Here is a 57671-nt window from a genome sequence, read left to right on the forward strand (position 1 = left end):
GAAGAACTCGAAAATACTACAGCAGGCCGACGTATACGTTATGTAGCAAGTGATGAACTGACCTGTAATGAAATAGCCCGTATTTTAGGTGAAGCTATCGGCAAACCGGATCTTCAGTGGGATTTAATTTCTGATGAACAGGCACAGCAAAACCTGGAGGCAGCGGGTTTACCTGCAAGTTCAGCAGCCTTATTAGTTGAACTACAGGCGGGGCATCATAAAGGCCTGATTGCGGAAGATTATTATAAGCACCGGCCTGCATTAGGTAAAGTAAAATTAACGGATTTTGCTGCCGATTTTGCAAAGGCGTTTCAAAAACAGGTATCTTAGTATATGACAGATCACCGGCCTGAACATATTAAAACCATTGCGGAGTTTCACCGGTTTAGGGGTTTGCCCGGCCCGGTGCATCCTTTAGTTAGTGTGGTACGCTTTGAAGATATGCGGCAGGCAACAAATAATCCGCAAAGCTGGGTGCTTGATTTTTATGCCATCGCGCTGAAAAAGAATTTTCACGCGAAGCTTAAATACGGCCAGCAGGTATATGATTTCGATGAAGGTATCATGACCTTTATGGCACCGGGACAGAAGATCGGTATAGAATCTGACGCGGACGAACTTGCGGAACATTCAGGTTGGTTGCTGATCTTCCATCCGGATTTTTTGTGGAACACGCCCATGGCCAAAACCATCAGGCAATATGAATACTTTGACTATTCCGTTAACGAAGCGCTTTTCCTTTCTGAACAGGAAGAAACAATACTCAATGGAATTATGCTGAACATACAAATGGAATATGTTCGGGGGATTGACCAGTTCACGCAAAATATTATTATAGGCCAGTTAGAAGTTTTGCTGGCTTACGCGCAGCGTTTTTATCAACGGCAGTTTATTACACGAAAAATAAGCAGCCATGATGTGCTTACTCGTTTGGAAGATGTTCTGAGCAAATCCTTTCTTAATTTAAGTGATCAAGGGCTGCCAACTGTGTTGTCTGTTGCCGAGGGGCTTCATGTTTCCCCCAATTATCTGAGCAGCTTATTGAAAACCCTTACCGGTAAAAGCACGCAGCAGCATATACACGATAAACTGATTGGCCTGGCTAAGGAAATGTTGTCAACCACCGGTATGTCTGTAAGTGAAGTGGCTTATGCGTTGGGCTTTGATTATCCTCAATCATTCAGTAAATTATTCAAGAGCAAAACTAAGCTTTCCCCGGCAGAGTTCAGGCAGTCTTTCAATTAACCGAAGCCAACTAATCACCATCTTTTCATTTTGGTTACAAATGTCCTTGATTTGGTTATGACGGGCAATTATTGATTGCTCAAATTTGCTTTGTTCATTTATTAATTATCATTCTAATGGAAAATCAAATTGAGTCATCAACAAATAACCAGCTTATTGCGCTGGTAACCGGTGCCAACCAGGGTGTTGGCTTTCAAATAGCAAAAGAGCTTGCAGCTAACGGGTACATTGTATATGTAGGATCGCGCAATTTAAGCAATGGCGAAAAGGCCGCTGCTGAAATTGGTATTAATGCGCATGCCATCCAATTGGATGTTACCCAGCAGGCAACCATTAGCTCTGCGGTAGAACGTATTGAGAAAGAAGCCGGCCGCCTGGATCTGCTGGTAAATAATGCTGGTATTTCACATGCCGGTAAACCAGGCCGTACGGTGGAGGAAGTAATGGAATCGGGCAGAGCTATCAATGTATCATTAGACGAGGTGCGTACCGTATGGGAAACCAACGTGTTCGGCGTTATTGCCGTTACGCAGGCAGCTTTGCCTTTGCTGCGAAAATCATCGGCAGCGCGCATTGTCAATGTATCCAGCGGACTGGGCTCGCTTACCTGGATCTCTGACCCTGAATGCTGGGCAAGAGAACACTTTGGCATTGTTTACGCTGCCTCTAAAACTGCCCTCAATGCGGTTACCCTGGCCTTTGCTTTGGAGCTGGAAAAGGAAAATATCAAGGTTAATGCAACCAGCCCGGGTTATACGGCTACGGCACTGAACAATTTCCAGGGGACAGATAGCCTCGAAGTTGGATCGCGTGAGCCTGTTCGCATAGCGCTGGAGACCGACGGCTCTACAGGCGGCTTCACCGGCCCTGATGGTCCGCTGCCTTGGTAAGCAGACTGTCTTTACCGAAAAATAGTTGTAATGTAATTTATAACCGGCGGCATAATGGTCGCCGGTTATACTTATTATCTTTAAAAAATGAAAAACGAGTCTTCAAAAATAAGTAAGGTAGAAACCATAACGGAGATCCACCGCATGTTGGGTGTTCCCGGCCCCGGTCACCCGCTGATCAGTTTGCTGGATGCATCGCAACTGATCAACCTGTGCAGGCTGCCAACCAGTTATATTATTGGTTTCTACAAAATTACCTTCGTTACCAAATTAGGCGGAAAATTCCGCTATGGGCAGGGTTATTACGATTTTGATGAAGGCAGCCTATTGTTTACGGCACCTAACCAGGTGGTAGGCCATATAGGCTCTTACCAGGATAACGAAGGCATGTCGCTGTTCATCCACCCGGATTTTTTGCAGGGGCATCCATTGGCCGCGAAGATTAAACAATTCGGTTTTTTCTCGTATGCCGCGAATGAGGCGCTGCACCTTTCCGAGCAGGAAAGGGCAACCATGCTGGCTATTTACAACATCATCCGCGAAGAACTTAACAGCCGTATAGATGATTTTAGCCACGAAGTGATCATCGCCCAAATAGAATTGCTGCTCAGTTATGCCAAACGTTTTTACAAGCGCCAGTTTCTTACAAGACAGGTGGTTAATAATGAGCTGCTTCAGCAAGTGGAAGAGTTGCTGAATACTTATTTTAATGAAGAGAAGCCGGTTGGCCATGGTATACCTACCGTTCAATACCTGGCAGAACGATTGAATTATACCCCTAATTATTTAAGTGATATGCTGCGTTCACTTACCGGTTTAAACGCCCAGCAGCACATCCATCAAATACTGATAGAAAGATCGAAAGAACTGCTTTCTACCACAAGCCTCACCATTAGCGAAGTGGCTTATCAATTAGGTTTTGAGCATCCGCAATCTTTTAGCAGACTGTTCAAAATGAAAACAAAAACCTCTCCCGTACAATTCAGATCAGCTTTTAATTGATCAGTTAAGAAACAAGCCCCGGCCTTGTAACAAAACCGGGTGCTTTTTAAAATAGTATTGCCGCTTTTATTTGTTACCTATTTAACAACCGGAAAATTACCGCCGTCAATAAAGTAATTAGCGCCGGTAATATAAGAGGCCTTAGGCGAAACCAAAAAATGAACTAACTCAGCTGTTTCTTCCGGTTCTGCCATTCTTCCCAAAGGTACCCCGCCAACTCTGTTAAAAAGGTTTTGGGTCATCGCTTCAACAGTAATTCCTGCACTTTTAGCTAATTCTGTTAAAAAGGTGGCCATCGCTTCCGTTTTGTTTAAACCCGGTGATACGGTCACTACTCTTACACCTTGTGGGCCGGTTTCATCAGCCAGCGCTTTACTGTAAGCATTTAACGCGGCTTTGGCAGCACTGTAAGCCATGGTTGATTCCCATATAGGGAACTGGCCGCTTGTAGAAGAGATATGGATAATAACACCACTTTTTTGTTCAAGCATTTTGGGCAACAAGGCGCGGTCTAAACGTACGGACGATAGCAGGTTTACTTGCAAGGCCTGATCCCAATGTTCGTCTGTCAATGTGCCAAATCCTCCGCCGGGAAAAGTATTCGCGCCCATGTTGTTAACCAGTATATCAACCCCGTCAAATAAGGTGTTGATCTCATCGGCAACCTTAGCAACATCTGCCGGTAACGAAAGATCTGCCGCTATAAAATGATATTTCGAATCGGTTTCTTCCGGCTGATTGCGGGCTGTTATGATAACCTTGGCCCCGGCTTTTTCCAGTCTGTTTGCTATGGCTTTTCCAATGCCTTTAGTGCCGCCGGTTACTAATGCTATTTTCCCTTCAAGGTCTGTGTATTCACTTTGTTGATTGTTCATTTCGTTATATTAATTACTTTTGTTTCGCAAAGTAACTAAAGCAAATGCGGGCATTTTAAATTCTGCGCCATATTGTTGGTTACATGGTAGTAACTAAAGGTGAAAAACTGGTAACATATAGGTAACTAATGAGAAAAATGCTGCAAAACCCGGAGAACTGCGCGGTGGTACGCACGGTTGGCTACATCGGTGGTAAGTGGAAACCGATCATCCTGATCAGGCTGCTAACAGGCGGGCAGGTGCGTTTTGGCAAACTGGCTGTGCAAATGCCGGATATCTCCCGAAAAATACTTAGCCAGCAATTGAAAGAGCTGGAAGAGGATGGCCTGATCATTCGTCACAGCTATATGGAAAAGCCGCCGCGTGTTGAATACGAACTGAGTGAGCGTGGCAAAACGCTTATCCCGGTTTTAAAGGCCATGTATGATTGGGGCGTGCAAATGGAAGACCCCGCAACAAGAGGTACCTGGGAGCCTGTTGTTGTGTAAGCGGATATCAGCTGAAATATATGAATGATCATTCAGCGGAATTGGGCCGCTATATGATTTATTTTAAGGTTATCAGTAACAATTGATTGTAACGAGTTTATTTCACCAAGCGCCGCAGCTTGCAAAGCTCGTTATATGTGCTATTTTTGCCCTTGTGAAAAAGGTATGCATTTACATCCTGTTTCTTTTAATTGTTGCCGACAACACCGCTTTGGACCAGTTGCTGAAACTCCCTGTGTTATTTCAGCACTATGTGGAGCATAAACAACGCGATAGTAAAGTTAGCCTGATAGAATTTTTATCAATGCATTACTGGGGCGATGACCTTAACGACAATGATAACGACAGGGATATGCAGCTTCCCTTTAAAAAGTTTGATGCCCATCCGTCGCATTTATTGTTCTTCCCGATAATGAGGGTGGTTACTTGCAAGCCTCCTTTTAACCCGCTTACAATAAGTGCTCCGCGCTATCAGCATAATCATCACCTTAATCCCGCGCTTTCTGCCTTGTTCAGGCCGCCCTGTGCTTGAATTGCAATACTATTAGTTTATTAATTTTTATCAGCTACTGCATTTAAATGGCTTCACCGTTTCTATATGCTTGTGGTTTATGCTGATAATTCCTTGCAATTCATTTTAACAGCAAATCATGTTGAATAAGATCATTCAATTTTCAGTTAATAACAAACTGGTAATTGGCATATTCATGGCGTTGTGGGTTATATACGGTATTTTTGAAGTAAGCCGTTTACCTATTGATGCCGTACCCGATATCACCAATAATCAGGTACAGATAATAACAACCGCGCCTGCCCTTGGCGCGCAGGATGTAGAACGTTTAATTACCTTCCCGATTGAGCAGGCCATGAGCAACATACCCGGCCTTAAAGCCAGTCGAAGCTTATCGCGGTTTGGTTTATCGCTCATAAGCGTAGTATTTGATGACGATGCCGATGTATACTGGGCACGCCAGCAGGTAACAGAGCGTTTGCAACAGGTTGACATTCCCGACAATGCCAGCAAACCCGAACTGGCCCCGGTAACCACAGGCTTAGGCGAAATTTACCAATACGTGGTAAGGCCTCAAAAGGGCTATGAAGATAAATATACACTGGCCGATTTGCGCACCATACAAGATTGGATCATCCGCAGGCAGTTGCTGGGTACCAAAGGCGTGGCCGATGTATCCACTTTCGGCGGTGAGTTGAAGCAGTACGAAGTTGCCGTTAACCCCACGCAGCTCAAGGCGATGAACATCACCATCAGCGATGTTTTTAACGCCCTGCACAGCAACAACCAAAACACAGGCGGTGCTTATATTGAAAAAGGGCCAACGGTATTATACATCCGCAGCGAAGGATTGGCCGGCAGTATTCCTGATATTGAAAACATAGTGGTTAAAACCACAACCGGCGGCACACCTGTACTTATCAGGAATATCGCTTCCGTAAAAATTGGCGCGGCCACTCGTTACGGCGCACTTACTTACAACCATACCGGCGAAGTGGCGGGCGCTATCGTAATGATGTTGAAAGGCGAAAATTCATCGCAGGTAATAAAAAACGTAAAGGAAAAGATAGAGCAGATTCAAAAGATACTGCCTAAAGGCATTGTGATAGAACCATTTTTAGATCGTACTAAAATGGTGAACAATGCCATTGGTACCGTAGAGCATAACCTGCTTGAAGGCGCGCTTATAGTAGTGCTGGTGCTGGTAATATTTTTAGGCAACCTGCGGGCCGGGCTCATCGTGGCTTCGGTGATACCCTTATCTATGCTGTTTGCCATTATCATGATGAACACATTTGGGGTGAGCGGCAACCTGATGAGTTTGGGCGCGCTTGATTTTGGCTTGATTGTAGATGGCGCGGTAATTATTGTTGAGGCTATTTTACATCATATCCATTTTTCCAAAAAATACGCGGGGATAAACAATATATCGCAGGACGAGATGAACAAGGAAGTTTCGGGCTCGGCATCGCGTATGATGAACGCGGCTGTTTTCGGGCAAATCATTATCCTTATCGTTTACCTGCCAATACTATCCTTGCAGGGCATTGAGGGCAAAATGTTTAAACCGATGGCGCAAACTGTGGCTTTCGCCATTATGGGGGCCTTTATTTTATCGCTCACCTATGTACCGATGATAAGCTCGTTATTCATCAGTAAAAAGATCAGTCATCAGCCTAACATATCCGATAGGGTAATGAGCCGGATAGAAGGCTTTTATCAGCGTTGGTTAACCAAAGCCCTGCTGTACCGCAAAATGGTGGTAAGCACAGCGGTTGCCTTGTTTGCCATCGCGGTATTTATGTTTATGCAGATGGGGGGCGAGTTTATTCCGCAGTTAGAGGAGGGGGATTTTGCCGTGGAAACCCGTTTGCTGGTGGGTACAAACCTCAGCACTACGACTAAAACCATACAGCAAATTTCAAAGCTGTTAAAAGATAAGTATCCCGAAGTACAAAAAATAGTATCGCGTATTGGCAGTGCCGAAATACCAACCGACCCGATGCCTATTGAAGGCGGTGACATGATCATCGTATTAAAGGATAAAGGTGAATGGACGAGCGCGGAAACATTTCCGGAAATGGCTTCAAAAATGGCGGTTACCGTACAGGAGGCTATACCGGGTGTTACCATGGGCTTCCAGTTTCCGGTACAGATGCGCTTTAACGAACTAATGACCGGTGCCAAGCAGGATGTGGTATGTAAAATATATGGCGAAGATCTCAACAGCCTGTCGCGTTATGCCAACCAGATAGGAAACATTAGCCGGACGGTTGATGGCACCGCCGATTGGTATGTAGAAAAGGTGACGGGTATGCCGCAAATAGTTATCAGGTATAACCGTGGCGAAATAGCCAAATTCGGGCTGAATATTGATGAGGTGAACCGTACGGTGAATGCCGCCTTTGCAGGCGCGGCCGCAGGGCAGATCTACGAAGGTGAAAAACGGTTTGACCTGGTAGTACGCGTTGGCAGCGAGGCGCGCAAAAACCTGAGCGATGTACAAAACCTGCTGATATCAACCCCAACCGGCAACCAGATCCCGCTATCGCAACTGGCATCAGTTGATGAAATTGAAGGTCCTAATCAAATCCAGCGTGAAGATGCCAAACGCCGCATCGTAGTTGGCTTTAACGTACGGGGAAGAGATGTGCAGTCGATTGTAGAAGAATTGCAGCAAAAAATAAACGCGAAGGTGAAGTTTGCCCCCGGTTACTATGTTACCTATGGCGGCGCGTTTGAAAACCTGCAACAAGCCAAAAAACGTTTAACAATTGCTGTACCGGTGGCTTTGCTGCTCATTTTTGTGATGTTGTATTTCGCGTTTTCATCTGTAAAAGAGGGGGCGCTTATTTATACGGCTATCCCGCTTTCGGCCATTGGCGGCGTGTTCGCGCTGGCCTTACGTGGTATGCCTTTCAGTATATCGGCAGGGGTAGGGTTTATCGCTTTGTTCGGTGTCGCGGTTTTAAATGGTATCGTATTGATATCCGAATTTAACCGGATAAAAAAAGAAGGCAAGGTTTTAGATAGCCTGCAACTGGTTATGGAGGGCACACGCAATCGACTGCGCCCGGTATTAATGACGGCGGCCGTAGCCTCATTAGGGTTTTTACCCATGGCCTTAAGCAATGGCGCGGGTGCCGAAGTGCAGCGTCCACTGGCAACCGTAGTAATAGGCGGACTAATGACCGCTACCTTATTGACTTTATTTGTACTGCCTGCCTTGTACCTGCTTTTTGAAGGTAAAAGAAAGATAAAGCCAAGCCAGGCAGTTATTATAATTGGTCTGTTCCTGTTCACCATCCCGGTGGCAAATGCCCAGCAAGCACCCAAGCCTGTTGGTTTGAATGATGCCGTTAACATAGCCTTGAGCCGTAATTTGCAAGTGCAGGGAGCAGTGTTAAACGAACAGAACGGTAAACTGCTGCAAAAAACGTCCTTCGATGTAGCCAAAGCGCAAATTACCGGCGATTACGGCCAGATCAATAGCGTGTTAAATGATACCCGGATCGGTATTAGCCAGTCGATTAACTTTCCTACGGTTTACAGTAATCAAAAGAAATCATTACGTGAAAATTACCTGGGGGCGCAAGCGCAAACACAGGTAATACAGCTCGATATTAAAACAAAGGTGCGCCGCTTGTTTTACGAGGTTGTTTTGCTGAAAGAAAAGAAAAAGCTGCTGCAATATGCCGACAGTATTTATACCCTGTTTGGCGAACGATCAGAACTACGCTTTAAGGTAGGTGAGAGCAATATTCTGGAGAAAACAACGGCGCAATCGCACCGCCAGCAAATAAGCAACCAGCTTAACATGTTGAATAGCGATATTGATGTTACCATTAAACAATTTAACTTTTTATTGCAGGATACCGTGTACCGCATACCGGTTACCGATAGTATACAACTACCATCGGCCCCGTTTTTAACCGCGGCTTCCTCGGTTGACGAACTGCCGCAAATTAAAGTTTCACAGCACCAGGCCGAAGCCGCCCGCTGGAACTGGCGAACCGAAAAGGCCCGGCTGCTGCCCGATCTTTTGGTAGGTTATAATAACCAAAGCATAGCCGGTAACCAGGTAGTGCAGGGTCAGGATACTTATTATGGCACCGGCAAGCGCTTTAACTATGTAAACGTAGGTATCGGCATTCCTCTGTTCTTTGGTGCGCAGTCAGCAAAGGCATCGGCAGCCAAGGTGCAGTGGCAAATGGCTCAAAAACGTACCGAATACCTTGAACTGCAAGCCCGTACTGATCTGGAGAACCGTACACAACAGGTGCGCAAATATCTGTCGGCCTTAAATTATTATCAAAAGCAGGGGCTTGCCAATGCTGCACTCATCATTACCACTGCCGATAAACAATTTGTGGGCGGCGATATCAACTACCTGCAATGGGTAATACTGGTTGACCAGGCCATTGGTATTCGCAACGAGTATCTGGACAACCTTAGTAATTACAACCAGGCGGTAATACAACTGCAAAAACTGAACAATCAATAAACAAAGCATCATCATTATATGAAAAAATATATAACACTTTGCATAGCCACCATAGCGCTGGCCTCATGCACAGGCGAAAAACAAAAGGAAGATACTACGGAAAAAGAACCGGATACCACCTTGGTAACGCTTACCGCGGTGCAAATAAAAAACGCGGGTATTGTAACAGGCAGCCCGGTGATGAGCAAGGTTAACGGCTCTTTAAAATTGCAGGGTACTATTGATGTACCACCGCAAAGTACGGTTAGCGTGAGTTTCCCTTTGGGGGGGTATTTAAAAAGGACCGACCTGTTGCCCGGCATGCACGTTAAAAGAGGTATGATATTGGGTGTGCTGGAAGATATTCAGTTTATCCAACTGCAGCAGGATTATCTATCGGCTAAAGAGAAATTCAACTTCCTGGAAACGGAATATAAACGCCAGCAGGAACTGAACGCCAGCAAGGCCAGTAGTGATAAGGTATTGCAACAAGCCCGCACCGAAATGGAAACCCAACGGATCAATATGCTTTCTTTGGCTCAAAAGCTCGAACTTATAGGTATCAACCCGAGGCGATTAAACGCGTCGAACATTTCAAAAAGCGTAAATATATTATCGCCTATTGATGGTTTTGTAAGTAAGGTAAATGTAAATATCGGTAAATACACTTCACCTACCGATGTATTGTTTGAACTGGTTAATCCTAAAGATATACACTTGGGATTAAAGGTTTTTGAAAAAGACGTGCGCTCGCTTTCTATCGGGCAAAAGGTAATTGCTTATACCAATGACAAACCCGACCAAAAGTTTGAAGCCGAGATCATCCTGATAAGTAAAAACCTTGATGAAGACCGGATGGCCGATGTGCATTGCCACTTCGAAAAATTTGAACCGTTGCTATTACCCGGTATGTTTATGAATGCCGAGGTAGAGGTAAATAACGCCACGGCGTTGGCCGTAAATGAAGACGCGGTAGTAAGGTGGCAGGATAAGTTTTACGTATTCGCCGATAATGGGAATAACGCTTTTAAAATGCAACCGGTAATTACCGGCAACACACATAATGGCTTGCAGCAAATTACCGGCAGTGGTATTTCGGCAGATAGTAAACTGGTTACCAAAAACGCTTACGCCTTGTTAATGAAATTGAAGAACAACGCGGAAGAATAGTATAATAAGAGGGAGCGACACACGTCGCTCCCTCTTATTATTTAGCCCCTAAAAATGTTGAATGGTTATAAGGGCAAGATCATCATTGAGTCATATAAAATTCTTTTATTGGTATATCGGGAAAAGTCGATATATGTTTGTGGTATGGATCAGGTAGAGATATTTAAAGCGCTTTCCAACAAAACACGTTTGCAAATACTGAACTGGCTCAAAGAACCGGAACTGAATTTTCCGGGGCAATTGGCCTATGGTTTTGATGATGGCGTATGTGTGGGGGCAATCCAGCAAAAGGTGGGCTTAACCCAATCCACCGTATCCGAGTATTTAACCATACTGCAACGCGCGGGGCTTGTAAAGTCTACCCGTAAAGGCCAGTGGACATATTATCAAAGAAACGAGGAAGCATTTGCCGCTTTAAGTCAGCTGATCCAATCTGATATTTAATTAAAGATATTTTTATGAGTACAAACAGTTTATTTGAGCCATTCCGCTTAAAATCGTTAAATATTAAAAACCGTATTGTAATGGCGCCCATGACGCGCTCGTTCTCACCAAACGGAATACCTACCGATCAGGTAGCGGCTTATTATCAAAAACGTGCCGAGGGAGAAGTTGGTTTGATCCTTTCTGAAGGTACGGTGATTGAACGTGTTTCTTCATCAAACGATGCTAACATTCCGCACTTTTACGGTAAGGAGGCATTGGCCGGCTGGCAAAAGGTAATTAATGGTGTGCACAGTGCCGGTGGCAGCATGGGGCCGCAAATATGGCACATGGGTATAATGGATAACCACCATTCAGGCTGGCTGCCCGGGCAACCTTTTGAAGGCCCGTCGGGTTTAAACAGGCCGGGAAATAACAATGGAAATACCATGACCGATGCTGATATAGCAGACGCGATAGCCGCTTATGGCCGCGCAGCCGCTGATGCCAAACGCCTGGGTTTTGATTGCGTTGAACTACATGGCGCGCATGGCTACCTTATAGACCAGTTTTTTTGGGAAGGGACTAACGAACGCACCGATGTTTACGGTGGTAAAACACTGGCCGAGCGCAGCCGCTTTGGTATAGAAGTGATAAAAGAAGTACGTAAACAGGTAGGGGAAGACTTTGCGGTTATCATCCGCTTATCACAATGGAAACCTGCCGACTATACCAACCAACTGGCGAAAATGCCGCAGGAAATGGAAGCCTGGCTGAACCCGCTGGCAGATGCCGGGGTGGATATTTTCCACTGTTCACAACGCCGTTTCTGGGAGCCTGAGTTTGAAGGCTCTGATCTTAACTTTGCAGGCTGGGCTAAAAAACTGACAGGTAAAGCTACTATCACCGTAGGTTCAGTTGGTTTAACAGGCGAGTTTTTGGCGGCATTCGGCGGTGAAAGCTCACAACCGAGTTCGTTAGATGAACTGATGCGCCGTAAGGATCGTGGTGATTTTGATTTGGTAGGCGTAGGCCGCCCTTTGCTGTCCGATCCGCATTGGGTACAAAAGATCCGTGATGGTCGTACATCTGAATTGAAAGGCTTTACCAAAGCTGCTTTGGGTGAATTAGTGATGGAATAATTAATAGTATACAAAATGGCTTCAAAGCAATTAAAAGATATAGTGTATTCCGTGCTCGACCTCGCCACTGTGGTGCAGGATAAAACACCGGCTGATACTTTCAGAAACAGTATGGCGGTAGCGCAGCAGGCAGAACAATTGGGCTATACCCGTTATTGGTTTGCCGAGCACCACAACATGCCAAGCGTGGCCAGTTCGGCCCCGCCGGTGTTGATAGGTTATATAGCGGGCGGTACAAAAACTATCCGGGTAGGTTCGGGCGGTGTTATGCTGCCCAATCACGCGCCCCTGGTGGTTGCCGAACAGTTTGGTACATTGGCCACTTTATACCCTGATCGTATCGACCTTGGTTTAGGCCGTGCTCCGGGTACCGACCAGGTTACGGCGTACGCCATCCGCGGAGAGAATATGCATGCTGCGAATAATTTTCCGAAGGATGTAGCACGTTTGCAAACACTTTTTTCGGCCGATAACTGGGATGGTAAAGTACGCGCAAATCCCGGCGAGGGGCTGGATATTCCGATATGGATATTAGGCTCAAGTTTGGATAGCGCGCGTTTGGCGGCAGAGAAAGGATTGCCTTATGCCTTCGCCAGTCATTTCGCCCCGGCGTATTTTTTAGAGGCGATTAAGTTATATCGTGAAAACTTTAAACCATCGGCGCAATTGCAATCGCCATATGTGCTGGCATGTGTAAACGGAGTAGCCGCTGATACCGATGAGGAGGCTGAACGCCTTGCTACTTCAGTTAAACAGCTTTTTATAGGTGTGGTAACGGGCAAACGCACTTTGTTGCCGCCGCCTGTTGATAGCATGGATGATGTTTGGAATTTTTATGAACAGGAAGCAGTAGAGCAAATGCTGCACTACTCGTTCATCGGCAGCCCGCAAACAATTAAAAATGATCTTAAAAACTTCATAGACTATACACAGGTTGATGAACTGATGATCACCTCACATATTTACGATCATGAGGCAAGAATGCGCTCTTATCGCATTTTTGCAGATATTTTGAAATATGAGGATTAATATATCTCTAACAATTTCGGCCTTTACAGCTGATTTGTAATGGGATTGTAGTAAAGGCATCACCCTAAAAGTAGAGTGGTAAGTATATCAAAAAAGGTCACGGAAAGCATATTTCCGTGACCTTTTTTGTTTGAGTATAAAGGCAATGTTGTTCGCCGAAAACTATGTGACGATTTTACGGGAGTGTCTTTACACTGCCGAATAAATGCCTTGTTCCAAATCGGTAAGCAGGCCCTGTTGTTTCGGGTGCCAGTTTAGCCATTGCTGTGTTAGTTTGCTTGATGCAGGGCAGTCGATAGCGGCGAAGCCTGAAAACCAGCCAAATTGTTCAGCAGCTTCTTCGGCAGGTACTGATATAACCGGGATATCCAGTTGTTTACCTATTGCCTCGGCTATTTCCTTAAAATCGATAGCTTCTTCATCAACCGCGTGAAACCGTTTACCGGGTTCGGCGTTTTCAAGCGCAAGCCTGTACAAACGGGCAGCATCCAACCTGTGTACCGCGTTCCATCTGTTTTTGCCTTCGCCAATATATGCCGAGGTTCCTTTCTGGCGTGCGATATTGATCAGCATTGGCACAAAGCCATGTTTGTCATCATCGCCATGTACCGATGGCGACAGGCGCACAACCGAAGCGCGTACGCCCAGCGCGGCAGCGGCATCAGCAGCCTGTTCTGAAGCCCTTGGGAATGAAGGGTGATGCGGCGGGATGATGTCTTCGGTAGCAAGTTTGCCCGGGCTAACAAGCGCCGAGCCCGAGGTAACAAGCAGGGGCTTGTCGGACCCCACTAATGCAGCGGCGATAGTTTCGATGGCCAGTTTGTCTACTTCGCAAACCTCTTTAAACCGGCTGAAATCGTGAATGAAACCCGCATGGATCACCCCATCCGAAGCGGCGGTTCCGCTACGTAAACTTTCGAGATCTTCCAGATCACCCCGATGAACTTCTGCACCTGCAGCGATCAGTTTATCGGCTGAAGAATCTGAACGCGCCAGCCCCAAAACCTGGTGGCCGGCTTTTATTAGTTCCTGCACTACGGCAGTACCTACGAAGCCTGTAGCTCCTGTAACAAATACTTTCATGTTTTTAAATCATTTGATACTACAAAGTTGCAGGATGCAGAGGAAACGGATTTAGCCATATCTGCTTTTCACTTAGCCAAAATCCTATTACTTATATTGTATGATAAGGATTATCGCCCAATACGATAAAAGTATAAATGAATAAGGCAGCATTGAGTAGCTGCCTTATTCATTATAAAAAAGGTGTAAATTATTTCAGAAAATTTTGAAGAAACAATTATTAAATGAAGTGATATAAAAATACCACGTCGCCTGTGTAGGCGGGTTTAGCTTGATCTTTAATATTAAGGGTGGCTTCAATTACCACTTTGGTAGTACCTCTTAAATTAGCTATAGATTTTAGTTTGGCTTTTAGCTGAACCTCGTTATTTACCAATACAGCCTGGCCAAACTTGAAAGACTCGATGCCGTAATTGATCTCCATTTTAATGTTGCGTACATCAGCTATCTGTTTCCATAGGTATGGGATCAATGCTAACGTTAAATAGCCGTGCGCGATAGTTGATTTGAACGGGCCTTCTGTTTTTGCCTTTTCTTCATCTACATGTATCCATTGATGGTCTAAGGTAGCATCGGCAAACTTGTTAATTTGCTCCTGGTCTATCGTGTGCCATTGAGAAAAACCCATATCTTTCCCTAAATGCGAGGCGTATTCTTCGTAATTATTGATTGTCAGCATTCGTTATTATTTGTGGAGAAAGATAGTAACTATTATTTACGATAGGTAATATTAGTTTTTATGAGGTAAATAATACGCTGTATCTTAAGGGCGATGTACCTGAATTTGCTTGATATATACCAGGCAATATTAGTCACCCAAAACTTTCTTATAACACAAACTATCCGGTAAGCCTATGTATGGCCCGTATGCCGCTATACGATCATAGCCCGCTTTTTGATAAAGCGCTTGCGCCTCAAATTGTATTGAACCGGTTTCGAGCACGGCGACTGAATAACCTAATTCTATGGCCCAGTTTTCAAGTTCGGCCAGTACTAATGAACTGATGCGTTTGCCGCGGGCATTTTTGCGTACAAACATGCGTTTAACCTCAATGGTGCTATCGTCAAATATTTTAAAGCAGCCGCAACCGGCCGGTTCATCATCCAGGTAAGCTATAATAACAGTGTCTATCGGGGCTATTTTATTGTGCTGATCATAAATATCCATCATTTCGCCGTTGCGTTCGCGCAGGTCGATGTCGAGTTCTTTTATCAGCATTTGAAATTCGGCATCAGCGCTATTGGTTCGTTTTAAAGTAACAGCCATGCAACGAATATAGTACATTGCTATCATTTACTACAGATACAGGCGACTAATTACCCCATAGTTAAAGATATTACCGTCACGGTAAATTACCGATTTAGCTTGCCGAAAAACCATATATCGGCAATAATAACTGTATAATTATACTTACATTAGGTGCGTAAAAAGCTGACCGGCTACATAGTTTACAACAATGTGCCGTGTTTTTATCATCACCAATAAATACCATAACCAATAATGCCTGCATCTAACAGCATCAAATTTTTCCTTACGTTTTCATTATTTGTTTCGTGTACCGCGTTCGCGCAAAAAAGCAAATCTGTATACAGCTTCAATAAAGCCCCTTTAACTCCCGGTAGCGATGTTGAGCTTCCATTGGGCAGTATAAAGGCAAAAGGCTGGTTATTGAAACAACTGGAGTTACAGCGCGATGGCGCTACCGGCCATGCCGAGGAGCTTTATGCCGAAAATGAAAACCTGGGTGCCGGGTCCGACTGGTTGGGCGGTAAAGGCAGCGGCTGGGAGCGGGTGCCTTATTATGTTAAAGGTTTGGTGGCGTTGGCCTATACATTGGATGATGCCACGTTAAAAACAAAGGCAGAAAAATGGATCAACTGGACATTAGACCATCAACAAGCCAACGGCTGTTTTGGTCCGGAAGGAATGACGGACTGGTGGCCGCGTATGCCGATGATGTATGCCATACGCGATTATTATGAAGCCACCGGCGACAAACGCGTGATTGGCTTTTTTACACGTTACTTTAAATACGAACTGCAAAACCTGCCCACCAAGCCACTGAGCGAATGGAGCAGATCACGCACGGGTGACAACATTGAGATAGTTACCTGGTTATACAACAAAACCGGCGACAAATCATTACTTCAACTGGCCGATGTTTTGGTTAAACAAGCCTACCCATGGGCAGATATTTATACTAATAACCAGTTCTTTTATTTAGGTGATGATTTTCATACCAAACACATGGTAAGCGTGGGGCAGGCACTTAAATTCCCGGCTTTAAAATATGAATTAACAGGCAGTGCTTATGATAAAGAGGCCATGCGGAAAGGCATTGAGCACCTGATGCGTGATCATGGGCAGCCTGCGGGTATAGGTTCGGGTACGGAATTTTTGGCGGGTAAAAGCTCGGCGCAGGGTACCGAAACATGTACTGTAGTTGAGTGGATGCAAAGCCTGGAAACAGCCGCCCGTGTACTGCACGATGCCGCTATAGGCGACCGCTTAGAGAAGATAGCTTTCAATAATTTACCGGCGCAGTTTAGCCGCGATATTAAGGAGCACCTTTACTATACCATGCCTAACCAGGTTTTTTGTAAGTACGGCGATCTGTCATTCAACCAGGATTATATCGGCGGTATACTATTGAGCCCGTATTCGGGGATGGGATGCTGCCGTTATAATATGCACATGGGTTGGCCGTATTTTGTAAAAAACAGCTGGGCAGCAACACCCGATGGCGGTTTGGCTATTATAGCTTATGCCCCGGTAGAGGTGAACGCTACCGTTGCCGGCAACACAAAAGTTAATATCACCGAAGAAACCGATTATCCGTTTAACGATAAAATAACCCTGCGTATTAAACTTGCCAAAGGAGCCGCGTTCCCGTTAAAGTTACGGATACCGGGCTGGTGTAAAAATGCCTCGGTTACGGTTAACGGCGCTAAAGTTAGCGGCATTAAAACAGGCGAAATATTTTCGTTGAACAGGCAGTGGAAAGATAAAGACGAAGTGGTACTGCACTTCCCGATGGAGTTGAGCAGCAGCGCGCAGGTAAATAACTCGGTGAGTATAGAACGCGGCCCGTTAGTATACGCGCTTAAACTGGATGCCGAATATTTTTCGAGACAAGAGCATACTGTAAAAGGCTTTCATGATTATGAGGTATTTCCTAAGAGCGCCTGGAACTATGGCCTTCTGTTAGATACTGCCAATATCAAAAATTCAGTAAAAGTAGAAACGGCTGCCATGCCCGAAAATCCTTTCGACGCGCAGAAACAGCCAATCACGCTAAAAGTAAAAGCTCAAAAATTACCCAACTGGACCGTAGCCTACAATGGCATGTACTCGTTTGATGTACCTTACGGGCCGCTGCTAAGCGATCAAAAAACCGAAGAAGTTAGCCTGGTGCCTTACGGCACCGAAAATATCCGCATCTCTTGTTTCCCGCAAATAGGCAAACCGGCACCGGCTAAGCAAAGCTATTCAGCCAATTTTGATAAAGGCGAAATGTTAGGCTGGGTATATTACGGCGGCGGTTGGTACGTGCGCGATGGTGCTTTGGTATCCGGCTCAAACTCGGGTTCGGGCGATGGCGCGCAAGGTCCTAAAATTGTAGTGCCGGGCGCCAGTTTCAAAAATTTTATTTACGAGGCTGATGTCGCTGTTACTTCAAAGGGTAATGCAGGTTTGATCTTCAGGGTATCAAACCCCGCGCCGGGAGCTAATAACTTTCAGGGGTATTATATAGGTATTAACGCGGGTGCGAACAGGGTAGAGGCAGGTAAGGTAGCCAATCAACGCTATACGCCAATTGCATCTGCCGGGAAAAATATAGCTGCCGATAAATGGTGCCACATCCGGGTAGAGGCAAGGGGCGGCGAATTTAAAGTTTTTGCAGGTGAAGACAGCACGCCTGTAGTTACCTTCCGGGATGCCGAATTTAACAATGGCGCTATTGGTTTCAGGGCCTATAACACCATTGCTAAAATGGATAATGTAAAAGTAGAGGCATTGCCCGATTGATAAGGCAATTCATAATTAAGCCTTAAAGAGCAGCAACTAAAGAATTATTTTAAGGGAATACTTTCAACCGGAACATCCCAATGCGCAAGCACTAATTCAAACCGTTGCTGCTCTTCTTTTTTATAAGCATCCTGATCGGGATAGAGTAGCTTTTTAAACGGGTCAACAATGCTTTAATCAAACGCAAGATGCTCGGTTTTAAAGGTAAGCGTCACTTTAAAATCCCAGCGGCTATCTTCGCTGCTGTGTAAAATAGGCGCTTCAGCTTTTATGCTGATCACGTCGCCTTTTTCCTGTAGTTTTTTAAGTAGCGGATAATGATTCTTCTTCCAAAGGGTGATAAACTCTTCGGCATGTCCCCATTTAATTTTGTAATAGTTCTCGATAGTTATTGGAGCCGATTGTACCGGTGCAGTTTGTGCGAAGCCCTTAAAGTTCCACGCCAGTAAAATGAACAATACAGGTAACAGGATTTTCTTTTTCATGATCAATTGATTTGAGGTAATGCACTTTGATAAAACTTTTCGCCATCAGCCTTAAATTTGGCATTGGCCGATTTGCTGATATAAACCATGTGGCCAGCCTTATAATAATTAATGCTGATGTTTTTACGTAAAGCAGCGTTTAAACCTAAATGGCTCACCACGTATTCGGTGGTGCTCACCGGGGTCGACAGGTCGTAATATCCACAGGCTATGCTTACTTTAAGGTTCGGATTTTTGGTCATAGCGGTTTTTAATGCTTCAGATACATCCAGGTAACGGTTCACGGCAACAGGCGCGTAGTTCCAGCTATCGGGACGACTGGTGGCTTCATAGCTTAAATCGTTCTTGTAATGCAGGCTGTTATCCGCATAAGTATTAAATGCCGAAACAAATAAACCCTTTAAATTGGTTTCGCTGGGGTCGTACGATATGGCCTGGTTGTCGCTCAAGTTATCACCGCTAAAACGGCTGTCAAACGAACCGATGGTTTTATCATTGCTGTTAAGGAGTTGATTGGTAAAACGGCTGTCGGTAATTCGTCCGTTTACTTTGCGGATGTATTCTTTACTTAAACCGGTGTAGTAATGCAAAGAATCGGTCACCTGTTGCGTTAATTGCGCCGATGCCGCATCGCCCTCATTTAAAAAGTAAGCGTATAACCGTTTAGAGAACGCCGAAGTCCTTTTGATCAGTTGATCGGGCGTAAGTTTTTGTAACTCGGGCGACAAACGGTTATAGTACTGCGCCGCCACCGCGTACGATGGCAGGTAATGTATATAAGGGCTCTCATTACCCGGTTGAAAATTGATGAGCTGATAATTCAATGCCGGTGAAATAAGCGTAATGCCATTAAGATACATATTGTAATGGTTTTGCAGATAGCCAGCCAAACCCACAGCCCGTGCCGCGCCATAACTTTCACCCGCTATAAATTTAGGGCTACCCCAACGGTAGTTTTGCTCAATGTACAGGCGTATAAATTCACCTACCGATTTAATATCCTCATTATAACCATAAAACTGTTTGGCATCAACACCCTTAGCCGGGCGGCTGTAACCTGTAGAAACCGGGTCGATAAAAACAAGATCGGTAAACTGTAGCCAGCTGCCATCGTTATCTTCATAACGGTAGGGAGGGGCAGGGGCATCGCCTTTATCATTTTTAAAGGCAACCCTTACAGGTCCCATAGCACCCAAATGCAGCCATATAGCCGATGAACCTGGTCCGCCGTTAAATACAAAAGTAACCGGTCGCGGCGCTTTATTAGCGGCACTATTGTTGGCCGAATAAGCCACGTAAAATATATTGGCCGAGGGTTTTCCATCCTTATCATTTACCGGCATGTATCCTGCTTTCGACTCATAGCTTAAGCTGCTGCCATTTACAATAAGGCTATGCTTAGTTACCGATAAACTGGAAGCCGCGCTCAAATTAGCCGTTACAGCGGGCTTGTTAACCAGCAAGGCTATTTGATGGCTTAACTTGTTCCATGAGCTATATAATAATGTGATTACGTTTAAGGCGATAACCACCAGGAAGTTCTTATTCACGTGTATTTACGTTTTATTCTTTTAACAGTACGGAGATTGGGCAATGGCCATTTTGCAGGCCGGGCAGGAGGAGAGGAGAAATACTTACATACAACAACACATCACCTCTGGTAGCAGGGGCATTCGCATGGAGCGCATGATGGTTATTTGTGTTTTGCTAAGCATTAATATATACTGTATGTTGCAGTGCCAGCAAATATAGGGAAAATATAAATCTATACAAATACTATAGACTTTATATTTTAATAGGTGTTTTTAGATCCTCGCGAAATCAATGATCCGCATTATTTCTGCACGATGCAGGGTGATCTGGCGGGTGAGGGCTTTTATCTCGGTATTATCCTTACGGCGGGCAAGGGCTGCTTTCCACTTTTCAGGATGATCTTTAACAGACCTTAAAAACTCGGGATAATAAACTAAGGTGTTTCTTTTTATTAGGGGATTGGCGGGTACGGTTTTGGTAAGTTTCAGCTTTTCTATCAGCGCGGATACGGTATTTACTGCTTCGGTATTTAATATATGGTAAACCCTGCGTGATGCTATTTCGTTATTGGCGTGTATTTTTCCTTGTTGGTGCAACAGGTAGTAGAGGTCGCCCATGGCCGCTATCAGCTTTACGTCGCTGGTAATATCGGTTAATTGTTCGCCGACGCATTTAAAGCTCTTCCAAAGAAAATTATTATTGGTGCGGGGTGAATACTGATCACCACATATTAAAGATAGTTCTACTCCCATTTAAATAACGATACCGGTCGGATGAATTGACATTTTAACAGCTATCGTTTTTTACGGAATAGGATATGGTTTTGTTACAGAAAATTAATACTAATTTCAACCGTTAATTAAAAAAGCCCGTCCTGCTTAATGCAGGAAAGGCTAACTGTTCTATCTAACATAAATTTAAATTCGGAGCCTCACAATTATGGCTTACTAATTAAGCTATCAACACTCCATTTATAATGGCCAATGCTTGCCAATAACAACCCCGCCCCGGTAAACACAAACACAGGATAGGCAAACGGCGCGCCGATGCTAAGAAATGTGGCCATGCAAATCCCGAAGGCGAAAGTGATAAAAGCTGCTCCGAATGCCATCCATTTAGTTTTAAAGCCGATTATCAGGCATACGCCAAATACAGCTTCGGCAGCAGTGGCAGTGAATCCCATAATATTGGCAAGGGAGGCATTTAAGAAAGGCATCAATGTATTGGTGTAAGCTACAAAATGCTGCCAATCGCCCCAAGCTACACCTGGTGTTCCGGGGGCGCCCATCCAGCTTATCCTGTCCATAACCGGTAAAATAAAGCCTATGCCCAATGCAAGGCGGGCAATTAATTGTGCTATTCCTGTTGAGTTATTCATTATAGTGATGTTTAGTGGCGGTAAAAGTAATGATGTTAGGTTAAGATTTGTATTATGAGTATAGCTGCTCAAAATGATTTACATGAACATGGCAATCTAAAGAATGATTTTATCAAAGCTTCAATCAGCTATTGATGCAACTGCCGAGCAAATTCTGAAGGGCGGGTTTTGGTGAGCTGATAGAAGATAGCACTGAATGCCGACACGCTGTTATATCCCAGCTCATAGGCTATTTCGCTGGCCGAAAGATCGTTTTGCTGCATCAGTTCGATGGCCTTTACCATGCGGAGCAGCTTGAAGTATTGCAAAAAAGAAGTGCTTAAAGTTGATTGAAACAAACGGGATAAAGTACGCTCGCTAAAGCCATTCGCTTCGCTAACCGCGGTAAGGGTTAATTGTTCAAACAGGTGCTTGTTCATGTATTTCAATACCGGGTTCATGCGGGTGTTTTCAGTTGTGGGTAAAACAATTGGGAAGGCATTCTTACTGATCTCCGGCAGAATGTTCTTTATCGCCGCCAAAAAATGGAAATCATGATCGTCGGGCATTACATCGCCGCTCCAGCGTTCGGAGTAACTTAGCATTTGCAATAGCAGGGTATTGATAGGATAGATGCCGCCCTTGCCATAAAACGGGTTGCCTGCATCATCGTGCGAGTAAAAGTAAATGGTTCGGGTAATAACCGATTTATGCATCTCCACAAAATGCTTTTGCCCGGCCGGGATCCATACATAATGGCGGGCCGGTATCACCAACGTTCTGTGCGGAAGGTGAATATAGGCTATGCCGCCTTCAATATAAATAAGCTGACCTTTATTGTGGCAGTGCTCGGGGTAACGAACCTCTGTTTTCCAATGTATTACGTAAACTGATTCGGGCACACGATCAATATCCCTGAAAAACTTTCGCGAGGTGGCATCGTCAATATTTTGGCCGGAATGAATAAACATTTGGCAAAAATAAATAAAAGTTCTTTTGGTGAAGTGCGGAAATTTGCACCATTGAAAAATCATGAACTTTAAAACGAAATACTTTGCCGCGCTGATGCCGGCAGTATTGGCCTTTTCGCCCGCCGGGGCAACGCGAATGCCAATAGATACCCCAAGAGAAATGCCCCTGACCCTTGCCCAGGTATGGCAAAAAGTTGAAACCAATAGCCGGGCGGTACAAATTAAGCAGCTTAAGATTGAAAGCAGTGCCGAGGCCATTAAAGATGCAAAAGCGGAACGCCTGCCCGACCTGGATATTAGCGGCGAATATGCCCGTGTGAGCAATATGCCGGTATTTGAGAATGGGCTGTTCCATACACCAAGCCAGTTTCCGGTACTGCATAATACTTATACAGTGGCAGCTGGTGCCTACTTTAATATTTATAATGGCAATAAGGTCAACTTAGGCATTGATGCCAGCAAAACCGAGAACCGCATTGCCGGAGAGCAAAAAAAGCAAACCGTATCCGAAACTAAATTACATGCCGCCGCCTACTACCTTGATATGGAACGCAGCCTGATATTTAAACAACTGTTGTTGCAGGACATTGCCGCGCAGGAAAAGCAGCTGGCGCAGATTCGTACGCTGCAAAAAAACGGTGTGATACTTAAAAGCGATGTGCTGCGTGCCGAACTTAAATTATCGCGCCAAAAACTTTCGCTGGTACAACTGGATAATGATCTGGCGATAGCCAACCAAAAACTGAATATACTGATAGGCCTGCCCGATGAGCAAAGGATAGATCCTGTTGAAGTATTGAAAACTGATTCGGGCAAAACAGCTACCTACCAGGATTACCTTGCCGATGCTGGCAGCAATGCCTATCAGATCAAAATATCTGAACAGGAAACAGAACTCAAGAAGCTACAACTGCGCAACATCCGTGCTAACGTATCACCCAAAATTGGTTTATTTGCCGATTATAAGTACAGCTATCCGCAGATACTTTTTTACCCGTACTCGGCTAATTTGTTTGGGTTAGGGTTTGCCGGGGTAAGGGCATCTTTTGATATATCTTCCTTTTATCATAATAAGCACAAGGCCAAAGAGGCAAAGCTTGAAGTAGAAAGCCAGGAAATTGAGCATGCCCAAACCGCCGATGTTATCAGGCAGCAGGTTAACGAAGCATTTTTACGGTACAAGGAGGCGCTAAACAGGGTAGAGGTTTCAAAAACCAATGTAAAACAGGCTACCGAAAACAGGCGCATTGTAAACAATACCTATTTCAATCAGCTGTCATTGATCACCGATCTGCTGGATGCCGATAACCAGTTGCTGCAAACCAAATTCGACCTTGCAGCGGCGCAAATCGCGGCACAACTCCAATACTTTCAATTACAAAACGTAACCGGGAAACTTTAAAATGAACAAGCACCACTCATATACCCAAACCGATAAATTAATTACCCGGATAACCACCTGGATAGCCGGTATTGCAGGCGCCGTACTACTGGTATGGGGCGCATACACTTTGCTACACCTGTTTAAGTACGAAGAAACCGACGATGCGCAGGTAGAAGCCTACATAAACCCCATTACCGCACGGGTAAGCGGTTTTGTGAAAGAGATCCGTTATGATGAAAATCAGGATGTAAAAAAAGGGGATACCTTGCTCATCATCGATAGCCGCGAATATCAGTTACAAAAACAGGAAGCCGGAGCCGGACTGGAAAATGCCCGTCAGCAGGTGGAAGTATTGGAAAGCAATGTGCATACCGCCGAAAAGGTAGCCGCTGTAAATAACGCGCAAATAGCCGCGGCTAAAGCCAAACTGGTTAAGCAGGAGCAAGAGTATGAACGCTTTGTGAAACTGTACGAGGCAGAATCGGCCACTAAGCAGCAGATGGAAAATGTACAGAGCGCGCTTGAAGTAGCACGGTCTGATTATCAGGCGGCTATTAATAATTACCAGGCATCATTGTCAAGAGTGAATGACAGCCGTTCGCAGATCTCGCCGGTAATGGCCGAAATTAAGCGCCGCGAACTGGTATTGCAGCGCAACGATCTGGATGTTTCGTATACCGTGGTTACAGCGCCTTATGACGGTAAAATGGGTAAGCGCACTATTCAGCCCGGTCAGCAAATTCAGTTGGGTCAAACGCTGGCTTACATTGTTGATGAAGAAACCGGCCTTTGGGTAGTAGCCAACTTTAAAGAAACACAGTTAAGGCACATGCACATTGGCGAAACCGTAGAGGTGACTACCGACGCGTATCCGGATAAAATGATAAAAGGGAAGATCATCTCATTATCACCGGCCACAGGCTCGCGCTTTTCGTTATTACCGCCCGATAATGCTACGGGTAACTTTGTGAAGATAGCGCAGCGCATCCCCGTAAAAATAAAAATTGATAACAGGGATGCCAACGTTGCTTACCTGAGTGCGGGTATGAACGCCAGCGTTACCGTACCTAAAGACGAGCAATAATGAGTGCCGAAATACCAGTTTTCAGAACATGGGTGCCCGAATGGCTGATACGGCTCGGCTTACTGCTGCTTGTATTGCCGGGTATTGTACTGTTCTCATTATCTATCAGTAATATAAATGCTGCCGCGGGTTACTATGGCATCAGCCCTAACGACGCGCAGTATTCCATGATCATCCTGTACGCTTCAACCGCCAGTTTCGTGGTATTGGAGAAACGATTTTTCAGGAGCATGGCTTGCAAGGAATACCTGCTGATAGTAGTATTGATATTGGTAGCCACCTGCTACATCTGCTACATTGTAAAAAGCTTTTATGTATTACTGATCTTCCGTTTTTTGCAGGGTATGCTTACAAGTTGTACGCTTAGTATTACGCTTACGCTGATGTTTAGCAGGCTGCATAACGAGCGGTCGAAAGAGATAGGTTACTCTGTAGTGTATTGCGTGCTGTTGTGCGTGGCGCCGTTATCAACGCTGTTCACGGCGCAAATTATCGACGATTATAATTTCAACGTTATTTACAAATGCGCCATGTTTTCATTTATACCGGGAGGCGTTTTGATGACAGTGATGATGAACAACGTACGGCTCGACCGCAAACTACCGCTTTATCAGCTGGATTGGCCAAGCTTTCTGCTATATTCGGCAGCGTTGTGCCTTATTGGTTATGTAATGGTATACGGGCAGCAATACGAATGGCTTGATGATACGCGTATTGAGATGAGTTTAATAGCTATCGGCCTTTTGCTTATCACCTTTGTGGTAAGGCAGCTATACGCGAAGCGCCCATACTTTTATATACAGGCCTTTGGGCACCGCAACTTTTTGCTGGGAGTGATGCTGCTTTTTGTGTTTTACATTAGCAGGGGCTCGTTTGGTATTACCACCAGCTATATGGGCAGTGTTTTAGGTATCGATCCTATTAATATGGGTTATTTACTGATCTACAACATCGCGGCCATTGTGGTGAGCGTAACCATCGCTTCTCGCTTAATATTACAGAAAACGCCTACGAGGCTGATCCTAATATACGGCTTTTCGTTATTGCTGGTATTTCACATGTATATGTGCTTTATGTTTGGCAGCCAGGCTAATAGCATCGATCTTATTTTTCCGCTGATACTGCAAGGCCTTGGTGCCGGTATGCTGATGGTGCCTATTATATTATTTGTTGTATCATCATCGCCGGTACAATACGGCACAACGGGTTCGGCGGTAGGTATATTTGTACGCTTTACAGGCTTTTGCAGCAGCATAGCTTTGGTTAATTACTTTCAGCTGTATCAGCAAAAAGATCATATAAACCGCTTTCAGGATCAACTGGGCGGAACAAGCGCTTTACTTAGTCAGCGTTTGAACTTATACAAACAGGTATTAACCGGTAAAGGCATGGCAACAGACCAAGCCATTAAAGCATCAACCGCATTGCTCAATAAAGGAATTACCCAACAAGCGCAATTGCGTTCGGCGGTTGATTATTACCAGATGATAAGCTGGATGCTTTTGGCCGTGATACTGGTCATCGCCCTGTTCCCATCCATCAGCCGTACCATTATCCGCCTAAAAAATGATCAACCCGCACCGATTGTTTATTAATTGGTCATTGAGTCATTTGGTCAGTGGTGAATGGTTAGTGGTGAATGGTCAGTAGTTAATGAGTTTTTTTACTTACACTATTTCCAACTGGCTATTCACCTTTCACCACTGACCAAATGACCTAATAATGCCCCAATGACTAAATGGCTACTTAACCGGAAGTGTATTAAACAATAATGCTACCGCTGTTGAAGCGCCAAATTCTGATTTTGGCTTGCCTTCTTTGGTACGCGTAGCCCATTTGGTGTGGATTAGATTTTGGGTGTTACGGTTATTGTAAGCCGTGCGGGCATTAAGGTCTAACCATTCAACTAAGTCTGTTTTATTGGTTTCAAGAGTATACTTACGTGCATAACGCGAGAAGATGCCTTTAAAGCCTGGCAGGTCATCGCCGCCGTCTTCATTGTCGATTACCTTGTTGTTAAACATGTTATCGCGGGTATAGGTGGCAATTTTTTGCGCGTCCTCTAAATAGTTGGCTTCTTTGGTATAGTTGTAAAGCATCACTGCCGCGCCAAGGTAAGTGCCCTGGTTATAGGTGGAACTCCATGTTCCGGTTTTTATCAGGCCTGTGTTTTTATCTAAATCAATATTATCATTCACCTTACCCGTAGCCTGGTTAAACAAATATACCTTCGACCATGAGTACAGCGCGATAGCCTTGTCGTAATAAGTATTATCTCCGGTAGCTTTTGCAAGGTAGCAGCAGGCCACAATAGCAGGCCCGTTTATACACGCATTTTTAGAGGTTTTGGTTTCGAACCAAATTAAACCACCGCCATAAGTATTGGTAAAAGCACGCTTGTACATTTTATCAAACTGCTCTTTTCCTTTATCCAAATACATTTTATTACCGGTGAACAAGTACCCGCGCACGCAAAACAAGGCGGCCCAGGTAATATCATCGTTGTAATTATTATACATCCAATCCTCTTTGTTTTTGGCGATGAAGTTTTTGTACATGGCCTCAAACTTGGTAAGGTATTTGGCATCTTTGGTTACCTCATAGGCATCCAATACTACCTCCATCATTTCGGCCCTGTCCCAAAAACCTTTGCCTGTTTCTACATTGTATTGGGTGTACCATGCATCAAATACCTTGGTGGCTATGGCGGCAGTAGGGGCTACTTCCTGTGCTGTTGCTTTTTGAAATACCCATTTCTGCGCGTCGGCAGTAAGGGTTCCGCTTAAGTTCACTTTAGCGCCATCGGCGGTATTGCCTGCATGTAAGTTAAGGCCGAATTTGGCGTTAGAGGCCGGCAATAAGTAGAAAGCCCCGCTTCCGGCTTTTTTGATTGTCCATTTTACATCATCACTATTGGTATTCTCATACTGATCTACCTTTACCGAATCAGCCGGACTCGCGGCTACGTGCAATAGTTTACCGCTGCCCACATTGGTTAATGTGTAAACACCTTTGCCTATATGAGTAACAGTCCAGCGTTGCGCGTCAGATTTGGTATCCGTCCAGCAATCAACAGTCGCTCCGTTATCTGATGAAGCATTGCTTACATCCAGCAGCTTATTGCTCGATTTTGATTTTAAGGTATAAATAGCGCCGGAAGTAATACCCGACGTTTGCGCCACTGCAAAACCGGTGTTTGCACACAAGAACAGCACCGTGCTGATACGTAAGTAAAGTGATTTCATATAACAGTTTAGTTTTATTGGGTACCGAATATAGGTGTAAAGTTTTGAATAAACCCAATGCTAAATCGTTTATTGTGTGATAATCTTGTTATATACCGCAAACAAAAAGGCCGGTGAGGGTATATTCTCACCGGCCTTTGTAATACTATAAATATGGGCTGAACTACTATTGAGCCAGTAATTCGTCCAGGTTGCCAAGGGCCATTGTAAAGCCTTCTTTGAAACCCATTTGAACTATTTTCTCCAGATCGGCCTCGCTGTCAAACGCTATTTCAACCAATACGCTTGTGCCTGTAGCGGTGGCTGAAAATGTGCTTTTCCAGTACATTTTCGGGAAATCATCCGTAAGGTTGCCATCCTCATCGCAGAAAGCAGCTACAGAAGAAATACTTTTTTCAGTTTCAATAGCCTGAAAATCTATACGGCAATAAGAACGTTCACCCTGTGGGCCAACCATACTGTACAGCCATAAACCACCTACCTTAAAATCCATACTTTTAGTTTCGGCCCTCCAGGGTTTGGGTGCCCACCATTGGTCGAGTAAACTGCTGTCGGTCCATGCTTCCCATACATCGGGCAGGGGCGCGTTAAAATCCCGGGTTACATGCAGTTTATTACCTGCCGGGTCTTTGGTGATCTTTGTTTCATTAGTGCTGCTCATTTTTTTTATTTTTTAGGTTAATGAATAAATCGTCTAACTGGTTAAAGCGGTCTTCCCACAACTTGCGGAAAGGTTCAAGCCATGCATCTATCTCTTTCATTTTTGGGGTATCAAGTTTATAATAGATCTCTCTTCCGGTTTGGGTTTGTTTAACCAGGCCGCATTCGGTAAGTATTTGTATGTGTTTGGATACGGCCTGCCTGCTGCTGTCGAAATTTTCGGCGAGGGCATTCGGCGTCATGGCTTGCAAGGTAAGCAAGGTTAATATCGCTCTGCGTGTAGGGTCGGCTATGGCCTGGAATACGTCTCGTCTCATATTTATCTGCAACTAATTGATTGCAAATATAGATGTGCAATCAATTAGTTGCAAGTGTTTTTTTATATTTTTAATAAGTCAACAGTTATTTTAACCTAATAAGCGCAAAGGGAATAGATTGTTTCCGGCAACGATTGCGTAGTTTTAGTTCCGCATATTCTTTTTTTGTCGGCAGGTAGTAATTAATCTTGTTGGCAATACATACGTTTTCCTGCAATAAGTTTAAACCGATTTAGTTTTTACCGGCCGTTTTATATGTCTAACAATTAATTATGAAAAGAGTAACGCTTTTATTGTTGTTCACCCTGTTTTGTTTCAGTGCTTTCTCGCAGGGAACAGTGGTTAAATACCTGTCGGGAACAGACAAAGACCACACCGTACAATGGGATTTTTATTGCACCGGCGGGCGCAACAGCAGCAAGTGGACTAAAATAGCGGTGCCCTCCAACTGGGAACAGCAAGGTTTTGGCACCTACAATTACGGGCACGATAAGGATAAAGCCAACGAGCAGGGGCAATACAAGCACGAATTTTTAACCGGAGATACCAAAGGCAAAAAGGTTTTCATTGTTTTTGAAGGATCAATGACCGATACCAAGGTAACTATCAACGGTAAGCAGGCAGGCCCTGTGCATCAGGGAAGTTTTTACCGCTTTAAATACGATATTACCGGCTTGCTCAACGCTACAGGTAAAAACCTGCTCGAAGTTACCGTTGATAAAACATCAGCCAACTCTTCTGTAAATGACGCCGAACGCCGTAACAGTGATTTTTGGGTATTCGGCGGGATTTTTCGCCCGGTTTACCTGGAGATTGTCCCTGAAACTTTTATTGACAGGGTAGCCATTAATGCCAAAGCCGATGGTTCTTTTGACATGGATGTGTACACTGCTAATACTAAAGATGGCGAAACCGTAGAAGCCCGCATACAAAACCTTAATGGTAAAAATGTAGGTGAATCGTTCGCCGTAAAAGCAGTAGCGGGGCAGGATAGTGTACAGCTAAAAAGTACATTCAAAAGCCCATTGCTGTGGAGCGCAGAGTTTCCGAACCTTTACCGGGTAGTTGTAGCGATAAAAGATAAACAGGGCATCATCCACCAGATAAAACAAAAATTTGGTTTCCGTACGGTGGAGGTGCGTAATAATGATGGCTTGTATGTAAACAACGCCAAAGTAGTACTAAAAGGTAGCAACCGTCATAGCTTTTGGCCCGAAACAGGGCGTACCTTAAGTCACGACGTGCATTTGATGGATGTACGATTGATGAAAGAAATGAATATGAACGCGGTACGCATGTCGCATTATCCACCCGATCAGGATTTTTTAGCGATATGTGATTCATTGGGTTTATATGTGCTTGATGAACTTACCGGCTGGCAGGCAAAATACGATACCGTTGTTGGGCGTAAGCTGGTAAAGGAGCTGGTGCTGCGCGATGTGAACCACCCTGCCATATTGTTTTGGGATAACGGCAACGAAGGTGGCTGGAACCGCGGGCTGGATAATGATTACGCGCTCTACGATCCGCAAAAGCGTACGGTGATCCATCCATGGGAGAAATTCAACGGAACTGATACCCGTCACTATCCCGACTATAATTATATGGTTAAAGCCGCAGAATCAGGCAAGGAGGTATTTTTCCCTACCGAATTTATGCACGGTCTTTACGATGGCGGCGCAGGCGCGGCGCTTGACGATTTTTGGGCGCAAATGATGAAACATCCGCATGGCGCAGGTGGTTTTATTTGGGCTTTTGCCGATGAAGCGATTATGCGTACCGATAAAAATAATATACTGGATGCCGATGGTAACCATGCACCGGACGGAATAGTTGGTCCGCACCGCGAAAAGGAGGGAAGCTATTATACTATAAAAGAGATTTGGTCGCCGGTGTATATTGATCCGCAGCCTATTAACAGAACATTTAACGGACAGCTTACAGTAGAGAACCGTTATTCCTTTACCAATCTTAATCAATGTACTTTTAAATGGAAACTGGTTAGCTTGCCATCGGTAGATGGCAAAACTACAGCTGCCATTGTGAAAGCGACCGGGAGCCCTGCACAACTCAACCTTAAACCGGGTGAAAAGGGTACGCTAAATTTGAAACTGCCTGCATCATGGGCAAAAAACAATGCTTTATACCTTACAGCGTACGGACCGGATAAAAAGGAAATATTTACCTGGAGCTGGTCAATTGCATCTCCCGCGTCCTATGCAATTAAAGCCTATAAATTAGCAATCAAATCGAAGATTAAAAGTACTGATACCGATAGCCTGCTTACGGTTAATTGTGATAACATAAATTATGTGTTTAGCAAAACTACCGGCAACATACAAAAAGTAATTAAGCCGTCGGGCACTATTTCGTTATCGGGCGGACCGGTTTTGGCCGGTGTAAAAACACAATTAAAAGATTTTAAAACTGAAGTTGCAGATAAACTGTACACCATTACCGCCAGCTACGATGGCGACGCCTCCTTACAGGTAAAATGGACGTTCAGACCTGGTTATCCTGCCAAACTGGAATACAGTTACAAACAAACGGGCGATGTTGATTTTGCAGGCCTATCCTTTAACTATCCCGAAGAAAAAATTACGGGCATGAAATGGCTTGGCCGCGGCCCTTACCGTGTATGGAAAAACAGGCTGAAAGGCCAGCAATTTGGCGTATGGCACAAGGCATACAACAATACCATTACCGGCGACAGCTGGCAATATCCTGAATTTAAAGGCTATCATGCCGAAGTTAATTGGGTAACGATAGAAAATAAAGAAGCGCCGTTTACAGTTTACACATCAGATAAGAACCTGTACTTTCAAATGCTGCATCCCGGCAGGGAAAAAGCCGCGTTGAGCAATAACAATGTTGAGCCTGCATTCCCGGCGGGAAGTATAGGGTTTTTGAACAGCATAGCCCCGATTGGTACCAAGTTTCAGGGGCCAAATGTAATGGGGCCGCAAAGCCAAAAGAACCATTACAACGGCGAAGCGGTTAACGGTACGTTATGGTTCGATTTTAAATAGAAATGATAAGCTTAATAACACAAATATTAAAATAATGAAAAACATACTGCGGAATACATCCCGCTCAATATTATCACCTGTTTATAATGCCGGATTGATTCGTTTGGGATTAGGTATTAGTCTGGCTTGCCTGTCCTATACCTCTTTTGGTCAGGCTAAAACTGCTCTGCCTGCACCTATAACTGTGGGTGTACAGCAAATAGTGACCAATGTACAAGGGCCAACCGCTATGGCTTTCCCGGGTGGCAGCGATGTTTGGGTGACCGAACAAAACGGCAAGATCCGCGTGATCCGCGATGGTAAAATGCTTGATGGCGCTTTGCTTGACCTGCACGATAAATTGGTGAAGCTAAACAACGGTTATGAGGAACGTGGCCTGCTGGGTATAGCGCTGCATCCGCAGTTTAAAACCAATAAAAAGTTTTACGTGTATTACAGCGTGCCATCTACCCAGGGCTCAAACCATACCGGTGTATTGGCCGAATACACTATACCTGCGGGTGCCGAAAAACTCGACCCTAACAGCGGCCGTGTCATCTTCACCGAAGAGGAGCCCGATGGTAACCACAATGGCGGTTGCATTCAGTTTGGGCCTGATAATTTTTTATATGTTTCGTTAGGCGATGGCGGCGGACAAGGCGATAAGCACGGCCCCATAGGCAACGGGCAGGCGATGGATACCTGGCATGGGAAAATACTGCGTATCGATATCAACACAGCCGATGGTTATACCGTACCTAAAGATAACCCATTTGTGGGCAAGGCAGGCGTAAAGCCTGAGATATGGGCCTATGGTTTCCGTAACCCGTACCGTTTTTCGTTCGATAGAAAAACAGGAGATTTATTTGCGGGTGATGTAGGTCAGGATTTGTGGGAAGAAATTGATATCGTTAAAAAAGGTGCCAACTACGGCTGGCGACTGGTGGAAGGTACACATTGCTATAACCCGGCTACGGGCTGCGATATTTCAGGGATCACCATGCCAATTACCGAATACAGTCACCGTGAAGGTGTAAGCGTAATTGCCGGATATGTATACAACGGCCAGCAAGTGCCAATACTAAAAAATAAATACCTGTTTGCCGACTGGACAGGCCCTGTTTTCTACCTCAAAAAAACAGGTGCTACCTGGCAAAGGGGCAAGGTGACCTTGCAAAACCTCCCACCTAATTTAAAGATCACCGCCTTCGGCGAAGACCCATCCGGAGAGCTGTACATACTCACCAATCCCGATACCGGCCCTGAAAATACAAAAGGGAGTGTGTATAAGGTTGTAAAATAATAGGTTGTAAAGTAGAATAAAAGCGCGTCATTGCGAACGTAGTGAAGCAATCCCCTATTTACAGAGCCGCTCTGTATAGTTTAGAGATTGCTTCACTACGTTCGCAATGACGTCTTTTAAATATAAGCCTACTCATCTGCCAGCTCTATCCAAACCGGCGCGTGGTCGCTGGTTTTTTCCCAGCCGCGTACTTGTTTATCTACACCTGCGGCCACCAAACGCTTATCCAGCTGCGGGCTTAGTAAAAAGTGATCTATCCTCAAACCCGCATTACGGCCATAAGCATTGCGGAAGTAATCCCAAAAGGTATAAATAGTTTCGGTAGGGTATAGTTTGCGTATGGCATCCGTCCAGCCTTGAGCTACCAATGTTTTAAAAGCCTCGCGTGTTTCAGGGCGAAACAGGGCATCGTCAACCCAACGTTCGGGCTTGTAAACATCCTGTTCGGTTGGCATAACGTTATAATCGCCGGTAAGTACTACGGGTATATCGCGTGCAAGCAGGCCCGCCGCGTGCAGTTTCAGTCGGTCAAACCATTGCAGCTTATAATCAAACTTCGGCCCGGGAGCAGGGTTACCATTAGGCAGGTAAAGACCGCCTATCACCACACCGTTAATAAAAGCTTCAATGTATCGGCTTTGCGTATCCGCATCATCGCCGGGCAGGCCTTTCCGTAATTCCTGTATTTCGCCAAAGCGGGATAATATGGCAACACCGTTCCAGCTTTTTTGTCCGTGCCATATAGCATGGTAACCGGCATCGCGTATAGCCTCTTCCGGAAATTTCTCCTGCGGGGCTTTCAGTTCTTGCAGGCAAACTACATCGGGTTGGGTTTCTTGCAACCAGCGCAGCAACACCGGCAATCGGCCGTTTACGCCATTCACATTATAGGTAGCTATTTTCATGTATGCAAATTTAACAGTGTTTGGTATTGGTGACGGTAAAATTGGTAAATGCTTTACTATTCAATCATATTACTTTAAAACCTGCCATTTGTTGTAATTAAAACAGATTTTTTACATAAAAAGCTATTGTATAAGCCGTAAGGTAGTGCACTCAATAACATTTCTTTTTATTTTTGAGTATCAACCTTTTGCTTATGAAAACCTGCTTCTTATCAATACTTATCGGGATGTTGCTTTTTTTGGGGAGTAATACCTTTGCGCAAACCGGCGACAGGGCCATAGTGCAGGATATAATAACTAAGATGACCTGCTATGTTGATTCGAGCGCGCAGGAAAAGGTTTACCTGCATACCGATAAACCTTATTATACCCTTAACGATACCTTGTATTTTAAATCGTACCTGTTTAATGCCACCTACCTCACGGCATCGGCAAAGAGTGGTATACTGTATGTTGAAATAGCTAATGAGCAAAACCGCATAATAAAAAGGGCTATGGTGGCACTGTATGTGGGCCTTGGCTGGGGCAATATAGTGCTAACCGACAAGATATTTCAAAACGGGAACTATACCCTGCGGGCCTACAGCAATTGGATGCGTAATCACGGCACCAACGGAATGTTCGAAAAGCAGTTTTACATCAGTTCGCCGGGCGAGGGCGATGTGCTTATAAAATCGCGCTTTAGCGCCAAACTGGAAGATGGTAAACAAAAAGCTTCGATAGGGTTGAAAGTAAATAAGTTAGATGAACGCCCGCTTATCCTGGAAGATTTTGTACTGCGGGTTACCGATGGCAAAAAAGTATGGTATAAAGATAAAGTACGTACGATGATGGACGGCGCTATTGATTATGGCTTTAATATTCCCGAAAAAGCCACGGTCAATAAACTATTTGTGAGCCTGCAGCCCGCCAATAAAGCTCAAAGCAATACGCTTTATAGTATGCCCCTGCTGCTTAATCGCCCCGAAAATATCGACCTGCAATTTATGCCCGAGGGTGGTGCGCTGGTGGCCGGCATCAATACCCGTGTGGCTTTTAAAGCATTGTCCGAAGATGGCATGGGCACAAATGTCAGCGGTATTATTTACGACAGCAAACAACAGGAAGCCGGTAATTTTCAATCTGTGCACGCGGGCATAGGCTCATTTGGCTTTGTTCCGCAGGCGGGCGAGGTTTATGCCGCTAAAATAAAGCTGCCCAATGGTGCGTATTCAAAGCCATACCCGCTGCCTGCTGTAAAACCATCGGGAACGGTACTTAATGTGATCAATAAACTTGGCGCAGATTCGCTGGAAATCAATGTGAGTACTACGGCCGATGTAGCCGCCGCTAATTATTATGTGATTGGCCAGGCGAGAGGGATTGGCTGTTATGCCGTGATCATGAAGATAGTGCAAGGCGGTGGCAAAGTAAAGGTAGACCGCGCGCTATTTCCTACAGGTATAGCCCGTTTTTCTTTACTCAATACGGCAAAACAGGTGATGAACGAACGCATTGTATATATTGATCAGGCCGATGACCTGCGCATAACTATGGTGCCCGATAAGAAACGTTATGATAAAAGGGATAGCGTAGCTATGAATATGATAGTGACCAATAAAGCAGGCGAACCGGTACAAGGCAGTTTTTCGATAGCGGTTACCGATGATACACAAGTAAAAACAGACAGCCTGAAAACAAATAACCTGAAATCGTACGCGCTGCTAACCTCCGAATTAAAGGGACAGGTGGAAGATCCGGGCTATTATTTCCCACCTGCCTATAATCCCGAAAAATGGCAGCAACTGGATAATTTATTGCTGGCCCAGGGTTGGGTTAATTACGATTGGACGTCTGTATTTCAACCTTTCAAGCAGCCTTTGTTTACCGCCGAAACAAATTTTACCATCAAGGGTAAGGTGACCAATATGTTTAATAAACCGGTGAAAAGCTCGGGGGTATTATTGTTATCAAAAAAGCCGGGATTTATACTGGATACGGTAACCAATAACAATGGCGTATTTACGTTTGATAACCTTGTTCCGTCGGATACGGCTTCATACCTCATACAAGCCCGCAATAGAAAAGGTAAAAGCTTCAACGTGGGGGTAGAGGTTGATGAATTTGTTGCCCCCGTATTTACCAGTGCGCCAAACCGCACCATGCCCTGGTATGTAAATACTGATACCACAAGCATGCTATTGGTAAAAAACAAGCTTACTTACGACAAAAAGCAGCAGGAGTTAAGCAGCCCCAACATGCTGAAACAGGTAAATATTAAGGATAAAAGGATAATAAAAGGATCAAAAAACCTGAATGAAGATGGCGGGGCCGATCTTGTGCTCGATGAAGAATACCTGCAAGCAGTAGGTAAACTTACCCTTGGCGATCTATTAGAAAAGAATATAAAAGGCTTTAAATTTGGCACCCCGAAAAATCCTTATGTCTATGCTATTTTCACACAGCTTGCACATTTTATTATTGATGGTATAGATATCGATTTCGGGGCCCCTGATCCGGTAGGGACTCTGCAATACGGCTTATATGTTAAGCAATTTTTAGATTACTATTCGGCAGAAGATATTAAAGGTATTGAGTTAATGCAATCTACCAAATATAACATGCGCTATATGAGCAGGTATGTTAGCAACCCGATGGCGTTGCCGTGGGATCATGCTTTTATTGAGGTGACCACCTATAGTGGCTCGGGTCCTTACTTGAGTAAAACACCCGGTGTGTACATTTATAAGCCAATGGCTTTTTACCCGGCTAAAGAATTTTATTCACCAAAATATAAGTCGAAGGATGATAAATCGTTCATCGATACACGTTCAACCATATATTGGGCACCGAACATTATTACCGGTAAAGATGGTAAGGCAACCGTTTCGTTTTACACGGCAGATATCAGCGGTACCTATCACCTGTCAATTAATGGCAGCGATATGGAGGGCAATATCGGCAGCAATACCACCACTATAAAAGTACAGTAAGTACAGACAAAGCAAAACGCCCTTACTTTTGAAGCAAGGGCGTTTTTATAAAAAAATTTAATCCTTATCCTTTTAAATGCTGCCATATAATATCAAATACATCGGTAGCTACCAAAGCCTCTTTTGCAGGTGCGGTATCGGTAATTAATACCGGTTGATACTTTTGCGGCACGCCAACACGCCCGTGCGATCCTTTTATCAGGGTAGCATCCAACGGAATTACATCCATTACATACCTCAAACCCGTTTTTTTGCGCAACAGTTTATAACCTGCACGGGCTTTCGAGGTCATGAACATTTCAACAGGATCATAGCCTGGTTTTTTGTGGATGTCAACCACCCGTGCATAATCGGGGGCAACGGCATCATCCAGCCAAAAATAATAGGTGAACCAACTCTTTTCATCAGCCATTAAAACGAGGTCGCCCGCACGTTCGTGGTTGATGTTGTATTTAGCCTGTTCCTCACGGTCAAGCACCAGCTCAACTCCCGGTACGGCTTTTAGTAAGGCTTTAACCTTTTCGGTTACGCTCTTATCGTTAATGTATATGTGTGCTATTTGATGATCGGCCACAGCAAAGGCTTTTGAAGCTCCCGGATCAAGTAATTCCAAGCCTCGCTCAATCCTGATGCCTAACAGGTCGTTCTGCCTTAATACACGGTTTAAATGGATAGGGTTGTTTACCGGTGATATACCATATTCGGAGAGTATAATCACCTTTGCGCCCTTCTTTTGATAAAAGTTAACCAATTGCTCAACTACCTCATCTACCTCACCCAGTTCTTTTGCGATAACCGGCAGATCGGGTCCGAATTTTTGCAGGCAATAATCCAGGTGCGGCAGGTAGATGAGCGTTAGGGTAGGGTTATGAAGGTCATCCGTCTCCATAGCCGAATCAGCTATCCACTGGGTGGATTTAATGTTTGCTCCCGGTCCCCAAAACTGGAACAGCGGGAACTGGCCTAATTTGGTTTGTAAATGATCACGCAGTTCGGCCGGGTGCGAGTAGCAATCGGGCATTTTACGACCGTCGGCAAGGTAGTTAGGGCGTGGCGTTACCGAATAATCGGCAGATGAATACATATTGTACCACCAAAACATCATGGCACTGGTAAATGATGGGTCTTCCTTCTTGGCCTTATCCCAAATCTTTTCACCCTCAACCAGTTTGTTTGATTGTTTCCAGAATTTCACCTCGCAATCTGTACGGTCATACCAGCCATTGCCCACAATGCCATTCGCGGCAGGGAACTTCCCGGTTAGGTAAGCCGACTGCATAGACGTGGTAACAGCAGGCAAAGCAGGCTGTATATGAGTCAAATGCTTTTCGCTGATATATTTTTGAAGAAATGGCGTATGCTCGCCAATTACCGATGACGATAAGCCAACTACATCAATTACTACCGTTTTGTTCATGTTGCCGTATTTTATACAAGTTGATTTTTAACCCAGTTTAATTCGCGGATGATAGATTGCGTAAGCGGAGCCTTCAGTTCGTCGGGCAATACCTCCCAGGTATACGTTTCCACCTCTAAGTGTTGGGTGAAAGGCGTATATTTAAACCTGTTCAGTACTGTAATTATATCGGTTTGGGTCGATTGCACTTTACCCATATCTTCTACAAAGATGGGCACATGGAAATGCGCGCGCCACTCGTTCACTTCAGGGTTATGGCTATCGGCCAATGCCTCCGGCAGGTCAGGGTAGCGTATCAGTTCGCCATTATTTGTCTTGGCTATTACCTGGTGCAGGTAAGTTGGCTCGTTGAATTTAGCAAGCGCATTGGTTACTAAGTCCCTTTCAGTTACATTAACGGGCAGCAAAGCTTTTAAAGCGGCGCTGATCTGTATCTTGCCAACTTTTATGTCTTTCTTATTTAGTTCGTCAATTATCTCTTTATGCGGCTCGTAGCCTATAGCAAAGTGGCAAACATCATAACATAAGTTGATATGCTGTTTTATGGCCGCTGTGGCATCAATAGATGGCAGATTGAGTTTTTCGGACAGTGTTACCGTGCCTTGCGGCAACAGGTCATTCTCAAACCAATCAATAAATTCCGGGCCCGATTCTAAAAAGCCATCCGGTTCGGGTTCAATATCTAAATGCAGCAATACGCCGGTTGCCTGGTATATTTTGTAAAGCTCGGCGGCAACGGTGATGATATTTTTTGTGGCGATCTCTTTCGCGCTGTTCCTTGCTTCGCCCTCGGCATGCCATGGCTTGTAGCTTAACGGGGAGGTGGATATGCCTCCTTCTAAACCGGCAGGCAGCAGTTTAGCCAGAATGTTAAAGAGGCGCAAAGTATAATCTAAACGCTCATCTGTTGTCCAATCGGGAGCATGCACCTGGTCTTTAACTACGGTATGATGAAAGCCGCCATAAGGGAAACCGTTCATGGTGAAAACGTACGCGCCGTTATCACTAAGCCATTGTTTAAACTCCTGCAAATTGGCTTCCTGCTCAAGCAAATCAACGCTGGCGATGTTAGACAGGCGCAAACCGATACCCATGGCCTCGTTAGCCGATAAGTCGGCCTTGATCACCGGGAAATTGTTTTTCAGGGCTTCGAGGGTTTCGGGCCATGTTTCGGCGGCGTGTATATTGGTACAGTAAGTTAAATGTGCAGAACCGATTTTCATAAGTAGATAGTATAAATGCTTAAATATTGTTTTGGTGAAGATCGTATTGCCTGTTGTGCAATATCTGGGCCGATTGTTTTAAAATTGTGGTATCAATTTCATGTACTTCGGTACCTTCACCTATGGTATTCAGCAGCATAATGGTAAGCTCGCCGCCTAAATGCTCACGAAATTCCTGTAAGCCAAGTAGTATTGGGCTATCGTCGCCGGTTACCTGTAAAAGTTCGTGGGTTATTTCAAAACCTAATGTTTGTATCAGGTTTACTACGCGTTCGCTTTGCTCCAATGTTAAACGGCCCGATTGCTGCGAATAAACCGTATCCAGCGCTATACCCATAGCTACCGCTTCGCCGTGTTTAACTTCAAAATTGGTAAGATATTCCAGTTTGTGGGCACTCCAGTGTCCAAAATCTAACGGACGTGATGAACCGCTCTCAAACGGATCGGCACCGGCAATATGCTGTAAATGCAGTTGTGCACAACGCCACACCAAATAGTTCATGGTGGTCATATCGCGGCTTACTAATGCGGCAGCGTTTAGCTCAATCCAGTTAAAAAATGCGGCGTCTTTTATCAGCGCGACCTTAATAGCCTCGGATATACCCGAACGCCAGTCGCGATCTGATAGCGTAGTTAAAAACTGATCATCATTAAAAACGGCAGCCGGTGTGGCAAACGTTCCTAAAAAATTCTTTTTACCAAAGTAGTTGATGCTGTTTTTTACCCCGATACCCGAATCATTTTGCGATAGCACCGTAGTAGGGATACGGATGTGCTTTACACCGCGGTGAGCCACTGTAGCGGCATAACCAACCATATCTAAAACAGCGCCGCCACCAATAGCTGCAATGTAAGAGTGGCGATCGATACCGTAAGTATTTACAGCTTCCAGTATCTGATCGAAATACCGGGTATCATTCTTTACATGCTCACCACCGGGAATCACCAATATATCCTGCACCAGTTGCACAGCGGTATGGCGTTCAAAATAGGCTTTTATCTGATCTGTTAAATCTTCATGCGTATCAACTACGCCCTGGTCAACAACAAAGAGGATCTTTCGTAATGCGCCAGATGTGGCAGAACCTTCCAAAAAATCGTTTAGTAATTGATTGTTGTGCGCGAATAACGACGTAGTGAAGAAAACGTTATAGGTATATTTTATAGTGAAATGCTGTTGCAGATGTTCCATGATGGAGGAATGATCAGTTGTAATTTAAAAATTGATTAGGTGACCGCGAATGTTTTCGACAGCCACATAGATACCGGTAATAAGCATGCTATAATAATAGCCGGTATTATTGAGCTAAAAGTAACCGCCCACGAAGCATCCATTAATATTAAGGATATTACCCCGGCTTTTACCGCCTTACCAATGTTTTTACCAATAGGTTCTTGTATGGCTTTTAGCAAAGGTTTAAATATCATCCAGGCAAATGGCAGTAAAAACACCAGCGACCATAATAAACGGTTATTGGTGTATGAGAAATAGGTGATAAAACCGATAACCGCGGCATATAAAAACGCAGCGATGTATAAGTTGGTTTTATTACCGCCATGTACTTCTCCGCGGCTCGTCATGGTGATAGAAAATATATAGGCTACTGGGGCAATGGCCAATACATACCAGTGCGCAACGGCTCCGGCAATAATGCTGATGCCCAGTAACAGGTTCAACCCACGGCACATACCCATATTAAGCGGGCCAAAGAAAGGATGATGTTTACCCCATTTATTGTATACCAAAGCGCAAACAGAAATAGCTGCCGCGAAAATACCCGATGTTTGCGAGCTGATTAAAGCCAGTATAATTCCCGCGCCTAATAATACCATTCCTAAAATGGTAGCTTCCTGCAAGCTTACCCTGCCCGATGGTATGGCACGTTCGGGGCGTTCTATTTTATCAAGGTCGGCATCAAATACGTCGTTAAACACAATGCCGCCGCCGTACAAGCAGGCTGTTGAAATACAAAGCAACAGGACAGAGGGCCACACCTCAAAAAATGTGCTGCTAAGCACACAGGCAATGGCAATACCCGCCAAAACATCGGCTACCGAGGTAACTATGTTGGCCGGCCTCATGAGTTGTAAGTAAATGAATGCTTTCTTCAAAACTCCTGTTAGCTTATGATGATGGATGATTTATCGATACGTGGTTGTTGCCCGCCTCGCAGAATGCTGTTGCCCTCAAATTTTACGCTTTGATCGATGTTTTTTACCGCGGCAAAATCTGCCTCGTCAATTTGTCCGCTTTGCGCGAACGCGGTGATGGCGTTACGGTAAGTGATCAGTTCGATATCCTGATCGCTTAAGCCACGGGCTTTCATCAAGGCCGCGGTTTTTGGCACCGCCAACGGATCGCTAATACCCCAATCGGCAGCCGAATTAATCATTATACGTTCTGATCCGTATTGTTTTGCTACCTCAACCATCCGCTCGTTACCCATTTTGGTGAACGGGTAAATAGTGAATGCCGCCCAAAAACCACGATCTAACACTTCTTTAACCGTTTCCTCATTGTTATGGTCGATGATCACACTATACGGATCGATGCCGTGCTCAATAGCGATATCCATACTGCGTTGGGTGCCTTTCTTTTTATCGCGGTGCGGAGTGTGTATCTGCACTGGTAAGCTGGCCTCTTTAGCCAGTTCGAGTTGCAGGCGATAGTATTTTTCTTCGGCAGCGGTTTGGTCGTCAAAGCCGATCTCACCTATACCTACCACACCTTCTTTATAAACAAACAGCGGCAAAATTTCCATTACCTGCTCGGCAAGGGCTTCATTATTCGCTTCGCGCGAGTTAAGGCCGATGGTACAATAATGCTTGATACCGAACTGCGACGAACGGAACCTTTCCCAGCCAACCAGGCTGTTGTAATAATCTCTAAAACTATCAACACCGGTACGTGGCTGTCCCAGCCAAAAGGCGGGTTCAATTAATGCTACCACACCGGCATCGGCCATGGCCTGGTAATCATCAGTAGTGCGCGACGTCATGTGTACATGCGGATCAAAGAAACGCATCCCCTGTACGGCGCTTATATCAAAAAACTCGGGTTTTGCGCCCGGTGTTTGCTCCCTGTCTTCAAAATTGCTGCAACACATATCTTTATCTGTTTAATCGTATTCTTTTATTGGTTGATGAAGCTTTCCCAGCTTGTTTTTTTCCCTGTCGCCGCTTGTAAAACAGCGTTTTGGTTCAGCAGGTCTTTTGCAGGTTGGTAGTCGCTTTCGGTAATGGCCAAGGCAATGGCTTCTTTTTCGAGGCTATCGTTATTAACTATACCTATATTAATATCATCAAATATTTTATCGTCAATAAAACGGCCAACCAATCGCCATAGCATCGGGTCGGTTTTACGACCGGCCGCCCATCGTTCGCGGGCATAATCGCTTAGGGTATGGGCAAGCTCAATATTCGCCCGTTCATCCAAGCCTGTGATCAGGTCGAGCCGTTTTTCGGTGAAGAAGGCTTTCAGCACCAGTTGGTTCCATGCCGGTTGCGGCAGGTTTTCGGCCGGGTAGGGGTTATGGTACATTTGCGCTTCCAGCACAATACCTATATTACTGCGGTTACCTTCGGTACAGCGGTGTACCCATATTTCGGGGTAGGCCAGCAGCGGTAAAGCCGAATACAAAGCGACCAGCTCGTTCATTTCGGCTGCCAAAAAAAGTGTTTCTATGCTGCGCTGATAGGCACTCTTGTCAGTGGCGTCAAGTTGTAGCAACAGCCACACCCTTGCCAGCCTGTCAACCGACCAACCTTCAATGGAAAAATTCTTCCGGATAGCGGATAGTTCAGCGGCAGTTTCAGTACTGATATTGACGAGAGCCTTACCAGTTTTACGGGGCATCGCGGCAAACGCGCCATTAAATGCTGCTGCCGATACAGGTGTACCTGTTTGGGTTTGCAGCCAGCCCCGGGCATCCGGGCTAATATTTTGTATAATAATTTCCGTTAGGGCGGCCTTTAATCTTTCTACATCATAATTAAACATACAAAACAAATAGCAAGTGTTTAATAATTACGGGTTGGTAAATACGGTTAAGCTGCTATATAATTTATAAGCAGTGCGCCCGCAATAATAAGCAATCCAAAAAACTCCCGTGTTTTTTCAATGTAAGGTTTCTCGGCTTGCATGGTTTCAACCAGGCTTGGTTTGTTATATTTCGTTATCCAGTCGCGCACGCCATCTTTAGCAAAGAAAAGCAGGGCGGCATATACCAGGTAAAAAGCGATAAGTAATAAATATATTACAGGATAGAACTGGCCGAAAGCCACTAAACCGCAGCAAATAGCGGCACTCAAGTAAATAGGTACCCAAAGCCATGGGTCAACATCGTTTAGGTTGAGGTAGGCGAAAACCACAAACGAAAGGCAGAAAATAATGTTTATAATAATCAGGAACATAACTAATTAGCTAAATTAAATGTAGGGATACTTAATAGGTAACCCACCGGTTTTTGCCTTATATGCCGATAGGTTAATAGCAAATTTATGAAATTAACCTTAATACAGGTATCCTGCGAAATCGTTTTATTAGCGTATTGAGGTAATAAGGCATAATTAGCGCTAATATCGCTTAGGTTAATATATATTAGGGTATTGATAAATTGCTTGCAGGCAGCCGGATATTTTATAGAAAATTAACACAGAAATATAAGCAACAACATATAATTTATTACATTGGTAGGGTTGAATGTCAGTGTATAATTTATATAGTGTAGATGATGCCGAATTATTACGGCAGTTAAGTGAGGGAAGCAGGCGCGCGTTCAATAATTTGTATTATAAATATTGGAAACATGTTTACAATGCAGCTTATAAACGCCTCAACAATGCCGACCAGGCGCAGGATGTTGCACAGGATGTTTTTGTACAATTATGGACGAGGGCTTCAACAGCGCCCATTGATAATTTACCGGCCTATTTACTGGTAGCGGCACGTAACAGTGTTTTTAAGCACCTGGAAAAAGAAAGCAGATACGCGGCCCTGCCCGATACTGTCGACCAACTGAAGAGTGCGCATGGCGAGGCCGATTCGGGCATGTTGCACGAAGAATTTGTGCAGGCTTTTAATGATCTGGTAAACGCGCTGCCCGAACAGCAGCGAATAATATTCAAAATGCGATACGAAGAAGATCTTTCGAGCCAGCAGATTGCCGAAATTTTGAATTTGTCCCCAAAAACCGTCCGTAATCAAATCGGGAAATCGTTGGCTACAATAAAATCATCGCTTTTATTGCTCAATGTCCTATTATTCTTTTGTGTCGATAGGTAAAATGCCCATCAATTTGTCTCAAAGGGTGATCTTGAAATCAAGTAAATCCAATAATCTTATTAATCATGGTCCTTGTCAAGGTCTTTGTATACACTCTATTGTTAATTCTGTTTTAAAAAATTAAAAATATTTTCATTTTGAATGGGCTATTTTCATTTTTACGACTCATGTAGTTATAAAATGATAAATGGAAGAGCTTAACAGACGATATTTTCTGGAAATATTAAAGAAATACAGACTTGGTACCGCCACCGCCGAGGAAGTGAAATTTCTGGAAAAGTACTACGACCTGTTCGAAGTAAACGAAGATCAGATCACTGCTGAAAACGAACAGGAGTACGATCATATCAAATTGGCCATCAAACAAAATGTTGATGAGCGGGTAGACCAGTTCAATAAACAATCGCGTGTTAGAGGTGTACGTTCGGCATGGGTTAAATACGCTGTGGCAGCATCTGTATTGGTGTTTTGCAGTGTTGCAGGTTATTTCATGCTGAATAAAAAGCATCGTGAGCAAACAGTGCAAACTGTAGCCGATATTAATCCCGGCGGAAACAAGGCCGTGTTGACTTTAGCTAATGGTAAAAAGATAGTACTGGATGATATTGCCAAGGGCGAGATAGCTAAACAAGGCGGTGTGAGCATCTCTAAAACTGCCGATGGTCGTATCGTTTATACAGCCGCTACTGGCGATGCTTCGGACGAGATCAGTCAAAACGTATTTTCAACGCCTAAAGGCGGGCAGTACCAGGTTGTACTGCCCGATGGTACTACCGTGCTTTTAAACGCGGCATCTTCATTAACCTACCCATCTGCCTTTACCGGTAACGAACGTTTGGTTACCCTTACCGGCGAAGCTTATTTTGAGGTTACCAAAAACAAGGCTATGCCTTTCAGGGTGAAAACAGGCTTGCAAACCGTGGAGGTATTAGGCACCCACTTTAATATCAATGCCTATCCGGATGAAAGCGTAATAAAAACCACACTGGCCGAAGGCTCGGTTAAGGTATCGGTTCCTTATCAGTCGGTAATTATTATTCCGGGGCAGCAGGCGGTTGCCGGTAAAACGGCGGTTGCAACTATCGCCAAACACACTATCGATCTGGATAAAGAACTGGCCTGGAAAAATGGGGTATTCTCTTTTGAGAATGATGATATCCGCTCTGTAATGCGGCAGGTAGCCCGCTGGTACGATGTAAATGTGGCGTACGAAGGCGCGTTTCCCGCGGATGGCTTTAACGGCGAAATATCCCGCGACAGCAAGTTATCTGAAGTAATAAAAATACTGGAATACAATAACGTAGATATAGCTCTTGATGGGAAGAATATGAAAGTATCCTACAAGGCATCTGCAAGTAAAAAATACTAAACAACTAATTAACTGATTCTTTAACGCTTAAAAATTGCCGATGATAGGAACGCTACATACAATAGTTTAAAACCCCATAATGACAAAAAAAGCCGAAAGCCTCTCACCGCTTTCGGCCCAAAAAAGGTCGAGCAGCAAGATGTTGATGCCAAGCTGCATTTATTAACCCCAATCTTATTCAAAAGTATGAAATTAACTCTTCTTTACAATTCCGTATGCTCAATACGGAGGGTAAAGTGCAAATTATTTATGGTCATGAAATTGACTGTTCTTCTTTTAATTATAGGTTCACTGCATCTTTCGGCAGCCGTTTACTCGCAAAATGTAACCATTTCGCGGCATGATGCCTCTTTGGAAACTATTTTTAAAGATATAAAGAAGCAAACCGGATACCTCTTCTTTTATACCAGCAGTGTAAATGTAAGCACACCAAAACAGGATGTTGATCTGAAGAATGTACCACTTACCGAAGCGCTTAATACCTGCCTGGCTAATCTTAAGCTTGTATATACCATAGTTGATAAAACGATAGTGATACGTAACCGTGGAGAAGGTGACCTGCAAATAGCTACCACTGATAAAAAGATACAGGTAAGCGGTAAGGTAATTGAAACCGAAAATAAAAACCCCATCGCGGGCGCTACCATTGCCATTAAAGGTAACAAGGCTGTATGGGCGCAAACTAACGATAAAGGCGAATTTAAAATAAATGCCGAAGTTGGCGATGTGCTGATGGTTAGCTTTTTAGGTTTTAAACCTAAAGAAGTAAAAATTACCGATAACGAGTTTTTAACGATAAGCCTTGATGTGCAGGTAACTGCCATGAATGATGTGGTAATTACCGGTTACCAAACCCTTAAGAAAGAAACGTATACAGGTAACGCGGTCACCATAAAAGGCGATGACCTGCGCCGCTTTAACTCAACCAGTTTACTGAAAGGTGTGCAGGCTTATGATCCTTCGTTCAGAATATTGGATAATAACCTGGCAGGATCAAACCCCAATGCTTTGCCCAATATTAATGTAAGGGGAGCAACCGCGCTGCCTTCTATAACCGATAATGTGCTCGATCGTAATAACCTGGCCAGCAACTATAACCTGCCTACGTTCATTTTGGATGGTTTTGAAGTATCGCTGCAAAAAATAACCGATCTGGATATTAACCGGGTGGAAAGCGTTACCATATTAAAAGATGCAGCAGCTACGGCTGTGTATGGTTCGAGGGCTGCAAACGGTGTAATGGTTATTGTTACCAAAGCGCCGATACCGGGTAAGCTGCAACTCAATTACAATTACGAGCTATACGTAAACGCACCCGACCTGAGCGCTTACCATGTGCTAAACGCCACCGAAAAACTGGAATACGAAAGGCTTGCAGGGTTATATAACTATGGAGGTATCACCGGTGGTTCGGCAGATGAGATACAGCAGAACTATTACAATAAACTTAAAAATGTGGTGAGCGGTGTTAATACCTACTGGTTATCACAACCGTTGCGCAATTCGTATGGGCAAAAACATTCTGTTTATGCGCAGGGTGGCGATTCAACATTCAGGTATGGTATAGATCTTCGCTATCAAACCGATCCGGGTGTAATGAAAGGATCTGACCGTAACCGCTATACCGGTGGTATGAGCTTTACCTATAACCCAAGCAAGAAACTTATACTGCGTAATGATCTGAGCATTAGCCAAGTGAGCAGCAATAACTCAAAATACGGCGATTTTGCTACCTACGTGTACATGAACCCGTATTACCCTATCACTGATGCCAACGGTAATATTATACGTGAACTGGCCAACTGGAACGTAAACACCGGCGGGCAGGGTGCCGATCAATACCAAAACCGCCCGGTTTATAACCCGTTGTTTGAATCAACATTGGGTAACTTTGATAAATCGTCTTACCTCGAAATTATCAACGCCTTCTCGGCCGATTGGTACATCAGCCCGGTATTCAGGCTGAAGGGTGTAATGAGCTTAACCAAGGTTAAAAGCACTGCCGACCAATTCCAGTCGCCTTTAAATAACGAGTTCTATGAAGGCCCCGCAAGCGAGATCCAAAATCGAGGCCGTTACCGTTACGCCAGCGGTGATCAGCTTTCTCTGGATGGTAACGTGCGCCTGTTATATAATAAACAAATTAACGATCACTCGCTCAACTTTAACCTGGGGGTTAACGTAACGTCGGACAAGTTTGACGACAAGAACATTGAAGCCCGTGGCTTTACAAACGACAGGTTTACCAATATCGGTTTCGCCCGTACCTATACGCCTAATTCGGCGCCGTATGGTAACGTATCATTAAACAGGCTGATCGGTACTTTCTTTTCGGGTAACTATTCCTTCAAAAACAAATACCTGCTCGATGTAAATTACCGTTTGGATGGTTCATCGGCTTTTGGCAGCGAACGTCGTTTTGCGCCGTTTTACAGCGGTGGTATAGGCTGGAACATGCACAAGGAAGCATTTATGGCCAATACCGGCATATCAAGGTTGAAACTGACAGCGACGGCAGGTTTAACCGGCTCGGTATCTTTCCCGGCTTACTTGTCTAAATCAATATATAGTTATCAAACATCCAACTGGTATTCAACAGGTATAGGTGCTTTGGTTAATGGCTATGGCAATGAGAATCTGGAGTGGCAAAAAACAATCAATTATGATTTAGGTATCGATTTTGGGTTGTTTAAAGACCGATTGCTTATCAATCCACGCTATTACCATAAGCTAACCAAAGGTTTGTTAACTGATATTAACCTGTCGCCATCTACCGGTTTTACTACTTATAAAGAAAACCTTGGCGATATGCTGAACGAGGGTTATGAGCTTTATGTAACCGTGAATGCCTACCGTTCAAAAGACTGGAACATTAACCTTATTGGTAACCTTGCCCATAACACCAATAAAATAGTAAAGATTGCCAGTTCATTAAAGGCCTATAACGACAGGATTGACGACTTGCAAACCAGTAATCCTGACTTTAAGGGTACGCCGCTGTTGCGTTATAATGAGGGGCAATCGCTCAATACCATTTACGCTGTACGCTCGCTCGGCATCGACCCGGAAACAGGCAGGGAGATATACGTGAAAAAAGATGGTTCTATCACTTATGATTATGATGTGAAAGACACCCAGCCGGTTGGCGACGAAACGCCTACTGTGGCCGGTAACTTTGGCGGTAATATTACTTACAAGCAGTTTCAGTTAAGCTTTAGCATGTATTACAGGCTCGGCGGACAAATGTATAACCAAACCCTGGTTGACCGTGTTGAAAATGCCGATCCCCGTTTTAATGTTGATCGCCGCGCCTTGGAGCAGCGCTGGATAAAACCGGGTGATGTTACCTTCTATAAAAATATAGCCGATCTGGGTACAACATTCGCCACATCGCGCTTTGTACAAAAAGAGAACCTGTTGGAGCTGCAATCGGTAAACCTTTCTTACGATCTTAAAAAGGAAGTAGCCAAACGCATCGGGTTCCAAAGCTTACGGCCATCCATAGCCATGAACGATGTATTCCGTGCATCAAGTATCGAAATTGAACGGGGTATCAATTATCCGTTCGCCCGCAGAGTAACATTTTCATTATTAGCCACATTTTAAAATCAGCAAATGAAGAAGTTTATATATATGATAACAATGCTGATGGCCTTTACATCATGCAATAAGTTTCTGGATGTAAAACCGGAATCGCAAATAGATAAAACAGAGCTTTTTAAAACAGAGGAAGGTTTTAAAGAGGCGCTAAACGGAGTATATGTTTTGTGCGCTTCTACCTCATTATACGGCGAAAACCTAACTTTTGGCTACCTGGATATTATGGCCCAAAACTATGATTTTAACGATGCAGGTTATCGCCGGATAGAAAAGTTTGATTATACCTATCCCGACATGATCAACCGCAACTATACTATCTGGGTTACCATGTACCGTGCCATTGCCAATTGTAACAACATCCTCGAAAATATAGATGCTAAAAAAGCGCTGTTCAAGGGTAATAATTACGAGTTGATAAAGGGCGAAACCTTAACCTTACGTGCCTACCTGCATTTTGATTTGCTGCGCATGTTCGCGCCATCGTACAAAAGCAACCCGGCAGCTAAGGCCATACCTTACGTTACAACCGTAAGCACCAAAAGTACCAAGTTCTCTACCGTTACCGAGGCTTTGGATAAGATGATTGAAGATCTTAAAGCCGCGAAAGTCTTGCTTAAAACCAGCGATCCAATATTGTCCGGCTATTCTGTTGGCTACCCTGATGATGTGGGCAACCCCGAGGTGAACAATCCCGAATTGTTTTTACAGAACAGACGCCACCGTATGAACTATTACACTGTGTGCGGCGAACTGGCACGTATATACCTGTACAAAAACGATATGGTGAACAGCCTGGCTTCGGCAGAAGAAGTGATCAAATCAAATCGCTTCCCGTGGACAAATGGTACTGATTTTAATGAAAGCGATATTACCAAACGCGACCGTATATTTTACAAAGAGCTGGTAAGCGCATGGTACATTAATGATAATGGTCAAATTAAAGATGATCTGACCAGGCTGTATTCAAACAGTAACCCCTCATTTACATCTACCGAAACACAAATTGATGATATATATGAGGCCGGGCAATCAGGCGGTAGCGACTGGCGGGCACGTATGTGGTTCTTTAAAACAAAGATTACCTCAAGCACTACTACCCGTGCCTTACTGCAAAAGTATATTAACAACACCGCACCCATCAAAAACCGCCATCCGTTGGTTGCACCGGCTATGCGCCTGAGCGAAATGTATTACATAGCGGCCGAAGCAAGCTTTGACAGCAATATTGCGCAGGCGCTTGATTATTACAATACCGTAAGGAAAAACAGGGGTATTGGCGATGATATTACCGGCGTAGCCAACAAGAACGAATTTATTGATCTGCTGATCCGTGAGGCACGTAAGGAGTTTTACGGCGAAAGCCAGTTGTTTTATATGTATAAGCGCTTAAATCACGCTGTTATTTCTTCAACGGCTTTAAACATAGCCCCGTCTGATAAAATATTCGTGTTCCCGATACCGGTTGATGAAGGCGCTTACAGTAACAATTAATTATTACTAAGATGAAAAAATATATAGTTTTTGCTGTAATTGCCTGCACAATGCTGTTTGCATGTAAAAAGGATGGCAAATTATTTTACAGCAGTGATGATAACATTTATTTAAACTACCGCACTACCGATACGCTAACCTATTCATTTGCCTATACACCCGGTATAGAAAAAGACACCGTTTGGGTACCCGTTATTATATCAGGCAACAGGGTCGATCATGATCGTACCTTCAAGTTTACCGTTATTGATAAGGGAACCACGGCCACCAGCCCGCTGCATTACGAGCCGTTAAAAAGCAGCTATGTAATGCCTAAAGATTCGGGCGTGGTGCATGTACCCGTAATAGTTAAGAACATTGATACTTCGCTAAATAACAAATCTGTGATACTCACGGTTCGAGTATCCGGCGATGGCGATTTTAAAAATGGTATTCCGGATAGCCTGCGTACAAAAACCATATTATTTTCAAACAGGTTAGAGAAACCTAACTGGTGGAATATTAAATGGGAGGGTGAAATTGGGCAGTATAGCCGTACCAAGCATCAATTATTCCTTATCTCATCGGGCACGCGCGATCTGATCAATCTTTTTGATGGCGACCCCAATTTCCAGATTCCGCGTAACCTGTATTATATAGAAAACACGCGCATTTTTCTGCGCGATGCTTTTGCATGGGTTAATAAATACCCGGAGAAAGGGTACGTCATCACCAAAAAAGATGGTACCGCCGATTATGAATTTTATAATATAAACGCGCCGACTAAAAAATACCTGTACAAGTATTTTCCATCAAACAAGCTATACTTTTTTATTGATAGTGAAACCGGCGACATTATTGAAATGCCTTAATGCCTAAACAAACAACATCATGAAGTTTAAATCATTTTTTGCATATATAATTATTATTTTGGCTGTTTACTCCTGTAAAAAAGACCTGGGTAATTACAGCTACTCGCCGCCAACAGAGCCGGAGGTAGTTAATTTTAAGGATCAAACGTTTGATGCCATTGTAGGCGATACACTGGTACTGCAACCGTATGTTGAGTTAAAGGGTGCCGATGCCACGAAAGATCTTACTTACGATTGGGAAATACTGGTTGATGAAGAGGCCCGTGCAGATCATTACACAGGCTATCCGCTTAAAATTGTGTATAACCTTGGCCCCAAGGTACGTACCGCTAAACTGACCATTACTGATAAACGTAACGATATCAAATACTTTTATCCGTTCAAAATATCAGGCCAAACGCAATTCTCTAAAGGTATAACTGTTTTAAGTGTAGATAACGGCATTACCAAGCTCTCGTTCATTAAACCGGATAGTGTTACGGTTTTGAGCAACTTGTATTTTGCCCTGCATGGCGAAAATTTGCCTGCCGAACCTTTGCAATTGTTCGCGAGGCCGCTGCCATACCAACCCGGCACTGTAGAAGATTATTGGGTTATATGCGGCGATAAAACAAAAAGCAGTGTAGTGATCAATGGCAGTACAATGCTTAAAAAGCGTGACTTCCGCGATCAATTTTTTGCCGCGCCCACTGAGGTTAACCCCGAGTATTTTGAAGCAGCAAAAGGCTATGCTACCGGCATCATAAATAATAAACTATACCTGAGCATCACCCAAACCGCGCCATTTGCCGAAGATTGGGGTAAGTTCTCTAATCCACAGGCCGGCGATTATGAATTGTCGAAATTTTATGGCAATACCAATAGTTTTTATTTTGGGTTCGATAAAAAGAGCAAGGCATTTGTGTCGTTCAGTAGTGAAGGCGCCTATTTAGGCACCCAGTACGATGTTGACGGTAAAGCCTTCGACCCAACCAATATTGGCATGAGCGATTTGTTATATATGCAGCCGGTATCGGGTAATACCTATGCTTTTTTTAAGGATAGCGATGGACAGGTTATAGAATTATCATTCAACATTAAAATGGATAATTACGCGGTAGAGCGGGTAATAGCGCCAAATTATAAAAGAGTGTTCAAAGGCGCTTCGCTGGTTAATGCCGATACCAAGTGGCAGCGCTCTTATGTTGATGTATTCTACTTTACATCAAACGATAAAATATACCGATACAATCCCATAAATCAGGATCTGCGTGCTTTGGATGCTAATTTTGGCGGTAAAAAGGTAACCACCTTAAAACTGAACGCCGATGCCACCGTGCTAACCGCGGGAGTAGAGGGCGCTATCATGATTTTGGATGTAAGCGTGGGCGTTAACGGCCGTATCAAGAAAACCATTAATGGCATACCGGGCACACCTGTTGATGTTGTATCAAAAAACTAAACCTTATCATTTTAAACAGATCATGAAATTTATAAAGAGTTTAATATTGCTGATGAGCCTGCTGATGGCTGTATTGGTAATAGCATCGTGCAGTAAATCGAAAAGCAAAACTGATGAAGTAGAAATTGACCCGGAAGGCGCTCCGCCCAAAGTATGGAAAGAACACTGGGGATACCATCACCAGGTACTGGACAGGGTGTATTATGATGAACATCTTGCTTTGTATTACGATAATAACATGGACAGATCAATTACCTGGTTAAACAAGGCCATGTCTGATTCATGGGCTTATGTGATTGAAAACTACGGCACTTTCGGTACAGATAAACGCTTGTTTGTAATATGCCATAAAACGGTAGATACTACCAATAATTTAGGCGGCGGTCACCCGGCATCGTACATGGATGCATCGCACGACAACCGTAACGTAATTGATAACGGCTTGGGCAGCTGGACATACCCAACCGGTGAGCAGATCGGTTTACCTATCCACGAGATCGGCCATATCGTGGCAAACGCGTCATTCGGCAGGCAGCATGAGGACCAGAACATTTGGGGGGATAGCAAATTCGCCGAAATATTTGTTTACGACGTATTGCTGCACATTGGCAGGGAAGATGAAGCCTCACGGGAGTATTACCAGATGCAAAATACTTACGATACCTTTCCGCGGCCAAATACACAATGGTTCAAAAACTGGTTTTACCCCATCTACAAAAAATATGGTGGCGGTAAATTACTAAGCCGCTATTTTGAAACGTTATCGAAAAATGTGGAGAACAGGGATTTGAACTGGGGCGAGTTCATCCACTTTTGGAGTGGCGCGGCAGGTGCCAATCTTAAAGAGCAGGCAACCATCGCTTTCGGCTGGCCGGATGAATGGGAGGCGCAGTTCAGGCAGGCTCAAAAAGACTTTCCGAACGTAAAATATGATTATTAAACAGGTTAGATTTAACCTGTTGTACCACACCAAATAATAAGCTGTAAATAATTGTTTATGAAAAAGTTACTGTTAGTATTATTGTCGGTTTTTACCCTGATGCAGGCCATGGCCGATGGGGGTAAAAAACCTGCGAAAAAGATCCCGCTGCGGGTGCTGTATGTGGGCTATGACCCACGGAAACCTATGCCTGAAAAATTGGTGTACTACATGACCACCGATGACAGGTATGCCGAGATATACAAAAACAGGATGCCCGATTTTAAGGCTTTTTTGCAAAACAACTTTACTAATGTTGGTGTGGTTGATGTGGCCGATTATAAAGCCGAAATGTCAAACCTGTACGATGTAACTATTGTGGATGCCGGGCCAATTCAGTTGCCTGCCAATTTCGACAGACCAACTATACTGATAGCGGCTATGGCACCTAATGTGGGCTTGCCTATCGGTTTAAAGTTTGATTGGTATTGCCAGTGCCTGGATGACGAAGCCTTAAACGTACGTACCCGGCACCCAATTTTTAATACGCCTAACAAGGTAAACCTAACCATGGTTACCAAACCCACGCCCGAGTCGTTTTTTAACGGCTACCAGGCACTTACAACACCTAAGCAAATGCCGCGCTGGAAGGTGGTTACCGAAGGTTTTTCTACCAATACCAAATACCTCATCGGTATGGTTTCGCATGGCGAAGGCTTTGACGATTCGCCCGATGCGGAGGCTATTTCGGGTGGTGTTTGCTTGAAAAATGCCGAGGCTGTGGCTTTGGGCCGGCAGGGTAATTACTTTATGTGGGGCTTTGCGGGTTCACCCAATTTTATGACTGCCGAAGCCAAACTGGTTTTCATAAACACGGTTTGCTACATTAAAAAATATGATCACAAGCCCGCTATCGTTAAAAAGGTACAGATAGAAAGCCGCGGCGGCATCGACGAAAAGATATACCGGTTGGATGAAAAGCAGTATAAAGCAGCCATCGCATCGCGTATTGAGGGTAACAAGCGCATGCTTAAATTACAGCAGGACCTGCGCGATAAGCAAGCTAAGGGTGAAGATATTGGCCGTGCCAATGAAATGTTTTTGAAAATGCCGGTGACTAACGATACGCAATCATTTGAGGACTACCTTAAAGGTTACGCATCACCCGAATTATTCGCCCAATTTGGAACTAACACGGCTTTGTATCACAAATATTATCGTGATAACTATGAATACTTTTACCCTTCTGACGCGTACTCGCTGCAACTGGATACCGATGCCCAAAAGTTAGGCATATCAAACCGCAGCACGGCTATATTAGACAAAAGCATCAAAATGCTGGAAAGCAATGAAGATGCCGCCATGGCACAACGCATTTTAGAACGTTACACTACCGAAAAATTCACCACTGCCATCGAATGGAGAAACTGGTTTGATAAGAACAGAAACAACCTTTTCTTCACGGAAGCAGGCGGCTTTAAGTTTATGGTGAATACTTACGGCGCTTTATCAATGATACGCAAACCTGCGAAAATTGAATTAGCCGCCGAAACCACCGCAGTAGCACCAAGCCTGAAAGATCCGGTGATTGTAACTGCCCGCATTGCACCCGGTAAAGAAAAAGGTACCAGCCAGATAACAGTGAATGCCAACATATTAAAAGGCTGGCATATCTACGCTTATCTGCCTAAAGAAAGTCCTTTCATTCAAACTGAAACCCTGCTTGAACTTCCGGCAGGAGCGAAGCAGCAAGGTGACTGGCAAACCTCGGCCCCGGTTGCCTTTGAGGGTGGTGAGGGCATATTCGTATTTGAAGATAATCCCTCATTTACCATAACGGTGAGTAATGCCAAAGTTGGTTCGGTGATAAAGTGCGGTTTGTACTACCAGGTATGTGATAAAAACAAATGCCTGCAACCAACAAAGAAGCTGATTGATGTTAAGGTGTTGTAAATCATTTGTATATATGAAATTTTTCAAGCTGGCAGCAGTTGTTTTACTTGTCTTTAACATAGCGACCTTTAGAGTGCATGCAGTCGAAAGTGTGCATGCGCACAAATACAATACAAATAGATTACTGTGTGATAGTACCAAGGCCACAATTTTTTCGGCATTTGAATACGCGGATACAGCGGGGCACAAACAAAAGCTTAATTCTATCAAAGGTAAAAAGGCTACACTGGTGGTTTTTTGGGCGAGCTGGTGTTTCCCTTGCCGAAAGGAAATTCCGGCTTTAAAGGAGCTTTACAGCGAGTATAAAGATAAAGGCTTATCCATAGTAAGTATTTCGGTTGATGAAAAAGCATCGGCCTGGAAAAAAGCGGTTAGCCAGGAAAAGATGCCCTGGGTTAACCTTGCCGATCCGGGTAATGCCGCGGCCATCAGCACAAAATATAATTTAAGCGGTGTACCCGCCATGTTCCTGTTAGATGCCGATAACAATATCCTGCTTACCGATCCCGATTTGGCTGCCGCCGAAAC

47 protein-coding genes (2 of these 47 cut by a window edge) are annotated in these 57671 nt (G+C 44.3%); 27 read left to right on the plus strand and 20 right to left on the minus strand.

Translation table 11 applies throughout. The features are described from left to right. The 4 genes from AC07NA_RS00455 to AC07NA_RS00470 form a co-directional block, all read left to right on the plus strand. Positions 1 to 330 carry the final stretch of an NmrA family NAD(P)-binding protein gene (locus AC07NA_RS00455; RefSeq protein WP_494894712.1) on the plus strand. Its footprint begins 573 nt before the window's first position, so only the last 330 of its 903 coding nucleotides appear in the window; its start codon lies off the left edge, out of view; it ends in the stop codon at positions 328 to 330. Positions 331 to 333: 3 nt separating this feature from the next. Beyond that, positions 334 to 1245 (plus strand): helix-turn-helix domain-containing protein, encoded by a 912-nt coding sequence (locus AC07NA_RS00460; RefSeq protein WP_494894714.1) that lies wholly within the window; start codon positions 334 to 336, stop codon positions 1243 to 1245. A gap of 116 nt (positions 1246 to 1361) precedes the next feature. After that, positions 1362 to 2135: an SDR family NAD(P)-dependent oxidoreductase gene (locus AC07NA_RS00465; protein WP_494894716.1), complete on the plus strand. Its 774-nt coding sequence runs from the start codon at positions 1362 to 1364 to the stop codon at positions 2133 to 2135. A gap of 87 nt (positions 2136 to 2222) precedes the next feature. Continuing rightward, entirely contained in the window at positions 2223 to 3137 is a 915-nt protein-coding gene (locus AC07NA_RS00470) for a helix-turn-helix domain-containing protein (protein ID WP_494894717.1), read from the plus strand. A 77-nt stretch (positions 3138 to 3214) separates the two neighbouring features. Here AC07NA_RS00470 and AC07NA_RS00475 read toward each other — a convergent pair whose 3' ends face one another. Further along, positions 3215 to 4012, minus strand: coding sequence for an SDR family oxidoreductase (locus AC07NA_RS00475; RefSeq protein ID WP_494894718.1), 798 nt, complete (start codon positions 4010 to 4012; stop codon positions 3215 to 3217). Between the two features lie 128 nt (positions 4013 to 4140). Between AC07NA_RS00475 and AC07NA_RS00480 the strand changes: the two genes are divergently transcribed. From AC07NA_RS00480 to AC07NA_RS00510, 7 genes are all read left to right on the plus strand, one after another. Continuing rightward, positions 4141 to 4500, plus strand: a complete 360-nt coding sequence (locus AC07NA_RS00480) for a winged helix-turn-helix transcriptional regulator (RefSeq protein ID WP_494894719.1) — start codon at positions 4141 to 4143, stop codon at positions 4498 to 4500. Between the two features lie 154 nt (positions 4501 to 4654). After that, the gene (locus AC07NA_RS00485; protein ID WP_494894721.1) at positions 4655 to 5032 is read left to right on the plus strand and encodes a hypothetical protein; all 378 of its coding nucleotides are present in this window, start codon (positions 4655 to 4657) and stop codon (positions 5030 to 5032) included. 118 nt (positions 5033 to 5150) lie between these two features. Continuing rightward, entirely contained in the window at positions 5151 to 9515 is a 4365-nt protein-coding gene (locus AC07NA_RS00490; protein WP_494894722.1) for a CusA/CzcA family heavy metal efflux RND transporter, read from the plus strand. A gap of 18 nt (positions 9516 to 9533) precedes the next feature. Next, complete coding sequence (locus AC07NA_RS00495) at positions 9534 to 10664, plus strand: efflux RND transporter periplasmic adaptor subunit (RefSeq protein WP_494894723.1); 1131 nt, start codon at positions 9534 to 9536, stop codon at positions 10662 to 10664. A 144-nt stretch (positions 10665 to 10808) separates the two neighbouring features. After that, the gene (locus AC07NA_RS00500; protein WP_345209649.1) at positions 10809 to 11108 is read left to right on the plus strand and encodes an ArsR/SmtB family transcription factor; all 300 of its coding nucleotides are present in this window, start codon (positions 10809 to 10811) and stop codon (positions 11106 to 11108) included. A 14-nt stretch (positions 11109 to 11122) separates the two neighbouring features. After that, entirely contained in the window at positions 11123 to 12229 is a 1107-nt protein-coding gene (locus tag AC07NA_RS00505; RefSeq protein ID WP_494894725.1) for an NADH:flavin oxidoreductase, read from the plus strand. Positions 12230 to 12244: 15 nt separating this feature from the next. Then, positions 12245 to 13258, plus strand: a complete 1014-nt coding sequence (locus AC07NA_RS00510; protein WP_494894727.1) for an LLM class flavin-dependent oxidoreductase — start codon at positions 12245 to 12247, stop codon at positions 13256 to 13258. A gap of 189 nt (positions 13259 to 13447) precedes the next feature. Here AC07NA_RS00510 and AC07NA_RS00515 read toward each other — a convergent pair whose 3' ends face one another. The 3 genes from AC07NA_RS00515 to AC07NA_RS00525 all read right to left on the minus strand — a co-directional run bounded on the left by AC07NA_RS00515 (position 13448) and on the right by AC07NA_RS00525 (position 15608). Next, positions 13448 to 14341, minus strand: a complete 894-nt coding sequence (locus tag AC07NA_RS00515; RefSeq protein WP_494894729.1) for an SDR family oxidoreductase — start codon at positions 14339 to 14341, stop codon at positions 13448 to 13450. Between the two features lie 220 nt (positions 14342 to 14561). Next, on the minus strand, positions 14562 to 15020 hold the full coding sequence (locus AC07NA_RS00520) for a MaoC family dehydratase (RefSeq protein WP_494894731.1): 459 nt from the start codon (positions 15018 to 15020) through the stop codon (positions 14562 to 14564). A 129-nt stretch (positions 15021 to 15149) separates the two neighbouring features. Next, a complete protein-coding gene (locus AC07NA_RS00525) occupies positions 15150 to 15608 on the minus strand; it encodes a GNAT family N-acetyltransferase (RefSeq protein WP_494894733.1) in 459 nt (152 codons plus the stop codon). 234 nt (positions 15609 to 15842) lie between these two features. Here AC07NA_RS00525 and AC07NA_RS00530 point away from each other — a divergent pair, with 234 nt between their 5' ends. Continuing rightward, positions 15843 to 18371: a beta-L-arabinofuranosidase domain-containing protein gene (locus tag AC07NA_RS00530; protein ID WP_494894735.1), complete on the plus strand. Its 2529-nt coding sequence runs from the start codon at positions 15843 to 15845 to the stop codon at positions 18369 to 18371. 173 nt (positions 18372 to 18544) lie between these two features. On the opposite strand, the gene AC07NA_RS00535 is transcribed toward AC07NA_RS00530, so the two are convergent. The 5 genes from AC07NA_RS00535 to AC07NA_RS00555 all read right to left on the minus strand — a co-directional run bounded on the left by AC07NA_RS00535 (position 18545) and on the right by AC07NA_RS00555 (position 22717). Then, entirely contained in the window at positions 18545 to 18856 is a 312-nt protein-coding gene (locus tag AC07NA_RS00535; protein WP_494894737.1) for a hypothetical protein, read from the minus strand. 2 nt (positions 18857 to 18858) lie between these two features. Further along, positions 18859 to 20406 carry a S10 family peptidase gene (locus tag AC07NA_RS00540; protein ID WP_494894739.1) on the minus strand — a complete coding sequence of 516 codons (1548 nt, stop codon included), beginning with the start codon at positions 20404 to 20406 and terminating at the stop codon, positions 18859 to 18861. 255 nt (positions 20407 to 20661) lie between these two features. Then, positions 20662 to 21141 carry a hypothetical protein gene (locus AC07NA_RS00545; protein WP_494894740.1) on the minus strand — a complete coding sequence of 160 codons (480 nt, stop codon included), beginning with the start codon at positions 21139 to 21141 and terminating at the stop codon, positions 20662 to 20664. A 185-nt stretch (positions 21142 to 21326) separates the two neighbouring features. Then, complete coding sequence (locus tag AC07NA_RS00550) at positions 21327 to 21767, minus strand: DoxX family protein (protein WP_494894742.1); 441 nt, start codon at positions 21765 to 21767, stop codon at positions 21327 to 21329. A 128-nt stretch (positions 21768 to 21895) separates the two neighbouring features. Continuing rightward, positions 21896 to 22717: a helix-turn-helix domain-containing protein gene (locus AC07NA_RS00555; protein ID WP_494894743.1), complete on the minus strand. Its 822-nt coding sequence runs from the start codon at positions 22715 to 22717 to the stop codon at positions 21896 to 21898. A 61-nt stretch (positions 22718 to 22778) separates the two neighbouring features. Between AC07NA_RS00555 and AC07NA_RS00560 the strand changes: the two genes are divergently transcribed. Genes AC07NA_RS00560 through AC07NA_RS00570 form a run of 3 tightly spaced genes read left to right on the plus strand, consistent with a single transcriptional unit; the run spans position 22779 to position 26780 of the window. Beyond that, positions 22779 to 24119 carry a TolC family protein gene (locus AC07NA_RS00560; protein ID WP_494894744.1) on the plus strand — a complete coding sequence of 447 codons (1341 nt, stop codon included), beginning with the start codon at positions 22779 to 22781 and terminating at the stop codon, positions 24117 to 24119. A gap of 1 nt (position 24120) precedes the next feature. Continuing rightward, a complete protein-coding gene (locus AC07NA_RS00565; protein WP_494894745.1) occupies positions 24121 to 25185 on the plus strand; it encodes an HlyD family secretion protein in 1065 nt (354 codons plus the stop codon). Beyond that, positions 25185 to 26780: an MFS transporter gene (locus AC07NA_RS00570; protein WP_494894746.1), complete on the plus strand. Its 1596-nt coding sequence runs from the start codon at positions 25185 to 25187 to the stop codon at positions 26778 to 26780. Before AC07NA_RS00565 ends, AC07NA_RS00570 begins: the two co-directional genes overlap by 1 nt. Before the next feature lie 147 nt (positions 26781 to 26927). Here AC07NA_RS00570 and AC07NA_RS00575 read toward each other — a convergent pair whose 3' ends face one another. The 3 genes from AC07NA_RS00575 to AC07NA_RS00585 form a co-directional block, all read right to left on the minus strand. Then, the gene (locus AC07NA_RS00575) at positions 26928 to 28430 is read right to left on the minus strand and encodes a glycoside hydrolase family 76 protein (RefSeq protein WP_494894748.1); all 1503 of its coding nucleotides are present in this window, start codon (positions 28428 to 28430) and stop codon (positions 26928 to 26930) included. Between the two features lie 166 nt (positions 28431 to 28596). After that, on the minus strand, positions 28597 to 29091 hold the full coding sequence (locus tag AC07NA_RS00580; protein WP_494894749.1) for an SRPBCC family protein: 495 nt from the start codon (positions 29089 to 29091) through the stop codon (positions 28597 to 28599). Continuing rightward, the gene (locus AC07NA_RS00585) at positions 29078 to 29407 is read right to left on the minus strand and encodes an ArsR/SmtB family transcription factor (protein ID WP_494894751.1); all 330 of its coding nucleotides are present in this window, start codon (positions 29405 to 29407) and stop codon (positions 29078 to 29080) included. The genes AC07NA_RS00580 and AC07NA_RS00585 overlap by 14 nt, the downstream gene beginning before the upstream one ends. Before the next feature lie 272 nt (positions 29408 to 29679). Here AC07NA_RS00585 and AC07NA_RS00590 point away from each other — a divergent pair, with 272 nt between their 5' ends. Both AC07NA_RS00590 and AC07NA_RS00595 read left to right on the plus strand, forming a co-directional pair. Further along, positions 29680 to 32436: a glycoside hydrolase family 2 TIM barrel-domain containing protein gene (locus AC07NA_RS00590; protein WP_494894753.1), complete on the plus strand. Its 2757-nt coding sequence runs from the start codon at positions 29680 to 29682 to the stop codon at positions 32434 to 32436. 34 nt (positions 32437 to 32470) lie between these two features. Further along, positions 32471 to 33718, plus strand: a complete 1248-nt coding sequence (locus tag AC07NA_RS00595; RefSeq protein ID WP_494894755.1) for a PQQ-dependent sugar dehydrogenase — start codon at positions 32471 to 32473, stop codon at positions 33716 to 33718. 128 nt (positions 33719 to 33846) lie between these two features. Here AC07NA_RS00595 and xth read toward each other — a convergent pair whose 3' ends face one another. Beyond that, the gene (xth, locus tag AC07NA_RS00600; protein ID WP_494894757.1) at positions 33847 to 34623 is read right to left on the minus strand and encodes an exodeoxyribonuclease III; all 777 of its coding nucleotides are present in this window, start codon (positions 34621 to 34623) and stop codon (positions 33847 to 33849) included. A 194-nt stretch (positions 34624 to 34817) separates the two neighbouring features. Here xth and AC07NA_RS00605 point away from each other — a divergent pair, with 194 nt between their 5' ends. Then, on the plus strand, positions 34818 to 37595 hold the full coding sequence (locus tag AC07NA_RS00605) for a carboxypeptidase-like regulatory domain-containing protein (protein ID WP_494894759.1): 2778 nt from the start codon (positions 34818 to 34820) through the stop codon (positions 37593 to 37595). A gap of 64 nt (positions 37596 to 37659) precedes the next feature. Here the strand turns inward: AC07NA_RS00605 and AC07NA_RS00610 are convergent, their stop codons facing one another. Genes AC07NA_RS00610 through AC07NA_RS00640 form a run of 7 tightly spaced genes read right to left on the minus strand, consistent with a single transcriptional unit; the run spans position 37660 to position 44648 of the window. Beyond that, positions 37660 to 39012 (minus strand): alkaline phosphatase family protein, encoded by a 1353-nt coding sequence (locus AC07NA_RS00610; protein ID WP_494894761.1) that lies wholly within the window; start codon positions 39010 to 39012, stop codon positions 37660 to 37662. Between the two features lie 11 nt (positions 39013 to 39023). Further along, positions 39024 to 40235: a metabolite traffic protein EboE gene (eboE, locus tag AC07NA_RS00615; protein ID WP_494894763.1), complete on the minus strand. Its 1212-nt coding sequence runs from the start codon at positions 40233 to 40235 to the stop codon at positions 39024 to 39026. Positions 40236 to 40254: 19 nt separating this feature from the next. Beyond that, a complete protein-coding gene (locus AC07NA_RS00620; protein ID WP_494894765.1) occupies positions 40255 to 41427 on the minus strand; it encodes a 3-dehydroquinate synthase in 1173 nt (390 codons plus the stop codon). A 35-nt stretch (positions 41428 to 41462) separates the two neighbouring features. After that, positions 41463 to 42347, minus strand: coding sequence for a UbiA-like protein EboC (gene eboC / locus AC07NA_RS00625; RefSeq protein WP_494894767.1), 885 nt, complete (start codon positions 42345 to 42347; stop codon positions 41463 to 41465). 8 nt (positions 42348 to 42355) lie between these two features. After that, entirely contained in the window at positions 42356 to 43342 is a 987-nt protein-coding gene (locus tag AC07NA_RS00630; RefSeq protein WP_494894769.1) for a TatD family hydrolase, read from the minus strand. A 26-nt stretch (positions 43343 to 43368) separates the two neighbouring features. Next, entirely contained in the window at positions 43369 to 44235 is an 867-nt protein-coding gene (locus AC07NA_RS00635; protein WP_494894771.1) for an EboA domain-containing protein, read from the minus strand. A gap of 47 nt (positions 44236 to 44282) precedes the next feature. Then, positions 44283 to 44648 carry a transmembrane 220 family protein gene (locus AC07NA_RS00640; protein WP_494894773.1) on the minus strand — a complete coding sequence of 122 codons (366 nt, stop codon included), beginning with the start codon at positions 44646 to 44648 and terminating at the stop codon, positions 44283 to 44285. 289 nt (positions 44649 to 44937) lie between these two features. On the opposite strand from AC07NA_RS00640, the gene AC07NA_RS00645 reads away from it, so the two are divergent. From AC07NA_RS00645 to AC07NA_RS00685, 9 genes are all read left to right on the plus strand, one after another. Further along, positions 44938 to 45519: an RNA polymerase sigma factor gene (locus AC07NA_RS00645; RefSeq protein ID WP_494894774.1), complete on the plus strand. Its 582-nt coding sequence runs from the start codon at positions 44938 to 44940 to the stop codon at positions 45517 to 45519. Positions 45520 to 45706: 187 nt separating this feature from the next. Continuing rightward, positions 45707 to 46888 (plus strand): FecR family protein, encoded by a 1182-nt coding sequence (locus AC07NA_RS00650; protein ID WP_494894775.1) that lies wholly within the window; start codon positions 45707 to 45709, stop codon positions 46886 to 46888. Between the two features lie 255 nt (positions 46889 to 47143). Continuing rightward, positions 47144 to 50494 carry a SusC/RagA family TonB-linked outer membrane protein gene (locus tag AC07NA_RS00655; protein ID WP_494894777.1) on the plus strand — a complete coding sequence of 1117 codons (3351 nt, stop codon included), beginning with the start codon at positions 47144 to 47146 and terminating at the stop codon, positions 50492 to 50494. A gap of 9 nt (positions 50495 to 50503) precedes the next feature. Continuing rightward, a complete protein-coding gene (locus AC07NA_RS00660; RefSeq protein WP_494894778.1) occupies positions 50504 to 51979 on the plus strand; it encodes a RagB/SusD family nutrient uptake outer membrane protein in 1476 nt (491 codons plus the stop codon). Positions 51980 to 51990: 11 nt separating this feature from the next. Next, positions 51991 to 52830 (plus strand): DUF4843 domain-containing protein, encoded by an 840-nt coding sequence (locus AC07NA_RS00665; protein ID WP_494894779.1) that lies wholly within the window; start codon positions 51991 to 51993, stop codon positions 52828 to 52830. Positions 52831 to 52849: 19 nt separating this feature from the next. Continuing rightward, positions 52850 to 54271, plus strand: a complete 1422-nt coding sequence (locus tag AC07NA_RS00670) for a PKD-like family lipoprotein (protein ID WP_494894780.1) — start codon at positions 52850 to 52852, stop codon at positions 54269 to 54271. A 22-nt stretch (positions 54272 to 54293) separates the two neighbouring features. Beyond that, complete coding sequence (locus AC07NA_RS00675; RefSeq protein ID WP_494894782.1) at positions 54294 to 55211, plus strand: hypothetical protein; 918 nt, start codon at positions 54294 to 54296, stop codon at positions 55209 to 55211. Positions 55212 to 55268: 57 nt separating this feature from the next. Then, positions 55269 to 57143: a protein-disulfide reductase DsbD domain-containing protein gene (locus AC07NA_RS00680; RefSeq protein WP_494894784.1), complete on the plus strand. Its 1875-nt coding sequence runs from the start codon at positions 55269 to 55271 to the stop codon at positions 57141 to 57143. A gap of 13 nt (positions 57144 to 57156) precedes the next feature. Next, on the plus strand, positions 57157 to 57671 hold the 5' portion of the coding sequence (locus AC07NA_RS00685; RefSeq protein ID WP_494894786.1) for a TlpA family protein disulfide reductase. 34 nt of this gene lie beyond the right edge of the window; only the first 515 of its 549 coding nucleotides appear in the window; it begins with the start codon at positions 57157 to 57159; its stop codon lies beyond the right edge, outside the window.

This window comes from Mucilaginibacter sp. GW821-FHT07G05, assembly GCF_059418565.1.

Bases quoted from the DNA above. Each gene is read 5' to 3' on its own strand.
- AC07NA_RS00570 (WP_494894746.1), top strand. From the start codon at position 25,185: ATGAGTGCCGAAATACCAGTTTTCAGAACATGGGTGCCCGAATGGCTG.
- AC07NA_RS00665 (WP_494894779.1), top strand. From the start codon at position 51,991: ATGAAAAAATATATAGTTTTTGCTGTAATTGCCTGCACAATGCTGTTT.
- AC07NA_RS00565 (WP_494894745.1), top strand. From the start codon at position 24,121: ATGAACAAGCACCACTCATATACCCAAACCGATAAATTAATTACCCGG.
- AC07NA_RS00490 (WP_494894722.1), top strand. From the start codon at position 5,151: ATGTTGAATAAGATCATTCAATTTTCAGTTAATAACAAACTGGTAATT.
- AC07NA_RS00580 (WP_494894749.1), bottom strand. From the start codon at position 29,091: ATGAGCAGCACTAATGAAACAAAGATCACCAAAGACCCGGCAGGTAAT.
- AC07NA_RS00505 (WP_494894725.1), top strand. From the start codon at position 11,123: ATGAGTACAAACAGTTTATTTGAGCCATTCCGCTTAAAATCGTTAAAT.
- eboE (WP_494894763.1), bottom strand. From the start codon at position 40,235: ATGAAAATCGGTTCTGCACATTTAACTTACTGTACCAATATACACGCC.
- AC07NA_RS00620 (WP_494894765.1), bottom strand. From the start codon at position 41,427: ATGGAACATCTGCAACAGCATTTCACTATAAAATATACCTATAACGTT.
- AC07NA_RS00680 (WP_494894784.1), top strand. From the start codon at position 55,269: ATGAAAAAGTTACTGTTAGTATTATTGTCGGTTTTTACCCTGATGCAG.
- AC07NA_RS00590 (WP_494894753.1), top strand. From the start codon at position 29,680: ATGAAAAGAGTAACGCTTTTATTGTTGTTCACCCTGTTTTGTTTCAGT.
- AC07NA_RS00650 (WP_494894775.1), top strand. From the start codon at position 45,707: ATGGAAGAGCTTAACAGACGATATTTTCTGGAAATATTAAAGAAATAC.
- AC07NA_RS00555 (WP_494894743.1), bottom strand. From the start codon at position 22,717: ATGTTTATTCATTCCGGCCAAAATATTGACGATGCCACCTCGCGAAAG.
- AC07NA_RS00460 (WP_494894714.1), top strand. From the start codon at position 334: ATGACAGATCACCGGCCTGAACATATTAAAACCATTGCGGAGTTTCAC.
- AC07NA_RS00480 (WP_494894719.1), top strand. From the start codon at position 4,141: ATGAGAAAAATGCTGCAAAACCCGGAGAACTGCGCGGTGGTACGCACG.
- AC07NA_RS00575 (WP_494894748.1), bottom strand. From the start codon at position 28,430: ATGAAATCACTTTACTTACGTATCAGCACGGTGCTGTTCTTGTGTGCA.
- AC07NA_RS00630 (WP_494894769.1), bottom strand. From the start codon at position 43,342: ATGTGTTGCAGCAATTTTGAAGACAGGGAGCAAACACCGGGCGCAAAA.
- AC07NA_RS00560 (WP_494894744.1), top strand. From the start codon at position 22,779: ATGAACTTTAAAACGAAATACTTTGCCGCGCTGATGCCGGCAGTATTG.
- AC07NA_RS00545 (WP_494894740.1), bottom strand. From the start codon at position 21,141: ATGGGAGTAGAACTATCTTTAATATGTGGTGATCAGTATTCACCCCGC.
- AC07NA_RS00500 (WP_345209649.1), top strand. From the start codon at position 10,809: ATGGATCAGGTAGAGATATTTAAAGCGCTTTCCAACAAAACACGTTTG.
- AC07NA_RS00660 (WP_494894778.1), top strand. From the start codon at position 50,504: ATGAAGAAGTTTATATATATGATAACAATGCTGATGGCCTTTACATCA.
- AC07NA_RS00595 (WP_494894755.1), top strand. From the start codon at position 32,471: ATGAAAAACATACTGCGGAATACATCCCGCTCAATATTATCACCTGTT.
- AC07NA_RS00475 (WP_494894718.1), bottom strand. From the start codon at position 4,012: ATGAACAATCAACAAAGTGAATACACAGACCTTGAAGGGAAAATAGCA.
- AC07NA_RS00525 (WP_494894733.1), bottom strand. From the start codon at position 15,608: ATGGCTGTTACTTTAAAACGAACCAATAGCGCTGATGCCGAATTTCAA.
- AC07NA_RS00520 (WP_494894731.1), bottom strand. From the start codon at position 15,020: ATGCTGACAATCAATAATTACGAAGAATACGCCTCGCATTTAGGGAAA.
- xth (WP_494894757.1), bottom strand. From the start codon at position 34,623: ATGAAAATAGCTACCTATAATGTGAATGGCGTAAACGGCCGATTGCCG.
- AC07NA_RS00655 (WP_494894777.1), top strand. From the start codon at position 47,144: ATGAAATTGACTGTTCTTCTTTTAATTATAGGTTCACTGCATCTTTCG.
- AC07NA_RS00670 (WP_494894780.1), top strand. From the start codon at position 52,850: ATGAAGTTTAAATCATTTTTTGCATATATAATTATTATTTTGGCTGTT.
- AC07NA_RS00495 (WP_494894723.1), top strand. From the start codon at position 9,534: ATGAAAAAATATATAACACTTTGCATAGCCACCATAGCGCTGGCCTCA.
- AC07NA_RS00675 (WP_494894782.1), top strand. From the start codon at position 54,294: ATGAAATTTATAAAGAGTTTAATATTGCTGATGAGCCTGCTGATGGCT.
- AC07NA_RS00605 (WP_494894759.1), top strand. From the start codon at position 34,818: ATGAAAACCTGCTTCTTATCAATACTTATCGGGATGTTGCTTTTTTTG.
- AC07NA_RS00610 (WP_494894761.1), bottom strand. From the start codon at position 39,012: ATGAACAAAACGGTAGTAATTGATGTAGTTGGCTTATCGTCATCGGTA.
- AC07NA_RS00635 (WP_494894771.1), bottom strand. From the start codon at position 44,235: ATGTTTAATTATGATGTAGAAAGATTAAAGGCCGCCCTAACGGAAATT.
- AC07NA_RS00640 (WP_494894773.1), bottom strand. From the start codon at position 44,648: ATGTTCCTGATTATTATAAACATTATTTTCTGCCTTTCGTTTGTGGTT.
- AC07NA_RS00645 (WP_494894774.1), top strand. From the start codon at position 44,938: ATGTCAGTGTATAATTTATATAGTGTAGATGATGCCGAATTATTACGG.
- AC07NA_RS00585 (WP_494894751.1), bottom strand. From the start codon at position 29,407: ATGAGACGAGACGTATTCCAGGCCATAGCCGACCCTACACGCAGAGCG.
- AC07NA_RS00535 (WP_494894737.1), bottom strand. From the start codon at position 18,856: ATGAAAAAGAAAATCCTGTTACCTGTATTGTTCATTTTACTGGCGTGG.
- AC07NA_RS00530 (WP_494894735.1), top strand. From the start codon at position 15,843: ATGCCTGCATCTAACAGCATCAAATTTTTCCTTACGTTTTCATTATTT.
- AC07NA_RS00510 (WP_494894727.1), top strand. From the start codon at position 12,245: ATGGCTTCAAAGCAATTAAAAGATATAGTGTATTCCGTGCTCGACCTC.
- AC07NA_RS00550 (WP_494894742.1), bottom strand. From the start codon at position 21,767: ATGAATAACTCAACAGGAATAGCACAATTAATTGCCCGCCTTGCATTG.
- AC07NA_RS00515 (WP_494894729.1), bottom strand. From the start codon at position 14,341: ATGAAAGTATTTGTTACAGGAGCTACAGGCTTCGTAGGTACTGCCGTA.
- AC07NA_RS00470 (WP_494894717.1), top strand. From the start codon at position 2,223: ATGAAAAACGAGTCTTCAAAAATAAGTAAGGTAGAAACCATAACGGAG.
- AC07NA_RS00465 (WP_494894716.1), top strand. From the start codon at position 1,362: ATGGAAAATCAAATTGAGTCATCAACAAATAACCAGCTTATTGCGCTG.